The 57058-nt window shown below is 59.1% G+C and carries 51 protein-coding genes (1 of these 51 only partly in view); 20 read left to right on the forward strand and 31 right to left on the reverse strand.

Annotated elements, in window-relative coordinates; genetic code table 11:
* Window positions 1-734: the 5' portion of an ABC transporter permease gene (locus tag ABIE13_RS20645; RefSeq protein ID WP_354446909.1), read on the reverse strand. The gene continues 874 nt to the left of window position 1, outside the view; only the first 734 of its 1608 coding nucleotides appear in the window; the start codon lies at window positions 732-734; its stop codon lies off the left edge, out of view.
* 113 nt (window positions 735-847) lie between these two features.
* On the opposite strand from ABIE13_RS20645, the gene ABIE13_RS20650 reads away from it, so the two are divergent.
* Entirely contained in the window at window positions 848-1927 is a 1080-nt protein-coding gene (locus tag ABIE13_RS20650; protein WP_354446911.1) for an ABC transporter ATP-binding protein, read from the forward strand.
* A 22-nt stretch (window positions 1928-1949) separates the two neighbouring features.
* Here the strand turns inward: ABIE13_RS20650 and ABIE13_RS20655 are convergent, their stop codons facing one another.
* The 12 genes from ABIE13_RS20655 to ABIE13_RS20710 form a co-directional block, all read right to left on the reverse strand.
* A complete protein-coding gene (locus ABIE13_RS20655) occupies window positions 1950-2684 on the reverse strand; it encodes a lysophospholipid acyltransferase family protein (RefSeq protein WP_436278452.1) in 735 nt (244 codons plus the stop codon).
* A gap of 4 nt (window positions 2685-2688) precedes the next feature.
* Window positions 2689-4014 (reverse strand): dihydroorotase, encoded by a 1326-nt coding sequence (locus tag ABIE13_RS20660; protein WP_354446912.1) that lies wholly within the window; start codon window positions 4012-4014, stop codon window positions 2689-2691.
* Between the two features lie 98 nt (window positions 4015-4112).
* Complete coding sequence (locus ABIE13_RS20665; RefSeq protein WP_354446914.1) at window positions 4113-5069, reverse strand: aspartate carbamoyltransferase catalytic subunit; 957 nt, start codon at window positions 5067-5069, stop codon at window positions 4113-4115.
* A 2-nt stretch (window positions 5070-5071) separates the two neighbouring features.
* Window positions 5072-5602 (reverse strand): bifunctional pyr operon transcriptional regulator/uracil phosphoribosyltransferase PyrR, encoded by a 531-nt coding sequence (gene pyrR / locus ABIE13_RS20670; protein WP_354446916.1) that lies wholly within the window; start codon window positions 5600-5602, stop codon window positions 5072-5074.
* Entirely contained in the window at window positions 5599-6012 is a 414-nt protein-coding gene (gene ruvX, locus ABIE13_RS20675) for a Holliday junction resolvase RuvX (protein WP_354446918.1), read from the reverse strand. Before ruvX ends, pyrR begins: the two co-directional genes overlap by 4 nt.
* Before the next feature lie 254 nt (window positions 6013-6266).
* Window positions 6267-6866 (reverse strand): YqgE/AlgH family protein, encoded by a 600-nt coding sequence (locus tag ABIE13_RS20680; protein WP_354446920.1) that lies wholly within the window; start codon window positions 6864-6866, stop codon window positions 6267-6269.
* A gap of 633 nt (window positions 6867-7499) precedes the next feature.
* Window positions 7500-13847, reverse strand: coding sequence for an Hpt domain-containing protein (locus ABIE13_RS20685; protein ID WP_354446921.1), 6348 nt, complete (start codon window positions 13845-13847; stop codon window positions 7500-7502).
* Window positions 13848-13864: 17 nt separating this feature from the next.
* The gene (locus ABIE13_RS20690) at window positions 13865-16138 is read right to left on the reverse strand and encodes a methyl-accepting chemotaxis protein (protein WP_354446922.1); all 2274 of its coding nucleotides are present in this window, start codon (window positions 16136-16138) and stop codon (window positions 13865-13867) included.
* Window positions 16139-16162: 24 nt separating this feature from the next.
* Window positions 16163-16756: a chemotaxis protein CheW gene (locus ABIE13_RS20695; RefSeq protein WP_354446923.1), complete on the reverse strand. Its 594-nt coding sequence runs from the start codon at window positions 16754-16756 to the stop codon at window positions 16163-16165.
* Window positions 16757-16919: 163 nt separating this feature from the next.
* On the reverse strand, window positions 16920-17285 hold the full coding sequence (locus tag ABIE13_RS20700) for a response regulator (RefSeq protein WP_354446924.1): 366 nt from the start codon (window positions 17283-17285) through the stop codon (window positions 16920-16922).
* A 13-nt stretch (window positions 17286-17298) separates the two neighbouring features.
* Window positions 17299-17682 carry a response regulator gene (locus ABIE13_RS20705; RefSeq protein ID WP_354446926.1) on the reverse strand — a complete coding sequence of 128 codons (384 nt, stop codon included), beginning with the start codon at window positions 17680-17682 and terminating at the stop codon, window positions 17299-17301.
* A gap of 67 nt (window positions 17683-17749) precedes the next feature.
* Window positions 17750-17920, reverse strand: coding sequence for a rubredoxin (locus ABIE13_RS20710; protein ID WP_354446928.1), 171 nt, complete (start codon window positions 17918-17920; stop codon window positions 17750-17752).
* Window positions 17921-18008: 88 nt separating this feature from the next.
* Here ABIE13_RS20710 and thiD point away from each other — a divergent pair, with 88 nt between their 5' ends.
* Together thiD and hemL are read left to right on the forward strand one after the other, a co-directional pair.
* On the forward strand, window positions 18009-18950 hold the full coding sequence (gene thiD / locus ABIE13_RS20715; RefSeq protein ID WP_354446929.1) for a bifunctional hydroxymethylpyrimidine kinase/phosphomethylpyrimidine kinase: 942 nt from the start codon (window positions 18009-18011) through the stop codon (window positions 18948-18950).
* On the forward strand, window positions 18934-20247 hold the full coding sequence (gene hemL, locus ABIE13_RS20720) for a glutamate-1-semialdehyde 2,1-aminomutase (protein WP_354446931.1): 1314 nt from the start codon (window positions 18934-18936) through the stop codon (window positions 20245-20247). Before thiD ends, hemL begins: the two co-directional genes overlap by 17 nt.
* 90 nt (window positions 20248-20337) lie before the next feature.
* Here the strand turns inward: hemL and purH are convergent, their stop codons facing one another.
* The 3 genes from purH to dusB all read right to left on the reverse strand — a co-directional run bounded on the left by purH (window position 20338) and on the right by dusB (window position 23304).
* Window positions 20338-21942 carry a bifunctional phosphoribosylaminoimidazolecarboxamide formyltransferase/IMP cyclohydrolase gene (gene purH, locus ABIE13_RS20725; RefSeq protein WP_354446933.1) on the reverse strand — a complete coding sequence of 535 codons (1605 nt, stop codon included), beginning with the start codon at window positions 21940-21942 and terminating at the stop codon, window positions 20338-20340.
* An 85-nt stretch (window positions 21943-22027) separates the two neighbouring features.
* On the reverse strand, window positions 22028-22261 hold the full coding sequence (locus tag ABIE13_RS20730; protein ID WP_354446934.1) for a Fis family transcriptional regulator: 234 nt from the start codon (window positions 22259-22261) through the stop codon (window positions 22028-22030).
* Window positions 22258-23304, reverse strand: coding sequence for a tRNA dihydrouridine synthase DusB (gene dusB, locus ABIE13_RS20735; protein ID WP_354446936.1), 1047 nt, complete (start codon window positions 23302-23304; stop codon window positions 22258-22260). The genes ABIE13_RS20730 and dusB overlap by 4 nt, the downstream gene beginning before the upstream one ends.
* A gap of 143 nt (window positions 23305-23447) precedes the next feature.
* On the opposite strand from dusB, the gene ABIE13_RS20740 reads away from it, so the two are divergent.
* The 4 genes from ABIE13_RS20740 (at window position 23448) to ABIE13_RS20755 (ending at window position 26154) form a co-directional block, all read left to right on the forward strand.
* Window positions 23448-23924, forward strand: coding sequence for a YqaA family protein (locus ABIE13_RS20740; protein WP_354446937.1), 477 nt, complete (start codon window positions 23448-23450; stop codon window positions 23922-23924).
* On the forward strand, window positions 23921-24601 hold the full coding sequence (alkB, locus tag ABIE13_RS20745) for a DNA oxidative demethylase AlkB (protein ID WP_354446939.1): 681 nt from the start codon (window positions 23921-23923) through the stop codon (window positions 24599-24601). The genes ABIE13_RS20740 and alkB overlap by 4 nt, the downstream gene beginning before the upstream one ends.
* A 105-nt stretch (window positions 24602-24706) precedes the next feature.
* Window positions 24707-25255 (forward strand): midcut-by-XrtH protein, encoded by a 549-nt coding sequence (locus tag ABIE13_RS20750; protein WP_354446941.1) that lies wholly within the window; start codon window positions 24707-24709, stop codon window positions 25253-25255.
* 44 nt (window positions 25256-25299) lie between these two features.
* The gene (locus ABIE13_RS20755; protein ID WP_354446943.1) at window positions 25300-26154 is read left to right on the forward strand and encodes a sterol desaturase family protein; all 855 of its coding nucleotides are present in this window, start codon (window positions 25300-25302) and stop codon (window positions 26152-26154) included.
* Between the two features lie 42 nt (window positions 26155-26196).
* Here the strand turns inward: ABIE13_RS20755 and ABIE13_RS20760 are convergent, their stop codons facing one another.
* The 10 genes from ABIE13_RS20760 to ABIE13_RS20805 form a co-directional block, all read right to left on the reverse strand.
* Window positions 26197-26769: a YceI family protein gene (locus tag ABIE13_RS20760; protein WP_354446945.1), complete on the reverse strand. Its 573-nt coding sequence runs from the start codon at window positions 26767-26769 to the stop codon at window positions 26197-26199.
* A 79-nt stretch (window positions 26770-26848) separates the two neighbouring features.
* The gene (locus ABIE13_RS20765; protein WP_354446947.1) at window positions 26849-27424 is read right to left on the reverse strand and encodes a YceI family protein; all 576 of its coding nucleotides are present in this window, start codon (window positions 27422-27424) and stop codon (window positions 26849-26851) included.
* 65 nt (window positions 27425-27489) lie between these two features.
* Window positions 27490-28056, reverse strand: coding sequence for a cytochrome b (locus tag ABIE13_RS20770; protein WP_354446949.1), 567 nt, complete (start codon window positions 28054-28056; stop codon window positions 27490-27492).
* 213 nt (window positions 28057-28269) lie between these two features.
* Complete coding sequence (locus tag ABIE13_RS20775) at window positions 28270-29025, reverse strand: citryl-CoA lyase (protein ID WP_354446951.1); 756 nt, start codon at window positions 29023-29025, stop codon at window positions 28270-28272.
* A gap of 31 nt (window positions 29026-29056) precedes the next feature.
* On the reverse strand, window positions 29057-31207 hold the full coding sequence (locus ABIE13_RS20780) for an acetate--CoA ligase family protein (RefSeq protein ID WP_354446953.1): 2151 nt from the start codon (window positions 31205-31207) through the stop codon (window positions 29057-29059).
* Complete coding sequence (locus ABIE13_RS20785) at window positions 31204-31701, reverse strand: MaoC/PaaZ C-terminal domain-containing protein (protein ID WP_354446955.1); 498 nt, start codon at window positions 31699-31701, stop codon at window positions 31204-31206. Before ABIE13_RS20785 ends, ABIE13_RS20780 begins: the two co-directional genes overlap by 4 nt.
* Window positions 31698-32447, reverse strand: a complete 750-nt coding sequence (locus ABIE13_RS20790) for an SDR family NAD(P)-dependent oxidoreductase (protein ID WP_354446957.1) — start codon at window positions 32445-32447, stop codon at window positions 31698-31700. Before ABIE13_RS20790 ends, ABIE13_RS20785 begins: the two co-directional genes overlap by 4 nt.
* 26 nt (window positions 32448-32473) lie before the next feature.
* Window positions 32474-33463, reverse strand: a complete 990-nt coding sequence (locus ABIE13_RS20795; protein WP_354446959.1) for a Bug family tripartite tricarboxylate transporter substrate binding protein — start codon at window positions 33461-33463, stop codon at window positions 32474-32476.
* Between the two features lie 44 nt (window positions 33464-33507).
* Window positions 33508-34965: an aldehyde dehydrogenase family protein gene (locus ABIE13_RS20800; RefSeq protein WP_354446961.1), complete on the reverse strand. Its 1458-nt coding sequence runs from the start codon at window positions 34963-34965 to the stop codon at window positions 33508-33510.
* A gap of 10 nt (window positions 34966-34975) precedes the next feature.
* Window positions 34976-36151 carry an iron-containing alcohol dehydrogenase family protein gene (locus ABIE13_RS20805; RefSeq protein ID WP_354446963.1) on the reverse strand — a complete coding sequence of 392 codons (1176 nt, stop codon included), beginning with the start codon at window positions 36149-36151 and terminating at the stop codon, window positions 34976-34978.
* A 91-nt stretch (window positions 36152-36242) separates the two neighbouring features.
* On the opposite strand from ABIE13_RS20805, the gene ABIE13_RS20810 reads away from it, so the two are divergent.
* Window positions 36243-37067: an IclR family transcriptional regulator gene (locus ABIE13_RS20810; protein WP_354446965.1), complete on the forward strand. Its 825-nt coding sequence runs from the start codon at window positions 36243-36245 to the stop codon at window positions 37065-37067.
* Window positions 37064-38089, forward strand: coding sequence for an NAD(P)H-dependent flavin oxidoreductase (locus ABIE13_RS20815; protein WP_354446967.1), 1026 nt, complete (start codon window positions 37064-37066; stop codon window positions 38087-38089). The genes ABIE13_RS20810 and ABIE13_RS20815 overlap by 4 nt, the downstream gene beginning before the upstream one ends.
* A 56-nt stretch (window positions 38090-38145) precedes the next feature.
* On the opposite strand, the gene ychF is transcribed toward ABIE13_RS20815, so the two are convergent.
* Window positions 38146-39240: a redox-regulated ATPase YchF gene (ychF, locus tag ABIE13_RS20820; protein ID WP_354446969.1), complete on the reverse strand. Its 1095-nt coding sequence runs from the start codon at window positions 39238-39240 to the stop codon at window positions 38146-38148.
* A 408-nt stretch (window positions 39241-39648) separates the two neighbouring features.
* Here ychF and ABIE13_RS20825 point away from each other — a divergent pair, with 408 nt between their 5' ends.
* The 6 genes from ABIE13_RS20825 to ABIE13_RS20850 all read left to right on the forward strand — a co-directional run bounded on the left by ABIE13_RS20825 (window position 39649) and on the right by ABIE13_RS20850 (window position 46612).
* Window positions 39649-40806, forward strand: a complete 1158-nt coding sequence (locus tag ABIE13_RS20825) for a nucleotidyltransferase domain-containing protein (protein WP_354446971.1) — start codon at window positions 39649-39651, stop codon at window positions 40804-40806.
* Between the two features lie 240 nt (window positions 40807-41046).
* A complete protein-coding gene (locus ABIE13_RS20830) occupies window positions 41047-41742 on the forward strand; it encodes a glycosyltransferase family 2 protein (RefSeq protein ID WP_354446972.1) in 696 nt (231 codons plus the stop codon).
* On the forward strand, window positions 41739-43523 hold the full coding sequence (locus ABIE13_RS20835; protein ID WP_354446973.1) for a glycosyltransferase: 1785 nt from the start codon (window positions 41739-41741) through the stop codon (window positions 43521-43523). The genes ABIE13_RS20830 and ABIE13_RS20835 overlap by 4 nt, the downstream gene beginning before the upstream one ends.
* Window positions 43524-43571: 48 nt before the next feature.
* Entirely contained in the window at window positions 43572-44273 is a 702-nt protein-coding gene (locus ABIE13_RS20840) for a glycosyltransferase family 2 protein (RefSeq protein WP_354446975.1), read from the forward strand.
* Window positions 44274-44327: 54 nt separating this feature from the next.
* Window positions 44328-44762: a PqqD family protein gene (locus tag ABIE13_RS20845; RefSeq protein WP_354446977.1), complete on the forward strand. Its 435-nt coding sequence runs from the start codon at window positions 44328-44330 to the stop codon at window positions 44760-44762.
* A gap of 140 nt (window positions 44763-44902) precedes the next feature.
* Window positions 44903-46612: an ABC transporter ATP-binding protein gene (locus tag ABIE13_RS20850; RefSeq protein WP_354446979.1), complete on the forward strand. Its 1710-nt coding sequence runs from the start codon at window positions 44903-44905 to the stop codon at window positions 46610-46612.
* Window positions 46613-46653: 41 nt separating this feature from the next.
* Here the strand turns inward: ABIE13_RS20850 and ABIE13_RS20855 are convergent, their stop codons facing one another.
* Window positions 46654-47532, reverse strand: a complete 879-nt coding sequence (locus ABIE13_RS20855; RefSeq protein ID WP_354446981.1) for an MOSC domain-containing protein — start codon at window positions 47530-47532, stop codon at window positions 46654-46656.
* 315 nt (window positions 47533-47847) lie between these two features.
* On the opposite strand from ABIE13_RS20855, the gene ABIE13_RS20860 reads away from it, so the two are divergent.
* The 4 genes from ABIE13_RS20860 to ABIE13_RS20875 all read left to right on the forward strand — a co-directional run bounded on the left by ABIE13_RS20860 (window position 47848) and on the right by ABIE13_RS20875 (window position 52804).
* Window positions 47848-49014, forward strand: coding sequence for an FAD-dependent monooxygenase (locus ABIE13_RS20860; RefSeq protein ID WP_354446983.1), 1167 nt, complete (start codon window positions 47848-47850; stop codon window positions 49012-49014).
* A gap of 11 nt (window positions 49015-49025) precedes the next feature.
* On the forward strand, window positions 49026-49736 hold the full coding sequence (locus ABIE13_RS20865) for a DsbC family protein (protein ID WP_354446985.1): 711 nt from the start codon (window positions 49026-49028) through the stop codon (window positions 49734-49736).
* Between the two features lie 87 nt (window positions 49737-49823).
* Complete coding sequence (locus tag ABIE13_RS20870; protein ID WP_354446987.1) at window positions 49824-51626, forward strand: M61 family metallopeptidase; 1803 nt, start codon at window positions 49824-49826, stop codon at window positions 51624-51626.
* 50 nt (window positions 51627-51676) lie between these two features.
* The gene (locus ABIE13_RS20875; RefSeq protein WP_354446989.1) at window positions 51677-52804 is read left to right on the forward strand and encodes a DUF3108 domain-containing protein; all 1128 of its coding nucleotides are present in this window, start codon (window positions 51677-51679) and stop codon (window positions 52802-52804) included.
* Window positions 52805-53210: 406 nt separating this feature from the next.
* Here ABIE13_RS20875 and ABIE13_RS20880 read toward each other — a convergent pair whose 3' ends face one another.
* On the reverse strand, window positions 53211-54125 hold the full coding sequence (locus ABIE13_RS20880) for a porin (RefSeq protein ID WP_354446991.1): 915 nt from the start codon (window positions 54123-54125) through the stop codon (window positions 53211-53213).
* A 321-nt stretch (window positions 54126-54446) separates the two neighbouring features.
* The gene (locus ABIE13_RS20885) at window positions 54447-55382 is read right to left on the reverse strand and encodes a porin (RefSeq protein WP_354446993.1); all 936 of its coding nucleotides are present in this window, start codon (window positions 55380-55382) and stop codon (window positions 54447-54449) included.
* A 218-nt stretch (window positions 55383-55600) separates the two neighbouring features.
* On the opposite strand from ABIE13_RS20885, the gene coq7 reads away from it, so the two are divergent.
* Window positions 55601-56236: a 2-polyprenyl-3-methyl-6-methoxy-1,4-benzoquinone monooxygenase gene (coq7, locus tag ABIE13_RS20890; protein WP_354446995.1), complete on the forward strand. Its 636-nt coding sequence runs from the start codon at window positions 55601-55603 to the stop codon at window positions 56234-56236.
* Between the two features lie 66 nt (window positions 56237-56302).
* On the opposite strand, the gene ABIE13_RS20895 is transcribed toward coq7, so the two are convergent.
* Complete coding sequence (locus ABIE13_RS20895) at window positions 56303-56755, reverse strand: OsmC family protein (RefSeq protein WP_354446997.1); 453 nt, start codon at window positions 56753-56755, stop codon at window positions 56303-56305.
* Window positions 56756-57058: the final 303 nt, after the last annotated feature.

The following is a 57058-nucleotide window of genomic DNA, read 5'->3' on the forward strand; positions in this document are numbered from 1 at the left end:
GCCAGCAGGCCCGTCGCGAGTTGGGCAGCGGCGATGCGGTTGTCCATGGAAAGCCAGGCCTTGTAGATGCCCGCCGTGAAGGTTTGCACGCCAAAGTAGCTGACCACACCAAAATCAGCCAGCACCTCCATCAGCGCCAGTGCCGTGCCCGCAGCAATCGCCGGACGCGCCAGGGGCAGCGCAACTTCGCGCAAGCGACGGGGAAGCGAAGCTCCCAGCAATCGGGCGGCCTCCATCAACTGTGGAGCCCGTTCGGTCAGCGCCGTGCGTGCCAGCAAGTAAACATACGGGTAGAGTGAGAAAGCAAAGACCCAGGCGGCCCCCCACACGCTTCGCACTTCCGGAAACACTCGTCCCTCCAGGCCGAACGCCGCTCGCACCCAGGTCTGAAAGGGACCCGCGAATTGCAGGAAGTCTGTATAGGCATAGGCAGTGACATAGGCCGGCATGGCCAGGGGCAACAGCATCAACCACTCGAAACTGCGGCGACCGGGAAAATCGAACACGGTCACAAGCACCGCTGCGGGTACGCCGACCATCACGACACCTACGCCGACCATCAAGGACAGGCCCACGGTGGTGAGCGCATACTCAGGCAATACCGTAGAAGCCATTTCGCGCAGGATACCCATGCTCGCCTCATCCCAGTTTGCCCATGAAGCAACCACCGCCAGCACAGGAAGCACCAGCAGCACAACAAGGAGCAGCAAAAGGAAGATTTTGAGCGCGCGCACGGGAAAGGCTTGGAAACAGCAACTGACCGCTTGCGCGGGAAGACCTTGGAAATCGCTGGCTTACACCGTGATGGCGGCCAACAACGAAATTGTACGCATCTACAATCCGCGCCATGTTTCTCGAGGTTGAACAACTTGAAGCGCGCTACCCTGACCGGGAGCGCCCGGCCGTGCAAGGCGTGTCACTTGGGCTGGCTGCCGGCGATATCGGCGTTCTGATTGGGCCATCAGGTTGCGGCAAAACCACCTTGCTGCGCGCTGTGGCAGGCTTGGAACGCGCCAGCGGCGGGCAGATCCTCATTGGAGGCAAGCTTGTCAGCGGCTCGGGCATTCACATGCCTCCAGAGCAGCGCCGCATTGGCATGGTGTTCCAGGACTATGCGCTCTTTCCGCATCTGAACGTGGAACGCAATGTGGCGTTCGGCCTCAAGCACTTGCCGGCGCGCGAGCGTCAGGCGCGCGTCGCTGAAGTTCTGCAGCTGGTCGATCTGGCAGGCAGCGAAAACCGGTTTCCACACGAACTATCCGGGGGCCAGCAGCAACGCGTTGCGCTCGCCAGAGCCATGGCACCCAGTCCTCAGCTGCTGTTGCTGGACGAGCCCTTCTCCAATCTGGACGTAGATCTGCGCGAACGCCTGGCGCATGAGTTGCGTGCCATTTTGAAAGCTGCCCGCGCCACGGCTCTTTTTGTCACCCATGACCAGCTCGAGGCATTTGCCATTGGCGATCAGATCGGCGTGATGCATGAGGGGACCTTGCATCAGTGGGACGACGCGTACTCCCTCTACCACCGGCCGGCCACACGCTTCGTTGCGGACTTCATAGGGCATGGTGTGTTCGTGCCGGCCCGCATTCTGCAAACCCCGGGCGGCGCACTGGTTGAAACGCCGCTTGGCCTATTGGCCAACCTCACGGACTGCCCCATTCCCGCCGCTTACCCCGACGGGCGCTGCGACATTCTTTTGCGTGCAGACGACATCGTTCATGATGACCTGTCTCCAGTGAAGGCCATCATTACCCGCAAGGCGTTTCGAGGTTCGGAGTTTCTCTATACCCTGAGACTGGCGAGCGGCGAAATCGTCATGGCCCACGTGCCGAGCCACCACAATCATCAGGTAGGCGAATGGATTGGGATACGGCCGGAGGTTGACCATGTCGTGACGTTTGCACCGGAGAGCGCTGGCGGCTCTTGATGCCGGCAGCGCTTCGCCGGACTTACTGCCTCAAAGCGTCCACAGCCTGACGCAGATCTTCTGCCCATTGCCTGCGGTCGCGCAAATCCGGCGACTGAAGCTCTCCGAAACTGACCACAGCGCGAGTTCCTGGCGTTGTGAGCGTGCGCCAGATCGAAGCCACCAAAGTTTCGTCACCCACATAGCAGGGGGCCAGACTGACCTCTCCGCTCGCGCTGTCAACGAACTGCAGCGCCATCGGTTGAACAGGCGCATTCGCGGAGATGGCTGCTTGCAATAAATTAGCGTGAAACGGGAGCAAGGCCAAGCCGTTGCTGGTGGTGCCCTCCGGGAACACCGCCAGTATCTCGCCTGCTTTCAGGGCGTCGGCCATACGATGCACCGTGCGCAAGGCATCGCGGCGTGATTCACGCGTGATGTACAAAGTGCCTGCTCCCGTGGCCAAGGGGCCTATGAGCGGCCACGCCTTGATATCGGCCTTGGAGACGAACCGGCAGTAACCGGAGGCGTGTATCACCACAATATCCAGCCACGAGATATGGTTGGATACCAGCAACACCGGTCCTTGAGACGGCGGCGTGCCTCGGACCTGGAGGTCAATACGCCAGATCCTCAGCAACTCGCGGGCCCACGCTTGTACACAAGCCTCTCTGCCAGCAGGGGAGAGTCTGGGAAACCGAAAACGGATTGTGAAATAGCCACCCAGAACGTGCAGCGTCCCCCGCAGCGCAAGCCAGACCGCCGTGAACAGCTTCACTCGACTACCGGCTGACGCTGACGCAGGTAGCTTCGCGATCGAAGGCCACACGTCCGCCCACCAAGGTCAAGCGCGCTCGCCCAGTCAACTGGTAGCCCGTGAAAGGCGTGTGCTTGCCCTGGCTACGCAAAGCCTCTGGCGTCACCTCCCATTGCTCTTCGGGGTCAAAAACACACAGGTCGGCCACGCCGCCCACCGCAAGTTGCCCGACGCCTCCGAGCGAGTTGCTGACCGCGCTGCCGAGTATGCCGGCGGGTGCTGAGGTCAAAACCTTCAAAGCGCTCAAGATTCCAAGACCCTCCTGGGCCCATTTCAGAGCCAGCGGCAAAAGTAGCTCAAGCCCTGTGGCACCGGGTTCAGCTTCTGCAAAAGGCAAAGTCTTGGTGTCAGCGTCGACAGGCGTGTGGTCTGAAACCAGCGCGTCCAGCGTGCCGTCTGCCAGGCCTGCGCGCAAGGCGTCCCTATCACGCTGCTGGCGCAGGGGTGGCGTCAAGCGGGCCGCGCTGTCGTAATAGCCGATGTCAAGGTCCGTCAGATGGAGCGAATTGATACTGACATCTGCGGTGACCGCCAAGCCGTCTGCCTTGGCGCGGCGCACCAGCTCCACACCGGCCGCACTTGAAATGCGGCACAAGTGCAAGCGAAGGCCGGAACCCTGCAGGCCCCGCATGATCTCAAATAAGGTGTGCAGGGCAATGGTCTCGGCCATGACAGGAACGCCGGACAATCCCATGCGGGTAGCCAGAGCGCCGCTGGCTGCAACGCCATTGCTGAACCAGGAATCCTGTGGCCGAAGCCAGACTGAGTAGCCGAATGTGGCTGCATACTGAAGCGCACGCTGCAGAACCTGCGTGTTGACCACTGGCGACTCCGCCTGGCTGAACGCCACGCACCCGGCATCGGTCAGTTGCACCAGTTCGGTCAGGGTTTCACCCTTGAGCCCGCGTGTCAGCGCACCCAGGGGAAGCAGACGTGCCTGGTGCAGCCTTTCCGCGCGCATCTTGAGCATTTCCACCAAGCCCGGCTCGTCCAGAACAGGATCGGTATCCGGAGGGCACACCAGACTGGTGATGCCGCCTGCCACGGCTGCGGCCATTTCGCTCTCCAGCATGCGCGCGTGCTCATGGCCGGGTTCGCGCAAGCGTGCCGCCAGATCAATCAAACCAGGCGCCACCACGCAGCCGCTGGCGTCAATGGTCCGCTCAGGGTTGAAATCTCTCGCTGCGCCGCCAATCGCAACGATGCGACCGTCGGCGATGGCCACGTCGGCCGTCTCGTCTCGGCCCGAAGCCGGGTCAATCACGCGGCCATGCTGAATCAGGATCTTCATGATGTTCAGGTAAGTCGATCAGTTAGAGCCGTTGCCTGTGAACGGCCGGAACGCTAAAACGCTTGCCTGGCTCGTTCGGTGGCGGCTCAAATAGGTTCTCATGCACCCGCCACAATGCTCATCACGGCCATGCGCACGGCGATGCCAAAAGTGACTTGCGGCAAGATCACGCTTTGCGCGCCATCCACGACCGCCGAGTCGATTTCAACGCCGCGATTGATGGGCCCAGGGTGCATGACGATGGCATCAGGTTTGGCCCATTGGAGCTTCTCGGAGGTCAGGCCAAAATTCTGGAAAAACTCCTGGCTGGAGGGCAGCAGCGCGCCGCTCATACGCTCATTTTGCAGGCGCAACATGATGATGACGTCGGCATCCTGTATGCCTTCTTTCAGGGAGTGGCACACGCGCACCCCCATAGGGGCCAAGTCCGCAGGCAGCAGGGTTCTGGGACCCACCACGCGGACCTCGGCAGCACCCAGCGTGGTCAGGGCGTGAATGTCAGACCTGGCCACACGCGAATGCAGCACGTCGCCCACGATCGCGACCGTCAGGCCACTGAAATCCTTTTTGTAGTGCCGGATGGTATACATATCCAGCAGCGCTTGCGTGGGGTGCGCATGACGGCCATCCCCGGCGTTGATCACGTGCACGTGGGGGGCCACGTGCTGTGCGATCAGATAGGGCGCCCCGCTCTCGCTGTGACGCACGACGAAAATATCGGCTGCCATGGCCGCCAGGTTGGCCACCGTATCAAGCAGGGATTCACCCTTGGCAGTAGAGGAGCGGGCGATGTCCAAGGTGTAGACATCCGCTGACAGGCGCGTGGCCGCAATGTCGAACGTGGTCCGGGTGCGCGTGGAGTTCTCGAAGAACAGGTTGAACACGCTCTTGCCGCGCAAGAGGGGTACTTTCTTGACCTCCCGATCGCTCACGCTGACAAAGTTGCCTGCGGTGTCGAGAATGTGCGTGAGCACATCTTTGGAGAGCCCTTCGGTGGAGAGCAGGTGGGTCAGCTCGCCATTCTTGTTGAGTTGAGGATTGCCTCGAGCCAGCATGGTCAGATCTTTTCTATCCGGAAACTGAAACGCCCGTCTTCTTCGCGCGCGAGTTCGAGCGATTGCGCACTTGGCAAGGCCAGACGGGCAGCCGCCAGCTCTGCTGCCACCGGCAGTTCACGCCCTGCCCGGTCCACCAATACGGCCAGGCGCACACAGGCTGGACGCCCATAGTCAAAAAGCTCGTTCAGGACCGCCCGAATGGTGCGGCCCGTGAACAGAACATCGTCCAAAAGGAGAATGTCCGCGCCGTCAACCTCGAAAGGCAGTGAAGTCTGCCCCGTGGCAGCCAGGCCGCGCTTGGCAAAATCATCGCGGTGCATGGCAGATGAAATGGCTCCCGCTTGCCCAGGCAGCCCCAGATCAGCATGCAGGCGATCTGCCAGCCATTGCCCGCCAGAGACGATGCCCACCAATTTCGTATCGGCGCGCAGCAGCGGGCGCACGCTGCGCAACAATTCGCCGTATAGGGCTTCGGCGTCCAGGGTCAATGCCCCCACCGCTGATTCGGCAACCCGGGCCGATGAAGTCATGGAAGGCTCCTCAAAAATTGCTCCAAAATTATGGCCGCCGCAGCGGCATCCGCGTCGCGCGCGCCTTGTGAATGGGCTTCCGTGGTGCTGTACCGCTCATCCACCTCATAGACCGTCAGGTTGAAGCGTCCGCGCAATTGGCGGGCGAATCGCCGCGCCCGCACGGTATTTTCATGCTCAGCCCCGTCAGGGTGAAAAGGCACGCCCACCACCAGGGCATCGGGCTGCCATTCTGCGATACGCGCCGCAACGAGCGGCCAGCGCGCATCGCCTTCGGCGCGCACCGTGGCCTGAGGGGTGGCCGTGCGCAGCAAGCGGTTTCCCACAGCAACACCGGTTCGCTTCAGACCAAAATCAAATGCCAGGAAGCTGGCGTGATGAGGAGGTACAACGGTATCCAATTCAGTCATCCCTGGCGCGTAAAGCAACGGCAGGCACCAAGAGAATGGCTGCCGACCAAACCAGACGCGGAACGCCGCGGATGGACCTGCACCGGCCGCTGGGCTTGCCCCCCATCTGAAGTTGCCGCAGAGGCAATCCGAAGGCTGCGGAGCAAGCCACACCCGGAACGCCGTGGACGGACCTGCGCCGGCCACTGGCGTTGTCCCCCTCCCGAAGAGAGAGAGGGGGAAGGCGCCGAAGGCGACTCAGGGGGTGCTTCATCTCATGCATGCCCCGCATCAGGAGACAGCATCCACGCCTCAAGCCCGAGCAACTTGAGCGCGAGGTCATATCGCTGCTCCACCGGCGAATCAAAAATCAACCCAGTATCTGCATCCACGGTCAGCCAGCTATTGCCGGCGATCTCGGATTCGAGCTGGCCTTCACCCCAGGCAGAATAGCCCAGCGTCACCAGGACACGTTTGGGCCCGCCACCGCTGGAGAGCGCTTCCAGAACGTCCTTGGATGTAGTCATCTCAAGGCCTCCCGGAACCATCAAAGTAGACGCGTACAGGGATTCCTCTGGGGGAATGCCCTCCACCTGAACGGTTTCGTGCAGCACGAAACCCCGTTCGGTCTGCACCGGCCCCCCATGGAAAACAGGTTGTACGCCGAGATCCTTGCGGGCAAGTGGGAGATCAACCTTCTGAAAAAGGTCCGCCAGGCTGATTTCGCCAGGCTTGTTGATGATCAATCCAAGCGCGCCGCGCTCGCTGTGTTCGCAGACGTAGACCACGCTTTTGGAGAACGTGCCGTCCTCGAGGCCCGGCATCGCGATCAGGAAGTGGTTGGTCAGGTTGATCGACTGAGGATCTTGGGGCATGCCCAGATTCTACCGAGCAGATGGCCCTCCTCTCGGGATCAAGGCTTTTTGGACATATTCACATGCCAGAGCGCTCCTTTTTGGCCCCAAATTCATCTTTCCCCGCAGAGGGAAAGACCAATATCCCGGAGGCCGAGCGCAGCAATGGCCCGAGTGTGTGTCCCACCCCTCTGGCCGTGCCGAGGAGCGCAGTGCCCAAGGCGGGCAAGAGCACTGCAAGATGCTCTTGCTTCGTGAACTAGCTTGCGGCAGCTGTTTGAGCAGAGAGAGCGAAGCGAACGCCGCGAGTTCTGCCGCACCGCCTTGGGCATGAGCACCGGAGGTTGCCCGTAGCGAAGTGAAGGGTCGCGGCCGGCATAGGCACGGACTTGGGGCCGCCTTTCTTTTGCCTACTTTTCTTGGGCCGGCCATCCGGTGGCGGAGCAAAGAAGAAGTAGGTGCGCTGCCGGGCGCACTCCCCGGCCTCCGACCTCAAGAGAACAGCAGGAGGTGATTAACAACGCAAGCGCTGAATCAACCGCCGCTGCCCTCACCGGTTGGCCGGCCCCCCCTACCCTCTCCTTAGAGGGAGAGAGCTGCCACGCTTGGGTCTGCCAAGAGGAACGAGGCCCCTTGGCACGCGTGCAGCAACGGTCACGCAGGCTGCGACGTCTCCCCAGCAGCACTGCGCGCATAACTCCCCACCAACCGCAACAACTCCTCTTCCGAATAAGGCTTGCCAAGGTAATGATTAACACCCAGCTCCCGCGCATGCTCGCGATGCTTCTCCGCAATGCGCGAGGTGATCATGATGATGGGCAGATCACGCAGCTGTTCGTCAGCACGTATGTTTCGCACAAAGTCAAACCCATCCATGCGAGGCATCTCGATGTCCGACAGCACGACGCTGGGGCGCTCGATCTGCAGCCGCTCGAGCCCCTGGAGGCCGTCGGCTGCCAAGGCAACCCGATAGCCTTCCCGCAGGAGCATGCGCTGCGTCACGCGGCGAACCGTGATCGAATCGTCGACCACCAGGACCAGCGGGGCTTCTTCGCGCCGATCCCGATCAGCAGAGACATCCAGCCCACCCCCTGCTGCAACGGCCTCTTCTGTCGACGCAGTGAGCGCCCGAGCCTGATCCCCGTAAACCGTGGCCAAGGCCACCGGGTTGTAGATCAGGACGACGGAACCCGAGGCCAAAGCCGTGATGGCCACCAGACCCGGCAAACGCGAGAGTTGCGGGCCAAGGTTCTTCACAACCACTTCCTGGTTGTTCAGCACCTCATCCACGTGCAGCGCTATGCGCTGCTCAGCGCTTCGCAAGATGACGACGGACGCCTGCTTGTCAGGAGACGGCGTCCCCCTTCGGGAATTCTGCAGCAATGCACCCAGCCAGAAAAACGGCAAGGTTTTGTCACCGTGGACATGTTCGCCTGCATCGTAAGCTTGCTGCAGCGCATTCACGCTGGCTCGCTGGACGATTTCGACCAGGTTCGAAGGCACTCCCACCACCAGACTGCCGGCACGGAGCATGACCACATGGGTCACCGCAGTCGTCAGCGGCATCACCAGTTTGAAAGAGCTTCCGGCACCCTTTTGAGAGGTGGTTTCAATGCGTCCGCCCAGCGCCTGGATCTCAGAACGCACAACGTCCAGGCCAATGCCTCGGCCGGCCAGTTCGGTCACCTGGGAAGCGGTACTGAATCCCGCGCCAAAAATCAAATCGGCAGATTCAGCTTCAGTCAAGGGCTGATCAGAAGTGACAAGGCCTACTTCGATGGCGCGCGCCCGAATGCGATCCAGATCGAAGCCTCCGCCATCGTCGCGGAACTCGACCGACACATCGTTTCCAGCCTGCTGGACCACGATGGAAACCAGGCCTTCTGCTGATTTGCCCCGCTCTGCACGAAGCTCGGCTCGTTCAATGCCGTGCACCACACAGTTGCGCAGCAGATGTTCGAAGGCGGAGGCCATGCGTTCGAGAATGCCCCGGTCCATCTCGATCGAGCCACCGGTGATCTCCAGTCGGACCCGCTTTCCGGTTTCTTTCGAGGCCTGGCGAACAGTCCGGTACAACCGCTCGGATATGGCCTCAAACTCGACCATTCGCGTCCGCAGCAGATCCCTTTGCAATTCCCTGGACAATCGTGCCTGGGCTGCCAGGTTGTCTTCACTGGCCTCTACGGTCAGTTGCAGACTGCGCTGGACTGTGCCGATATCGTTCACCGATTCAGCCATCATCCGCGTCAATTCCTGCATCCGGGTGAAACGGTCGAATTCCAGCGGATCAAAGTTCTGCTGCGCGTCTCGCGAGAGCGCCAGACGCGACTGCATCTGCGTTTCAGCCTGAAGCTCGACATCGCGCAACTGCACGCGCAGGCGTTCCATGTTGCCCGTCAGGTCGGTCAGCAAGCCCCGAACCTGCTTGATTTCGGATTCAAGGCGTGTGCGCGAGGTGATGACTTCGCCTGCCTCGGTGACCAGTCGGTCCAGCAACTGCGAGCGCACCCGCACCATCTGGCTGGCGGCTGCGCGCGAGTTGACCAGGGAAAGCTCGGCAGGCAAGGCCACGTGGCCCCTAGGCACAACAAGCTTCTCCGGAGCGATTTCTGCCACAGGGCTTTCTGGGGCTGCCGCCGGCTCTGGCTTGGTAGCCAAGGCAGCAAGCGCAGCGCTGGCTTCCCACGATTGAAGCCTCTGCAAGCCCGACTGCAATTCGTCGAGGTGATCCAGCATGGGCTCGAGATCGGCGCTGGCAAGCGTCCCGGTGCCCAGCAGCTCAATGGCAGATTCTGTTCTATGAGCCATTTCGCCCAAGCGCATGGCACCTGCCAACCTTGAGCTGCCTTTGAGGGTGTGGAGACCCCGCAATACCTGAGCACGTGCGTCCAGGTCGTCCGGATGGGATATCCAACGGCGCAGCGCGGTGCTCATCTGAGGCAGCAGTTCCTCGGCTTCTTCAAGGAAAATCGGCAGCAGATCCTCATCCACCGTGTCCACGACATCAATGAGGTCGGCGATGGCATGAACCGGCGCATCATCAATGGTGACTGGGCTAGGCAGGGGTACAGCGGGCACCGGTTTTTCGGCGGCCCGCCATACCCCCTCTTCTATCGTGCCTTGGGCTTCCTTGAACGCCGTGGTGTTTGGCTGCCCCAACGTGCCGAAGTCGGAGTCCGAAGGTGGCGCCTGTCCGTCCGAATCCACGGGCTCCAGATTCTGCACCGCGTCAAGAACGGAGGTGAGAGGCTCTTTCAAGATCCCCGCTGCGAACTGGTGGAGCAAGCGCCGGATTTCTTCCGAGGCATCCACCAGGACTTGCGCCTGCTGGGGAGTGCCCGCACTTTGTCCATGCAGGCGCTGCAGGGCATGCTCGACGGCACGCGCCAGAGCGGAAAGATCTGTGAACCCAACAGTGGCCGAGCTGCCAGCCAACGAATGCGCACTGGAAATAGCGGCTTCAGGAACAGGCCGCTGTAGCTCCAGAGACCACTCGGAAAGCTCGTTGAGCAGCACTCTTGACCACTCATCGGCCTCGTTCAGATAGACGTTGTACAGCGGAATGCTGATGCGCAGCGCTCCGATGTGCTTGACCTCACTGCTCGAAGCCACGGGCTCCGGCTCATGTGCAAGGGCGGGAGCGTCCAGCTCCAGGTCCGGCAACTCCAATGAAGCCAAAGCAGCGAACGCCACGGCTTCCCGAGGCTCCTGAGCCTCAGCAGTATCTTCGGCCTCCTGCGATTCTGGTTCATTTGGCGCCTCTGGCTGGGCCTGCGAGAGTTCAGCGTCTCTCGCTACTTCAGTCAGGTCAGGCGCTGCTGAGGACAATGATGGCGCCTCGGAGTCCGCGCTGAAATCAGCGCTGGCGTCCGTGCTGGCATCGGAAGTGACTTCTTCTGACAAGTCCCATTCCAGCGTGAAATCCTGCGAGCCCTGCACTGCATCCGAAGAGGCGGTTTCGACACTTTCAGCTTCGATACGGTCAGCCTCGACGCGGTCTGCCTCGACCCATTCCAGCTCGATTCCTTGCGCTCCCAGATCATCCGCCAAAAGAGCATCTTCCGCGTGAGATCCTGCGGCGCTCTGGTCTGGTTGCGAAGGTGTTTCAAGCTCGAGACTGGGCAGGTCGAGGAAATCGAGCATCGTCGCCTCGGAAGGCGCAACGGCTGACATTTCAGCGTCCTGCACACTCTCAAAGCTGGCCGCCTCAACGAATTCCCTGGGGGCTTGCTCGAACGCTTCAAGGTCCAGGTCCAGCAGATCTGAAGGCTCTTCAGGGCTGATGAACTCTACTGATGAACCGGTAACATCTTCTGTTGCAGAGGCGAGACTTTCTGACTGGCCAGCGGGTTCATCTGCCGCGCTGCTCGGCTCTTCAGGTTCAACGCTGAGGTCAAGGACCAGCACGCCGCCCTCTTCGCCCTTCTCGCCGTCTTGCTCGGGCACTTGAGCAGATTCTTCGCTGCCTGCATCTATCAATAGCGGCAAGCGCTGGCCTTCGGTGCGCATGGCATCCGCGGCCAGGCTGAAGGGGGCTGCCTCCCAATGTTCATCGTTCTTCGCCGCAATATCTTCCACCCAGCGGCCCAATGCCTGCAGGGCTTCGCCAGCAAATTCCCGCAGATCCTGAGTGACCGGTTTGTACTCCGCCAACCACGAATTGAGCAGTTGCTCCATGGACCACGCGGCGTCGCCGAACTGGGTCAAACCCACCATGCGGGAGCTGCCTTTGAGTGTATGGAAGGCGCGGCGCAAGATCGTCTGCTGCACCATATCCGCAGGGGCAACTCCCAGCTCGCCCAACGCATTGGTTCCTGCAAGGACAACTTCCCTGGCCTCTTCCAGGAAGATGTCGAGCAAATCGCCTTCGTCGTCCTCGTCATCCCACCGTGCAGAAGGTGGTTCGGCATCGCGCACTGGCTCCGCGGGCCTTGAAATCGTGTCCAGATGTGCAAGAGCACCTGAGAGGGCCTCTTCGTCTTGTTCGCGCACAGCTTCCGCTGCTTGCGTGGCTGCCTGGGCCAGCGCGGGCTTTTCGTCCAGGGCGGCTGTGATCGCCAGTTGCTCGAGCGGGGCGAGCAAAGACTGGATCGGCGCGTCCTCCACCGGAACCAGTGGACCTGGCTTGGTTGCGTCCTGAAACTCATCCGGGCTGAGGGGATCGATATCGCTTCCGATATCGAAATCCAGTCCGCCCATGTCGACCGTCCACGCGGCAGGCCCCACGGGCCCTACAGAGACCGGGTCCCCCGGAGTGCGCTCCATCAGGGGACAGAGTTCTCCAGTCGATGAGTCGTAGGCAAACAGCTTCTTGGCGAGCACTGGCTGATACGCCAGCATATCTATCAGGAAGCCCAAGGCACCGAGACTGTTGCCAAATCTCTCGAATGTCCCGTCGTTGCGCGCTTGATCCACGCTGATCTGCCCGGTAAGCAGACTTTCTATGGTGGTCCGCATATGGCCGACCGCCAAAGCCGCTTGCTCCAGACCCAAGACGGAAAGAACGCCACGCATCTGCGACATGAGACCAGGCACTGCATCCAGCGTCGTCAAGTCTGCAGGCTGACGGAAAAAACGGTCAAGGTGTTGCTCCGCTTCACCAAGCGTGACACGCAGCTCTCCGATCACCGTTCCCATGGTCTGGCGTTCGCTGAAGCCGCGGTAAAGCTCCTCCATCCAAGGCTCGAGCGCCTGCGGCCGACCTCCCAGGGTAACGACGGTCAGCCGGTCTGCCAGCGCCAGAATCCTGCTGGTGAATTGGGGGTCAGCCGGCTGGAAATCGGAAAACGAAGCTTCCAGAAACAAGATCGCCGTGGCAGTTTCCATGGCCAACTCAGGACTGGGTGGCTGATTGGACTGCGCTGTATGGGCTGCCACCTGAGTCAGTGCATCGGCGAGTGGCTTGCCTCGGTGGTGCAGTTTGACGAGTGACTCAGCCGCCAAGCCGAATTGATCGACACAACTCTTGAGCCGCGCCATATCCCCGCCCGCCAGGGCAGACCAGTTTTCCTTGACTGCTTCGACGCGCCGCCTGGCTTGAGCCAACACCGACGGATCAAAAAGCCCGAACATGGGTTCTTCGTAGGCCACCGACTCATGCGTGTCCAAAGCCCACGCCTTGCGCACGGCTTCCAGCATGGGCGCAGGCTCGTTGGCACGGGGCTGGGCCTGCGCGCAGAAAAAAAGCAAATCAAGCGCCAACCTGTCTGACACCGCGGGCTCGCCCCGCGCCAGCGATGTGTACTGAAGCAGAACCCGGGAGACCGCCCGCCGGGTGTAGGCGTCCAAGGAGATGAGCGACTTGCCAATGGCTTCAAAGAAACCTGCCGCGAGCCGCCAGAATATGGCCGGTTGCCTGGCGGACTCGCCACCAGCCAGTGCGAGGCAGATGAAGCTGAGTTCGGACGCGGATGTCAGCTCACCATCGCGCATGATCTTGAGCACACGCTGGTCGAGTTGCGTACGCACTCCGAGTCCGTACGAGACGCTCTGCCCGGCAGCAGGCCCTGCTGGCTCTGCCCAGCGCCAAGTGACATTCCAAAGATCTGCCGGATGAACGCGATCAGCGCCCGCCATCTGCTGCACCTGCAGGAACTGCGGAAACAGACCCAGCGCAGGGCGTGGATGATCGCCCAGTTGACTCTCAAGATACTCGATGAGCGCAAATCCAGCCCGCTCCAGCGTGAGGGCGGCTGACTCGCTGCATTTTTCAGGGTGCAGCACAAATTGCTGGACAGCGCCTTCCATGCCACGAACCATGCGTGCCGCCACGCTCTGCCCGATCATCTCCAGCGCGCCCACCACCTGATGAATCTGTTGGCGCGCCACGCGCAGCTGGCCAGCATCTACATTGGATAACTCAACGCCGCGAGCCGATTCGGTTTCACGCGCGAAACGCTTGAGCGCCTTGGCTGATGCCTCGATCGATCGACGAGTCTCTTCCAGAACCCAGGCTAAGGGGCCGAGATCTCCTACATCCGCCACGGCGTCGCCACGAGTCATCACATTCACTCCAGACATCAACCGATCTTGAACCGTGCAACGGATTGACGCAATTCGTCAGCCATGCGCGCCAAATCCCGCACCTGAGCAGCTGTCGTGCGCGTGCTTTCGCCGGTTTGTTCGGTCACCGCAAAAATCTGCTGAATATTGCTGGCCACATCGTTCGCCTGGGCGGCCTCTTTCGAAGCTGACACCGAAATCTGCTCAATCAGCTCGGCAAGGCGGCGCGAGACGCGGTCAATCTCCGAAAGAGCGGTGCCGGCGTTATCCGACAACCGGGCCCCTTGCACCACACCCTGAGTGGAGCGCTCCATAGCTGCTACGGCATCTTGCGTATCGGTCTGAATGGCTTTCACCAGCGCTGCAATCTGGCGAGTGGCGTCGCCAGAGCGTTCCGCCAGCCGCTGGACTTCTTCAGCCACCACAGAAAAGCCCCGCCCGGCTTCACCGGCGGAGGCGGCCTGAATGGCCGCATTCAGCGCCAAGACGTTGGTTTGCTCGGTAATGTCGGCGATCAGTTCCGTGATCTCCCCAATCTCCTGGGACGATTCTCCCAGCCGCTTGATCCGCTTGGAAGTTTCCTGGATCTGGTCGCGGATGGCGTTCATACCGCCAATCGCATCGTGCACCGCCGTCAGACCTGACTCCGCAGCTTGCAGCGATTGCCGCGCCACCGAGGCAGATTCCTGGGCTTGCGCCGACACATCATTGATGCGAGCGGCCATATCAAGCACCGACTGCCCTGTCTCGCGAATATCCCTGAGCTGCTCCGTGGACGTAGCCAGCAGCTCTGCCGAGGTGTTTTCTACCCGTGACGTGGTCTGTGCCACCCGGGTCGCAGTGCTCTGCACGTTGCCCACCAGAGAGCGCAACTCTTCCACGGTGTAGTTCACCGAGTCAGCAATGGCGCCGGTAATGTCTTCCGTCACCGTGGCCTCCTGCGTCAGATCGCCCTCCGCCACCGTTTGCAACTCGTTCATCAAACGCAAAATGGCAGCCTGATTGGCGTCATTCACGCGCTTGGCTTCCTGCTCCTGACTTTCTGCCGCCAGGCGATGGTGATCCGCCACCCGTTGGCGCTGCTGGGTTTCCAGCAGCTGGACGTATCCCAGGCCCAAAGCCGCCAGCACTGCGAGAATCGCCGAACCCAACAGAGCGATCAGGCTGAGCAGGCTCATGCCTGAATCCGACGACAGGCGCGACTGCAGACCATCGAGTGCTTTGCGAAGCGGTTCGCTGTCCGCAACGATGGCGCTCTCGGCTTCACGTGCAGAGACCAGGCCTTGAAGGTTCCCCAAAATGCCATCGGCTTGGGCTTTGGTCGCCTCGTAGGCCTTGAGCAACGCTCTGAGGCGCTCACGAACCTGCTCATCTCTTGCAGGTGCGAGACGCAGATCGGCATTCCCGGACAGCAAGCCGTCCGCGATTTCCTTGAACGAATTCAGGTCTTTGCCCAGAAGAAACACAGCTTCAGGACTCACGCCATCGGGTGTGAGGAACTCAGTGGCGGATTTGCCGACGCGTTGGGTCAGCATGACCAGTTGGCCAGCGGCAGACACTTCGATAGCTGGTGCGTTCTGCTGCAGTTTGAGCGACGACACCGTTTCTGCGATTTCCAGCAGGTCGGAAGATTGGCGGCTGATGGAACGCAGCGAACTACCGACCTGGGTCAGAACCTTTTGCTGGGCCAACACAAGTGCAGTGTTCTTTTCTGCTTTATCCACCAACTGCCCGATGCTGTTCAGTTCTGACTCGTACTCACTGCCCAAGGCGGTAACCGTGTCATTGCCCGAACGCAAACCACGCACGTCCCCAACCAGCTTGGCCGAACTTTCCTTCAACTCAGGGAAAGCCTGCGCATTGCCCAGGATGGACTGCGAAACCGATTTGGCCATACGCTGCGCTTGCACCAGCGCTTGCCCAACGGCCCCCACCTGCTGGGTCTCGATGTCCGACTTCGATACACCCCGGTAGACGACAAAGGCGAGCACAACCAGCGACACCGCCAGCAAGACAGACAGCAGTCGCTGGTGCTCTTCGATTCTTCTGCTGCCCAGCAGAGGAACCTTGATGGTTGTCGCTTCACGCACGGACAGAGCCTGATCGCCTTCGTCGTCGTCGAACGCGAACTCCATACCGGCACGCTCAGAACTCATGCCCGGGCTGGCCTCCAAAGCGGCGGCCCCTGTTGCGCCCCAGCGAAAAGGAGCTTCTCCGACCTCATCACCTTCAGGGCGAGGATCTCGCGATCGTTTCTTGAACAAGTTAGAAAGTTGATCAGCAAGCGACATGAATTGACTTTCGGAAAGCAGGTATTACGCACCAATATCCAGAAAATCTGGATCTTGCGAAAGGATTTGCAGGTTGATTTCCTGCCATTCGACTCCAGCGGAGTCGGTGTAGATATGACCAAAATAGCGCGGAGCCCCCTCTGGCGGCGAAGCAGAAGTGGCGAATGCGTCTGTGGTGCGCAAACCCAGCAGCCGGTCCACCAGCAGCGCGCAGTTGACTTCAAGCAATGGGTTCAGAGCCACCAGGCGGCTTTGCGCAGCCATGGCCTCGCTCTGCACCGCCAGTCTGGCATGGCCCCCAGCAAGTTCTGCGCCTGAATCTGGCTCTGTTTGCACAGACGCCTGGGCCGGCTGCCTGCCCATGAAAGCAGAGAGGTCTACCACCCCCAGCAGACCGCCTCGGAGGTTGGCAACGCCAAGGAACCAAGGGCGTGCATAGTGCACAGACCGGACCTGGGTAGAGGTAAATATTTCGCCCGCATGGCTGAGTGGGAACAGCAACTTCGACTCGCCCGCCTCCACCGCCAGCCAGGAGGCAGAAACGCCAGAAGAACGCGCCGATTGCAGGCGCTCGTTCAGCCGGTTCTGAAATTCACGAAGTGCCTGTTTGGTCGCCATACCCGGCCGAGCTAGATGGTGGCGCTGGACGCGCCGGAAAAAGTCCAGACTGAACGCATGCAGACTTCACTTGATAAGTGAACGCCTTCAAGGGCCCTGGTGCCGGGACTGCGAATGTTCATGCGATGTTCTGAAGAAAGCGGTGGTGCGCTGGTTTCCCAGGTCACTCAAGCGCCTTGATCTTGGCGATGAGTTCGGCCTCGTCTACGGGCTTGGTGATGTAGTCACGCGCGCCCTGCCGCATGCCCCAGACGCGGTCAGTCTCCTGGTTCTTGCTGGTGCACATGATGATGGGAACGTCTGCAAACCGAGGATCCCGCGCGATGCTGCGCGTCAACTGGAATCCATTTTGCCCAGGCATCACGACGTCCATCAGAATCAGGTCCGGCTTCGCCTCTTCGAGGCGCTGGCGAGCTTCTTCACCGTTTTCGGCCGTGGTCACCTTGAATCCGGCCTTGGTGAGCAGATCTCCAAGGAACATCAACTCCGTTTTGGAATCGTCTACCAACAGCAAGTTTCGAATGGGCATTAAGTGGCTTCCTTCAGTCAGGGGCGACAAACTGCTGCACGGCCAGCAGCAGTTGGTCCTTGGTGAATGGTTTGGTCAAATACTCCTGTGAACCCACCATGCGGCCACGCGCCTTGTCGAATACGCCGTCTCTTGATGACAGCATGATCACTGGCGTTGAAGCAAATTTTTCGTTGCGCTTGATGATGGCGCAGGTCTGGTAGCCGTCCAGCCGCGGCATGAGGATGTCGCAGAAGATCAGGTCAGGATGGTTGTCATTGACCTTGGCCAACGCATCAAAGCCGTCCTCAGCCAGCATGACTTCGTGCCCACCCTGCTTGAGAAAGATCTCGGCGCTGCGTCTTATGGTGTTGCTGTCATCAATGACCAACACCTTTCTTGATCCGTTCAAACCCACCCCATTCTCCTCAGGTTGTGGTGGCCGGGAACCCTGTTCGGAATATCCTGCGCCGCCGTTGGATCACTCAGATCTGCACCATCTCGAAGTCTTCCTTCCTGGCACCACATTCGGGACAGGTCCAGTTCATAGGAACCTGCTCCCAGGGCGTACCAGGGGCAATGCCGTCTTCGGGCGCTCCGGTGGCTTCGTCGTAAAGCCATCCGCAAATCAAACACATCCAGGTTTTTGTTTCCATTACAGCTTATGTGGTACTCGCATAGAATGCAATCGATTGTATCGACGGGTGCGTTGCACTTGTCACCCGATGGCTTGAATTGCGCTCAATGATTGGAACAGGTGTGGTCACCTCGTCGCAAGATAGCGACACTCTTGATGAATCTTCTGAGGATGTCACTCTTCCCTGCGTGCTGAGCTTCAATGCCAGCGATCCTACCGGAGCGGGGGGATTGACCAGCGACGCCATGGTCATCGCCTCAGTAGGTGCCCATGCGCTGCCTGTGATGACTGGCGCCTATCTGAGAGATTCGCGAGAAACCATAGGTCATGCCGCTCTGGACGACTCGGCTGTGATTGAGCAGGCGCGCCTGGTGGCCGAAGATGTTCCCCTGCAAGTGATCAAGGTGGGTTTCGCCGGCAGCACCGAGGCCGTGGCAGCGATCGCAGCCTTCGCAGCCGACTATGTAGGCGTTCCACTGGTGGCTTACATGCCAGACCTCTCATGGTGGGACGACCACGAAATTGACTCCTACCTGGACGCCTTTCGGGACTTGCTGTTGCCCCAGACAGCAGTGTTGGTAGGCAACAACAGCACCTTGCGCCACTGGCTGCTGCCGGAATCGTCCACCCAACGTTATTCCCGCACGACAGACCTTGCACGCGCCGCAGCCGAGTATGGCGTGTCCTACGTGCTGGCAACCGGCCTGGCGCTGCCCGGCGGCCAGATCGGCAACGTCCTGGCTTCGCCTCAAGAGGAGCTTCTGTCCCAGTCCTTCGAACGCATCGAAGCGTCCTTCGTCGGAGCAGGCGACATTCTTTCATCTGCGCTGGCCGCACTGCTTGCCATGGGCTCCGACCTCAACGAGGCGACAGCCGAGGCTCTTCAGTACCTGGATCAGTCCCTTGACCATGGCTTTCACCCCGGCATGGGCCATGCCGTGGCAGATCGCCTGTTCTGGGCTGAAACCGATGACCCTTTTCCCGAAGAACCTGGCGAGCCGGGTTCTTCTCCCGATATTCCTGACCCATTCAATGAAACCAAGCACTGACCTCAATGAAGCCCTGATGGAGCGCGCACGCCGAGTCATTCCTGGCGGCGTCAACTCTCCCGTGCGTGCCTTCAAGGCGGTTGGCGGCACCCCACGCTTTGTCAAGCGCGCTCAAGGGGCGTATTTTTGGGATGCCAATGACCAGCGCTACATCGACTACATCGGCTCCTGGGGTCCCATGATCCTGGGCCACGGCCACCCCGCAGTGCTGGAGGCCGTGCAAAAAGCCGCCACGGAAGGATTCTCATTCGGTGCGCCCACTGAACGGGAAGTCGAACTCGCCGAAGAAATTCTTTCGCTGGTGCCTTCGATGGAGATGGTGCGCCTGGTGAGTTCAGGCACGGAAGCAGGCATGACCGCCATTCGCCTGGCACGGGGTGCCACGGGCCGAAGCAAGATCATCAAGTTCGAGGGTTGCTACCACGGCCACGCGGATGCGCTCCTGGTCAAAGCTGGCTCCGGTCTGGCCACGTTCGGCAACCCCACCAGCGCCGGTGTACCCCCCGAGGTCGTGCAGCACACCCTGGTACTGGAATACAACAATCTCGCCCAATTGGAGGAAGCCTTCGCCCTGCACGGCAAGGAGATCGCGGGCCTCATCATCGAGCCGATTGCTGGCAACATGAATTTTGTGCGCGCCACGGTGGAGTTCACCCGTCGCTGCCGCGAGCTGTGCACCGAGCACGGCGCGCTTCTTATCTATGACGAGGTCATGACCGGTTGCCGCGTGGCACTGGGCAGCGCCCAAAGCGTGTATGCGAAACACATCCCTGGCTTTGAGCCCGACATCACCGTGATGGGCAAGGTCATTGGCGGGGGCATGCCCCTGGCCGCATTCGGCGCCAAACGCACCGTGATGGAACACCTGGCACCGCTGGGGTCTGTGTACCAGGCGGGTACTCTTAGTGGAAATCCGGTCGCCACCGCGTGTGGCCTGGTCACGCTGAGAGAAATCAAGAAGCCAGGGTTTTTCGAAGATTTGTCTCTAAAAACCCGCTCTCTGGTGGACGGTCTGAAAGCAGCAGCCGATGCTGAAGGGGTGCCGTTCTCAATTGATTGCGAAGGCGGCATGTTCGGCTTTTTTCTTCTGCCTGAGCTGCCCAGCAACTACACCCAGGTCATGAAGAGCGACTCAGCCCGGTTCAATCAGCTTTTCCATGGCCTGCTGGATCGGGGTGTTTACCTTGCGCCTGCGCTGTACGAAGCCGGCTTCGTCAGCGCCGCGCATACTGACGCGGACATCTCTGAAACCGTAGCGGCTGCGAGGGACGTTTTCCGCGAGATGGCGCCAAAGTAGCACCTGGCAGGAGACAGTCGCACCTTGACGCCGCGCCCACTAAGCAGGGACGGCGATCAAGGGGGGCCCATCAGCAGTTCAATGCCCGAATCAATGCCTGAAGTGGCGAACGCCTGAGAACACCATAGCCACACCGCGCTCGTTGGCCGCATCGATCACTTCCTGATCACGCATGGAACCGCCAGGCTGGATGACGCAGGTTGCCCCCTGGTCGATGACCACGTCCAGGCCATCGCGGAACGGGAAGAAGGCATCGCTGGCCACTGCCGAGCCTTGCAGAGACAAGCTCGCATGCTGGGCCTTGATGCTGGCAATGCGTGCTGAATCCAGTCGGCTCATCTGGCCAGCGCCTACGCCCATGGTCATGCCATCTTTGCAAAAGACAATGGCATTGCTCTTGACGAATTTAGCCACCTTCCAGGCAAACAGAAGATCTTCCATTTGCTCTGGCGTGGGTTTCAACTGGGTGACGACTTTCAGATCCGACAGCGCCAACTCGTGGTTGTCTGAGGTTTGCATGAGCAGGCCAGAGCCCACGCGTTTGACATCCATGGCATTGAGGCCGCGCGCCCAGGCGGACTTGCCATCTCGCTGAACGCCTTCCAGGGAGATGCGCAGCACCCGGACGTTGGCCTTGGCCTTGAATACTGCCAGCGCTTCGGGGGTGAACTCGGGCGCCATCAGAACTTCGACGAACTGCTTGCTCACCTGCTGCGCAGCTTGTTCGTCCACGGCCACGTTAAAGGCAATGATGCCGCCAAAGGCGCTGGTGGGATCGGTCTGAAAGGCCTTGCTGTAGGCCTGAAGGGCATCTGCACCCACGGCCACTCCACAGGGATTGGCATGCTTGACGATCACGCAAGCCGGCGCGGTGAACTGCTTGACACATTCCCAGGCGGCGTCGGCGTCGGCGATATTGTTGTAGCTGAGTTCTTTGCCTTGCAACTGCTCTGCCGTCACCAGAGAGCCTGGCGCGGGATACATATCCCGATAGAAAGCTGCATGCTGATGCGGGTTCTCGCCGTAGCGCAGGTCCTGCAATTTCACAAAACGGCCATTGCTGTGCGCAGGAAAGATTCCTCGCGTGGGCGGTTGTGAATCCGAGGCCGAGGAGAAGTCAATGGACGAAAGATAGTCGCTGATGGCGGCGTCGTAGTCGCTGATGCGATTGAATGCGGCTGCGGCCAGGGCGAAACGGGTGGCGTCGCTCAGTCTGCCCTCACCAGCACGCAGCTCAGCCAGCACACCCTCATACTGCCCGGCATCGGTCAGCACAGCCACATGCCGCCAGTTCTTGGCAGCGCTTCGAACCATGGCGGGCCCGCCAATGTCGATGTTCTCGATGGCATCGGCCAATGTGCAGCCATCCTTGGCCACTGTAGCTTCAAAGGGATACAGATTGACGACCAGAAGATCGATGGTGCCAATGCCGTGCTCCTCGAGCGCCTTCATGTGCTCGGGCACATCACGGCGTGCCAGCAGGCCACCATGGACTGCTGGGTGCAGTGTCTTGACACGGCCGTCGAGCATTTCGGGAAAGCGCGTGACCTCTGCCACCTCGGTGACCGGCAAGCCGGCATCCGCCAACAACTTGGCAGTACCGCCGGTGGACAACAGCTTGATGCCCAGCGCTGACAGCGCGGTGGCGAACTCGGTGACACCGGTTTTGTCGGATACGGAAATCAGGGCGTTCATGCTTGGACTCATCAAAAGAGAAGATAAAAAAACGCAAGCCGGCGAACCGGCTTGAGGTGTCTAGCGAGCGTGGGCTCGCCTTCCGTCAGATCAGCTTGTGCTCCATCAGTTTCTTGCGCAGCGTATTGCGGTTCATGCCCAACCACTCGGCCGCTCGCGACTGGTTGTGTTCGGCATGTTGCATGACGACGTCAAGCATGGGTCGCTCCACCACCTTCATGACCATGTCATACAGCCCATTGGGCTCAATACCGTCGAGATCGCGCAGATACCCCTCCAGGTTCTCGCGAACACATTCCTCTATATGCTTCTTGCTCATAGTTCTCGTGGTGTTTCCACCTCGTTGGCAGGCGTTGTGAGCGCTGAACCGGGCCAGCGTTCGTGGCTCTCGGCCAGCACCTGCAAGTAATCACTTACCGCGCGCCACTGGGCGTCGGCATCCTCCAATTCATTGATGGCAGCGCGAAATTCGTCGCCCCCCTCCATGTCGCGCACCATCCAGCCAATGTGCTTGCGAGCCGAGCGAACACCTGTGTATTCGCCATACAGCGAATAGTGGTCTTGCAGATGCGTCAGCAGCGCTCTGCGTACTTCGAGCACCAACGGCGGTGCCAGGAGTTCGCCCGTGGCCAGAAAGTGCGCAATTTCCCGCAGTATCCAAGGCCTGCCCTGCGCAGCACGGCCCACCATCACAGCGTCAGCGCCAGTCTCGGCCAATACAGCCCGGGCCTTGGACGGGGAATCTATATCGCCGTTGGCAACCACCGGCACCTGCACCGAAGCCTTGACTGCGGCAATCGTCTCGTATTCTGCATGTCCTTTGTAGCCCTGCTCCCTCGTCCTGCCATGGACGGTAATCATCTGGACACCCAGGGATTCTGCGGCGCGGGCAATGCGCACCGCATTTTTTTCCCGTGCACACCAGCCCGTCCGCATTTTGAGCGTCACCGGAACCCGGTGCGGCGAACAGGCATTGACCACCGCTTCGATGATTCCAAGCGCAAGAGGCTCATCCTGCATGAGCGCAGAACCCGCCCACTTATTGCACACCTTCTTGGCAGGACACCCCATATTGATGTCAATGATCTGGGCCCCACGCTCCACGTTGTAGACCGCAGCCTCCGCCATCATCGCTGCGTCGGTACCGGCGATCTGAACTGCAATGGGCCCTGGCTCACCGCTGTGATCGGCCCGCCGCGAGGTCTTCAGTGTGTGCCAGAGGTCCTTGCGGGAAGTCACCATCTCACTCACGGCATACCCGGCACCGAAGCCACGGCACAGTTGCCGGAACGGTCTATCCGTCACGCCTGCCATCGGCGCGACAAACACATTGTTGGGCAGGACGTAGGAACCGATCTGCATGGGCTGGGAGGGGAGCGGAAGGAAGGACAAAGAAGGATCGGCAGGAGCGCAATTCTAGCTGCTTAAAATTTCAGCAATTGAAATACGCGGCTGCGGAATATGTAACTTCAACCAGCGCTTCACCCTCTACACTTGCCTGCCAAATGGAAGCCTGGCTGCAATCCCTTCTCAACGCGCTGGCACTGCCTGAATATGGCCTGTCTACTGTATTCGTGGTGTCGTTTGTTTCTGCCACGCTCCTGCCCATGGGTTCGGAGCCGGCAGTGTTCGGACTTATCAAGCTGAACCCCCATCTGCTCTGGCCCGCGATCACCGTGGCTACAGTGGGCAACACCCTGGGCGGCATGGTGTCCTGGTGGATGGGTCTGGGCGCACACAAGATGGTCGACAAATACAGGCACTCTCCCACACACTTGCGTGCGCTCCAATGGCTGGAGAAGTTGGGCCCCAAGGCCTGCTTTCTCTCGTTTTTGCCCATCATCGGTGATCCCTTATGCGCCGTGGCCGGTTGGCTGAAGATGCCTTTGCCGGCCTGCACCGCGTACATGGCTGCAGGAAAATTCCTGCGCTATCTGGCGATGACGTTCGGCCTTTTGCACTTCTGGCCATCTCCCGTATGAGCACTGCCCCGCTGTTCGATCTTGACAACCCGCTTGTGGGCGTGGAAAAGCGCCTCGGCCAACAGGCCACCGTGCTTCACGGCTTTGCGCTGCCTTATTTTCAAGCCGTGTATGCCGCGTTGCAAGACATCATTGCCCAAGCTCCTTTTCGAACAATGATCACGCCTGGCGGCCGAAGCATGTCTGTGCAACTGACCAATTGTGGTGCATTGGGTTGGACCAGCGATGTCCACGGATACCGCTACGGCGCGCTGGACCCCGAAAGCTCCCTGCCCTGGCCCCCGCTTCCAGCCGCTATTTTGCAGTTGGCTCGCGCAGCGGCTGCCCATGCAGGCTTTGGCAGTTTTAATGCGGACGCCTGCTTGATCAACCGCTACAGGCCCGGTTCCCGGTTGTCGCTGCATCAGGACAAAGATGAGGTCGACTTTTCAGCCCCCATTGTTTCGGTATCGCTGGGCATCCCTGCCGTCTTCCTATGGGGCGGCCACACCCGCTCAGACCGTGCGGAGAGAGTGCCGCTTTTTCATGGCGACGTGGTCGTTTGGGGCGGAGTCGACCGGTTGCGTTTTCATGGCGTCGCGCCTCTCAAGGAAGAGGTTCACCCCCTGTTTGGCGCCGAGCGAATCAATTTGACCTGTCGAAGAGCCGGCCCTCTTCAAAAGAACCCTACACCCTGAGCACGCTGCGTGACAAGAGAAATTCCGTGACTAAAGTCACATTGACAGACATAAAGTAACAAACAACAATACCCGTAGAACATATTTACAGGGTGGGAACGTTACATGTCCAGCAGATTTCCAAAGACTCACGCCGCTCGCACGGTGGTGGCAGCCACTTTACTCATTGCCAGTTCAGCCGTTTGGGCCGGCATCGCTCCTCCGGTCATTGAGTATGGTCCAGCGCCTGTGAGCACCGCTGTACCCACTCTGGGTGAATGGACCATGGTCTTGCTTGCGCTGCTGGTGAGCGTAGTGGCCTACCGCGCACTCAGAGGACGAGTCAATGGCCGTCTTCTGTCGAATCTCGCGCTGGTTGGCGGCGCGTTGGCTGCGACAGTGGCCGGGCACGGTCTGATTGGCAAGGCAGAAGCCATTGTTGAAACTCCCACTGAGGTCAACTTGATGTCCGCAGGTGGCGGAAGCGTGGACGCGCCATATTGGTCCCGGCTGTCCAATACATCCGGAGTTCCATTGCAGATCAAGGCAATCACGCCCAAGAGCTGGACGGAGCTGACCCCACCACCAAGCGAATGGCCGCGTTGCAAAGTGGGCACAGTCGTCATGCCCAATGCCAAATGCGATACCAGGTTCACCTACGCCGCACCCACCTGACTGAAATCGGTTGATCGAGACTCGCACCCCGACCCGGCGCGAGGTTGAATACACTCAAATCCGGCAGGCGCATGCTGCAACTCTATCTCGCGGCCGTCATCTTCGCCTTGAGTCTGGCGATGCTGCTGGAAGTAGTTTTGCCGCTTCATCAAGGTGCAACCGCTCCGCTTATGCGCTGGGCAAGCAACCTGGCACTTTCCGCTTTGGCGCTGGGTGCTACGGTCCTCGCTTCCACTGTGGCTCTGACAGCCTCCCAAGCCCTGCATATCGGGCCTTCGAACGGTCTGTTGACATCCCTTGGAACGCCTGTGGCGGCCCAGTGGATCATCACCTTCCTGATGCTGGACGGCACGGCCTATGCCTTGCACCGGGTCTCTCACCATGTGAACTGGCTGTGGCGGCTTCATTCGGTGCACCACAGCGACCTTGAGCTGGACGCCACCACGACGCACCGGCATCATCCGCTTGAAAATGTGATCGCTGCCCTGGTCTCCCTGCCGGTGTTGCTGATACTAGCGCCTCCTGTTTGGGCCGTATTGGCTTACAGCCTCACGGCGGTGGTGGTCAGCACCCTCTCCCATAGCAGCGTGGCTCTGCCCCAGTGGCTGGACAAGATTTTGCGCGGCTTGATCGTCACGCCGGCTTTCCACCGCACCCACCATAGTGCGGATAGAGTCCAGACAGACAGCAACTACGCCACCGTCTTCCCTCTTTTCGACCGCCTGTTCCGCAGCGCTTCACCTGTGGCTGCCGACAAGGGGCGCACCTTGACGATAGGGCTGGAGACTGGCCGCGATCCATACAGCCAATCCCTGCCCGCCCTGCTGATGGCGCCGTTTCGTCGATCCACGTCAGCGCCCGCCGCCCGGTCCGACCTCGGACAAAACATCACGCGCTGAGGAGCCTAGAGAGCCTCTGCAAAACCCCTCACGCGCGTCAACTTACTGTTTGATGGCTTCGACTGTGGCGATCAGCTTGACTTCCTTGCCAGCCACCATATTCAGACCGTAGTCCATGCCCCATTGGGTGCGGTCAATCATGCCTTCGAAATTTCCACCGCAGACCTCACGCTTGACCATGGGGCTCTGATAGCAGGCGAATTGGGTGGCCTTCAACGTGATGGGATGTGTCTTGTCCTTGATGGTGAGCTGGCCATCCACCTGACTGACCTTGTCGCCATCGAAGTGGAACTTGGTGCTGACGAACTTGATGGTCGGATACTTGGCGACGTTGAACATCTGCTCGCCTTTCAGATGGCCGTCAAACGGTGGTACCCCGGTGGAGATGGAAGACGCATCAATGGTCAACTCCACTTGGCCGGTCTTGGCTACTGGGTCGTACTTGATTTTTCCCTCTTCCTTGTCGAAACGGGCCCGGTTGATACCAGCACCGAAATGGGTGATCTCGAATATCGCGGAGGTATGTGTCGGCTCGGTCACGTAGTCGGCAGCCTGTGCCGGCAACACGGCGCCAACAGCAGCCAGGATAGCGAGAGAAGTCAGGGATCGGCGCATGAAGTTCATCCTTTCAAGATGATGGTTACTACAAAAAAATAGCTCCAGCGTTCAAGCCGCTGGAGCTGATGGGTTCTGATCAGATCTTGCCAATGCCGGTCACGACCAGCTTGAACCTGACTTGCACTTCATCGGCCACCATGGACGTGTCGGCCCATTCCTGCTCACCGATCTTGTAGGCCAGACGTTTGATTTCGAACTGACCACTGGCAGTGGTCTTGCCGCCAGACTGGGTAAGCTGAACCGGCACCGTGACGTCTCGCGACGCACCCTTGATGGCCAGTTGACCCAGAACTTCAAATTTGCCGCCACCCAGCGACTTGACGCTTTTAGATTGGAAAGTGGCCTGAGGGAACTTCGGCACGTTGAACCAAACAGGTTTAGGCATCTCGGCATCAGTCTCTTTGACACCGAGCGTGGCACTTCCCGTATCAATCGCCAAGTTGATCTTGGCGGCATCTGGCTTGGCAGCGTCGAAAGCGATTTGGGCGCTGAATTTGCGGAAGTGCCCTTCTACAGGCACACCCATCTGCTTGCTCACGAATTGGACGCTGCTCTCGGCAGGGACCAATGCCTGTTGCGCCATCGCGGGGGCTGCCACCGTCATGGCCAGGGAGGCCAACATGGCGCCAGGAATCAGGGAACGAAACAACATCTACATCCTTAGAACGATAAAGAAATCAGTGATTGGCCACCTTGGAAGGCAGCGCTTCGAGCCACTTAGCTGGCCTTGCCCAAGCCGATGCGAGCCAATAGACCGTCGCGGTCCATCAGGTGGTGCTTCAACGCCGCCGCCACATGCAGCAGCACCAGGCCCGCCAATGTGAAGGCGGCCAATCGATGCCACGGCTTGATGGCCTCGGCGAAAGCCTTATCCACGGAAAGCAGATCCGGAAGCGGCCATGCACCGAACAGAACGACGGGAAACCCCGCCGCGGAGCTGTAAGCCCATCCGATCAGCGGCACGGCGAAAAAAAGCACGTACAGCAGGTAGTGGGTTCCATGGTGCGCCATGCGCTGCCACGTCGGCATGGAGTTCGCTATAGTTTCAGGAAGCGGGGGTGGGCGGTGCGTGAGCCGCCAAAGCAGGCGCAACACGGTCAGAAAAAGAATGGTCACGCCAGCCCATTTATGCCAGTTGAAGAGCTTGAGCTTAGCGGGCGAGAATGACAGTCCTGTCATGTACAGCCCCACACAGAAGACCCCTATCAGAGCCAGCGCCAAAAGCCAATGGAATGCAATGGCAACGGTGCTGTAGCGGGAAGATGGCGAAGGGGAAGAACTCACAGGACTACTCTTTTCCGAACGGGCTGAAACGTACCCGCGCAGGGTAGGTTCCACATTCAGGGGGAAAAGTTCAATCTTCGTGAAGCGCTCTATGCGCCAGCCGCATTTGCAAAGGCGTTTTTCAGCAGCCCTCCTGGCCCGTCAGAAGCAATTGGATACAGAGACTTCAGTGGCGGACATGCGCAAGTCCGCCCAACGAAGCCTGTGTCGTCCTCACCCGTGCTCTGCTGTTCCTGAAGCCATATCCCAGACCTTCTGGCCAATCGGGTTTTTCTGCTCCTCAATGATATGGGCCATCAATCCCACAGAACGACCAATCATGGTGAGCGCCTTGCCCAACTCTGGTGTCAGCCCCATGTCCAACGCAATGGCCCCCTTGGCGCCAGTGGCATTCAAAGGTACCTTGCGTCCGGACAAACGCGCTGTGGCTGAGGCCAGCTCGACTGCGAAACGCGAGTAGTTGCCGTAGTAGCCGCATTCCTTGGCGATCTCGAACATCTTCTCGCAGCGCGGATCTCCATCGACATGGATGGGATGCCCCACCCCCGGGATCTTGCGTTTGGCTGCCTTGTTAGCCCTGACACACTCTTCTGCATAGCGGCGCAATTCTTCGTCGGTATAGCTCTCCTGTTTGGGAAGTGCATCACGTAAAAAACGGGCGGCATACTCGATCACTCCGAGAAACCGACTGCCTGCGCCTAAAAGCCCCGCAGCCAGCGCTCCCTGCATAGCTTCTGGCGCACCGTGCAGCGTCAGCCGCGCGGACAAGGCGCTCGGCGTCAAGCCATGGTCCGTCGCACTGACCAGGAAGAGGTTAAGCATGCGCTTTAGCTGGGGAGACGGAAACTCTCCCAACAATTCCAGCGCAATCACATCAATGAAGTCGCGGTAGAACAACTCATTGACGAGATCATGACCCCGGATCAGTATGGAGTGGGCGTCTCCGCCTCCGATTTGACTGTCGAACATATGAAATTTCCGTTGTTAACTCAGGACTTACTCACTCAATCACAGCATCCAGAGCGACGACGCCCTGCCCCTCGTCCAGGACGACCAGCGGGTTGACTTCCAGCGATTGCACGTGCACGCCCAACTCCAGGAATAGCTGGGCGAGACGCTGCATGGCGTCCAGCAGCGCCTCACGATCACGCGCCGGCAAACCTCGGTGGCTGTCCAGGCGCCTGGCGATGCGCGTCTGCAGGAGGGCACGCTCAAGGACTGCTCGGCTGGCAGGCAAATGGCAACGGGCAACATCTGCATCTACCTCCACCCACACGCCCCCGGCCCCGACGGAAAGCACCGGGCCGAAAATTTCGTCACGATGGATCCCGACCAGAATTTCCACGCCACCGGTCACCATTTCAGAAACCAGTACACCGCGAATGGCTTGCGGGGATATCCGGTGCTGGCGAGCATTGTTCATGATGAGATCGAACGCGACCCTCACCTGATCGTCACTCTGCAAATGAAGCTGCACCCCACCGATTTCGCTTTTGTGAAGCACCCCGTCAGCGACCAGCTTGAGCGCCACAGGAAAACCAATAGCGCGCGCGTGCATCACGGCTTCGTCGCCATTGGCTGCCTGCTTCTCCCTGGGAGAGCGCACGCCGTGATGCGCGAGCAACGCTTTAGCTTGTGCTTCGTTGCTGGGCAGCGCCAGCGCAGGAGTGGCCGCAGGAGGAACCGCCGGCAACTCCTGAGCGTCCACCCGCGGATCTACGGTCTCAGTCACGTGCTGCGCATATCGGCTGATGCGCTGCAAGGCCAGCATCGTGTTGCGCAAACTGTAGATAGGTGCAAAACCCTCCCGGATCAACATGTCATGCGCAGGACCGCGACGGCTGCTCATCCAGACAGGAACGAACGCCTTCGCGCCGCCTCTGGCCACCTCCAGCATGTTGCGCACGATGCCTTCCGTACTGGCGGCGTAGTTGGAAGTAATGGGATAGAGCACCACATCCACCTCAGGGTCCTTGAAGAGCGGCGTCAAGCAGTTTCTGGCCAGCGTCGGATCTACCAGCGCCTTCGTAGTCAGATCCACCGGGTTCGTCAGGGCTGCATAAGATGGCGCATACCTTGCCATTTCCGCCACAGTGCCTGGTCCCAAAGTCGCCATGGACAGGCCGGCTTCACCGACCTTGTCGGCAGACAAAACGCCAGCACCGCCCGAAGAGGAGTACACGCAAATGCGCTTCAAGCTGCGAACGCCCACGCGCGAAATCAGACTGGCCACGTCAAGAAGCTCGTCCAGGTCATCCACCCGGATCACACCGTACTGAGCAAACACGGCATCGTTTACCAAATCTTCGCCCGCTAGCGAAGCAGTGTGCGACTGAGCTGCTTTCTTTCCGAAATCCGATCTTCCGATCTTGAGCGCCACCAGCGGCTTGCCTGCTTTCTGAGCGGCTTTGGCGGCAGCGACAAATCGAGCTCCATCCTTGATGCCCTCCATCACTGTGCAGATCAGGTCAGTGCCGGGGTCTTTCGCCAGCCAGTGAATGAAATCGGCACTATCCAGATCCAGCTCGTTGCCCGTGGAGAACCAGCGAGAGAAGCGCACGCCACGCTCATTGCCTTGCATCAGCGAGCGGCCCAGGCCTCCACCTTGGGTGACCAGACCAATGCGCGATAACTGGCCGCTGCGGCCATCATTGCAGAACTCAGTGGAAAAAGTCAGCCCCAGGCGCGGATCCAGCATGGTCAACCCTGCGCAGTTGGGTCCATACAGGCGCATACCGGTACGGTGGGCCAGGGTCAGCATATCCGCCTCTACTGAACGCCCTGCCTCTCCCAACTCCCCGAACCCCCCTGTGAACACGATGGCGTAGCGCACGCCCTTCTGCGCGCACGACTGCAGCGTGTCCACCGCGACTTCCGCCGGAACCAATAAAAGAGCAACGTCAATGCCTTGCACGGGCACGTCGCCAACAGTCGGATAAAGCGGTTGGCCCCTGAGTTCTCCACCCTTTGGATTGACGAGGTAGACCTGACCATCAAAATCCGAATGCTCCAGCACATTCACCACGGTGGTGTGACCCAGCGTTCCGGGCGTAGTGGATGCGCCAACGATCATGACGGAGCGCGGACGAATCAACTCCATCAGATCATCGAAGTCGACGGAAGCATCAAATACGGACGTACTGGAACTCATGGCGCCTCCGGCCTGCAGCGAAGCAGAGCGGTCCATTCGCTTTCTGCCACAACATCCTGCCGCTGGTTCTTGATGGTTCTATGCATCACTACACGACCCGTACCGGGGCGTTTGGTCGAGAGGACTTTCTCCCCGATACGAAGTTCCACGTGGACGGTATCGCCCATGAGGACCGGTGCGCGCCACTTGCAACGAAGTTCGGTCAAAGCCAGGCGTGCGCCGTCCATGAGCCTGTATACCGGCATGCGCGTAGTCAGACCGGAGGCGATGGCCAGGACCAACAGGCCATGTGCCGCACGCTGGCCGAAGGGGTGGCCTTCAGCGAACACCGCGTCAGTATGCAGCGCGTTGTAGTCTCCGGAGAGACCCGCGAACTGCACGACGTCTGTTTCGGTCACTGTGCGTCGGGGGCTTTCCCACGCCTGGCCTGGTACGAGATCGTCGAAGTACAAGCGCCGGCCTAAGTGCTCGTCCAGGTCAAAAGAAGCCGTCATGCGTAACGCCCTCCCGTCACGTGCACAGTCTCTCCGGTAGTGAAACCCGCAAGCTTGGAGGCCAGGAAGGCCACGGTCGCCGCAACGTCTGCAGGGTCACCCAGCCTTGCCACCGGCGTGTTGGATTTGGCACGTTCCGTGAGCTCCAGGTAGTCTGGACGCTGCTGCATGCGGGGGGTTGAAATGACACCCGGGGCAACTGCATTGGCAGTGATGCCAAACTTGCCTGACTCCAGTGCCAGTGAGCGCGTAAACCCTATCAATCCCGCCTTGGCTGCAGAGTAGTTGGTCTGACCAGGGTTACCCAGGTGCGCGCGCGAGGCAATGTTGATCACTCGGCCAAAGCGATTTTCCATCATGAGAGGCAACACTGCCCGTGAGCAATGAAAAGCTCCAAGCAGAGTCACGTCCAGCACCGCATGCCAGTCTTCCTCAGACATCTTGGTCAGATAGCGGTCGCGAGCGAAACCCGCGTTGTTGACCAGAATATCGATCGCCCTCCATCTCTCCACCGCTATCTGGACCGCGGCGCCAACTTCTTCCTTGTTCGTCACATCCGCGCGCACGCCGATGGCCTGCCCACCCAGCGAGATCAGTTCACGGCACGCCTCGTCAATGGCCGCCTGATTGGTATCGCACACCACGACGTTGCACCCTTCTTGAACAAACCGCCTGGCCATCGCCAGGCCCAATGTGCCGGCGCCGCCAGTAATGAAGGCAGTGCAATCTTTCAAGCCTAAATCCATGATTGATTCCTTGTTCCGTACAGCACTCAGTCGATCTGCATCTGGGCTTTTTCAACCAGGGTTTTGGCTTCCGCTCGTTCCCTGGCCCAGAATTTCGCGAACTCATCAGGAGTACTGCCCACCAAAGGCGTGTAGATGCGCGCAAAGCGCTCACGGACTTCTGGCGTCCCTAGCGTTTCACGCAGCGCCTTGGAGAGCTTCTCGACGATGGCGGGTGGTGTGCCAGCGGGCATCACCACCGCCTGCCAAGTCGTGACCTTGAAACCGGGCACACCGGCTTCTGATACTGTCGGGACATCCGGCATATCGGCCACACGCTTGTCACCGCTGACCGCGAGTGCCACCAGCGAACCATCCTTGATGAAAGGGGCGGTGGTCGAGCGGCTGTCGACCATGAAAGTCAGGCGGCCACCCAATAGATCCTGAATCGCCGGGCCGCTGCCCTTATAGGGAACATGCGTGAGCGAGGCATTCAATGCCAGCGCCAGGGAAGCCCCGGCGATGTGCATGGAACTGCCATTACCCGCTGAACCATAGGACATATGCGTATCGCCCTTTTTGGCTGCCTGCACCAAGTCTTGCATGGTGCGATAAGGCGACGATTTGGGCACCACCACGACCAGCGGAGAGTCGGTCAGTTGGGTCACAGGCACGAAAGCCTTGGCCGGATCTAGCTTGGCACCTTTGTACAGATACGTGTTAGTGGCCAGGGGTCCGACGTTAGCCCAGAGAGCGGTATAGCCATCAGGAGGCGAGGTTGCCGTGGCCTGGTTTGCTATGTTGCCGTTGGCACCCGGCTTGTAGTCAGGCACCACGGGTTGGCCGAGCTTTTGTGAGAGCACGTCCTGCACCATCTTGAACGCAATATCCGATGCTCCTCCTGGAGCAAAGCCGATCACCATGCGGACTGGTTTCTCAGGCCACTCTGCCCAGGCGTGGCCAGCCAGCATGCACGCGGCAAAGCTTGCGACGAGTTTCCGTCCGAACTGAGCGCCCACCATGTTTTCGAATTTCATCCTTGACTCCTTTTGCTGATTTGTGGTTTGTGAAATAACCTGAACTACTCACTCATGTCGTACTTGACGTTCTTGAGCTGCGTGTTTTCATAGATGGCTTCGAGGCCTCGTTCCTTGCCGATGCCCGATTGCTTGTAGCCACCAAACGGCGCGTCGAACGAGGTGCGCACGCCAGTGTTGATGGCCACGCTGCCTGATTGAATGCCGCGAGCCATGCGCAAGGCCCGTCCGCCATCTCGTGTGAACAGCACTGCGGCCAGGCCATAGCGTGATTGATTGGCCAAGTGCAAGGCCTGGCTTTCATCGCGAAAACTGATGACCGATTGCACAGGACCAAAGATTTCTTCCTGAGCCGAGCGCATATCGGCTGCAGAGTCCAGTAGCAAGGTCGGTCTGACAAAGAAGCCCGCTGCTGCAGCTCCTTCCACCGCGCCGTACTGCACCGGCCGAGCACCCTCATTTTCCGCAATGCGGATGTATTCCTCCACACGTTGCTTCTGCGTGGCGCTCACCAGCGGCCCCATATCCGTCGCGGGATCTTCCGGCGAACCCACTCGAACTGCCTCCAGCCGTGTCTGCAAGCGTCCCAGGAACTCGTCGCGTACGGTCTCCTGTACAAGCAGGCGAGTGCAGGCAATGCATACCTGCCCAGAGTTTTTTATGAGATCTCCAGCCGCGACCGCCACCGCCTTGTCCAGCGCAGCATCATCGAACACGATCAAGGGGGACTTGCCGCCCAGCTCCAACGTGACACGCTTGACGTCCGATGCGGTTGAAGCAAGGATCCGCGCTCCTGTGACCGTGCCTCCCGTGAACGACACGCGTGACACCAGCGGGTGCGTGACCAGCCGCTCCCCCACCGTCGCACCCGGTCCATTGACCACGTTGACCACGCCTGGTGGAAAACCAGCTTCCTCGAACAACCGCGCCAAGGCCATGGTGGACAAAGGCGTGACCTCCGAGGGCTTGAGGATGACTGTGTTACCCGCCGCCAGTGCAGGGGCGAGCTTGTTCACGGTCAGCGTCATGGGGTAGTTCCACGGCATGATGAGCGCACAGACGCCCAGTGGCTCACGGAGGGTGTAGTTCAAGACGTCGTGGCTGGCGACTGGAATCGTTTCGCCTCGCACAGCAGGAATGATTCCCGCGAAGTACGCCAACGAAGACGGCATGGCCTTGAGTGATTCCAGGGAATGGGTGATGGGCTTACCCACATTCAAGGTTTCGATCCAGGCGATCTTCTCGCGGTCTCGCTCAAACAGTTCCGCCAGACGCCTCAGTAGACGGCCTCTTTGCGCAGGATTGGTCTTGCTCCAGTGTTTTTGATAAGCCTCATGTGCCGCCAGCACGGCAGCATCCACATCTTCTTCAGTGGCCTCATGCACCTGTGCCAGCACCTGTGCAGTGGCAGGGTTAAGAGTGTCGAAGGTGCGCCCTTCGCCGCCCTCACGCCAGCACTCGCCTATCAGCAGTTTGTAGGGTTGCGATTCAATCACGTTCATCAGGGTTTCCTTACACTGCCATTTGCAGATACAACGACTTGATCTCATCCATAGCGAGCGCGCGCGGATGGAGAGGAAGTGAGGCGCTTTGCTGAGCCTGGGCAGCCAACTGGCTGGCGTCTCCCGGAGTGAGGCGTAGACTCTCAAAACGCAGGGCAATCTGCGCTTGCATCGCCAGGGCCTCCACCGCCTCAATCAAGGCCAGGGCATCGTCGCGCTCGCGGCCCGTTGTGGGCACTCCCAGAGCCCGAGCAGCCTCTGCATACGGCTCTGGGACTGTGTCCACCGTGTACCTGGACACCACGCTGAATATCGGTCCCAGAACTTCGGCATGCGCCATGTGCACCCTGGATTCCAGCGGTGTGCACATGGCATGCACGGCGTCCACCTTGCTCAGACCTATCGCCACACCAGCCATGTAAGCCCCCATCTGCATGTCGGCACGGGCTTGCAGACTTTGAGGCGCCCTCAATACTTCAGGCAATGCCTTCATGCACAAACGCAAAGCGTGAAGAGCCATCGCCTTGCCAACGGGTGAACGGTCCTGATTGACCCATGCTCCCAAGGCATGCAGCACGGCATCAAACCCGCCATGCGCTGTAGGTGCACGGGGCAGGCCCAGCGTCAAATCAGGTTGAAGTGCCACCATGCCGGGCCGGGTTCGCGTGGATCGAAAAAGATGTTTCCGGCCGTCATCTCCCTGGATCAAAGCCGCGGAGCTGCTTTCGCTCCCAGTTCCCGAGGTCGTGGGGACGGCTATGAAGAGTGGGTCATCGCCCGACGAAGGCGCAGCGAGCCAGGTCTGCCCTTCTGGCGTCAGCAAGCGCTCCGGCTCCAGTCCGCTGGCAAGACAGGCCAGCATGACCTTGGCCACGTCCATGACGCTACCACCCCCTAGAGCCACGATGCTTCGGCAACCATGTTGGCGCGCAACATGAAGGGCTTGGCGAACCTGCACCAGACTCGGGTTGGAGACGACACCGTCATGGAGCGTCCATTCAAATGCAGCGAATTCAGAAACCACCCGCGGGCCCAGAGCACTCCACACCCCTGCATCAGTGACCACCAACGGACGCTGCAAACGCGCGCCTGCAGCCTGCACGGCGCGAGCCAGAGCACTGCAACCCCAGTAGCAGATGCCCGGCCAGGCGATCTGCCCGTCAGCCGGAAAAGATCCTGGCTGCATTCTCTTTACACCTTTCTTCAAAAGCACTTATAATTTGCTGTGCGAATTGATAATTCGTTTAGTGAATTAATGTTAGAGGAGACCCTCAACCATGTCAAGAGGTCCTGCGCCTGTGCGCGCCCACACACCTGCGGCAGAAGATGCTGCTGAGCCCGATCGGCAATTTGTGACGGCCCTGGCCCGGGGGCTTGAAATCCTGCGCTGCTTCGATGCCGAGCGGCGAACACTGGGCACGACCGAAATCGCGCATATCACCGGATTGGCACAGCCCACCGTCTGGCGTCTGTGCCACACCCTTCAGAAAACTGGTTTTCTGCATGTGGTTCCCGGCAAAGACAAACTACAACTGGGCATTGCGGCCATCGCCTTGGGAAGTGCCGCGCTCGCAGGTCAGGAGGCGCTTGAAGTCATTCGCCCGTTGCTGCAGGTGTTGGCAGATCGCTATCAGGTGGCAGTTGCCCTGGGCCGGCGGGACGGCGACAGCATCGTGTACCTGCTCAGGTGCCAGGGCAATTCACCCCTGCTGATGAACCTGCGCGTAGGTTCGCGCATCCCCCTGTTCCATAGCGCTATTGGTTGGTCTTACCTTGCCTGCTGCACGCCGGAAGACCGAGAGGCATTGATCGCTAGGGCCACTTCAGAAGGGCGCATGGGTGACGAAGCGGACCAGCAAGCCATGGCCACCGCCATTGCCCAATATCCGGAGCGTGGCTTCGTTTTTCACCCGCGCCCCGCCTACCAGATCAACACCGTGGCAGCAGCCATCGAACTGCCTGTCAGTGAGCGCTATGTGGTGAGCTGCGGAGGACCGGACTCACTGTTGCCAGAGCCATTGATGTTGAACGAAGTCGGCCCCTTGCTACGACAGTTGGCCAAGGACCTTCAGCCCATCCTGCTTATGGGAAGACACATATGAATGCACGTCCCATGTCTGCGGACACCTCCATCCCGGAACGCTGGCCCACTCGCCTGACGGAGTTGCTGGGCATCCGCTGGCCCATGTTGTTGGGCGGGATGATGTGGTTGTCAGATGCGCGCCTGGTCGCTGCCATGGTGCGCGCGGGCGGTATGGGTTTCCTGACGGCGCGCAGCTCGCGCACAGATGGCGATTTCCGGCAAGCGTTGCATGAATGCCGACACTTATCCGGAGAGCAGCCATTTGGCGTCAACCTCACTCTTTCACGCCGGGGATCTGGCAATGACGCCATGACTACCCGCTTGAAGATCGCGCTACAGGAGGGCGTGCGCGTCTTCGAGACCGCAGGCCTTCCTCCTACGGAGCTGATGCCCCACTTCCGCGAAGCAGGCGCCATCGTCATTCACAAGTGTGCCCACGTCCGTCACGCCCTCAGTGCGCAGGCCATGGGAGTCAACGCCGTGACCCTGGTCGGAATGGAAGAAGGTGGTCATCCCGGCAGCAACCAGCTGCCGACGTTCCTCAACGGCGCACTCGCGCTGGAACAGTTGCGCATTCCCCTGGCGCTAGGGGGCGGCATTGGTCATGGGCGGCAAATTGCAGCCGCCTTGGCTCTAGGTGCTGACGCCGTGGTCATGGGCAGCGTCTTCACCTCCGCCCTGGAAACTCCCGCACACGACGCTTACAAACAACGTGTGGTCGCAACAGACGCGCATGGTACGCGCGCGGTGCTGGGCAGCCTCGGAGACACCTGGCGTGTCATTGACAACGAAAACGCCCGCAAAGTGGCAGCTCTGGAGCAGGCTGGAGCACGTACCCATGCTGAGTTCGGACTCTTGATCAGCGGTGAGCGCACGCAGGCCCTGGCGTATCAGGCAGGTCAGCACGAAGAGGGCATGCTTTCCATGGGCCCTGCCGTAGATTTTGCGCGCGCTGTAGAGCCCGTCGCCAAGATCATTCAGCGCTTGCAAAAAGAATGCATGCAGGCCAGCACCCGCTTTCAACGGATGCTAGTGCAGTGATCACCGCCTGCGCCTGGGGGGAACTGCCTCGGCGCTGATTACTTCAGCAAAATTCGTCAGACGTTAAACAAGAAGTTCAGCACGTCGCCATCCTTGACGACGTATTCCTTGCCTTCGCTGCGCATCTTGCCCACATCCTTGGCGCCCTGCTCGCCTTTGAACTGAATGTAGTCATCGTAGGCAATGGTCTGGGCACGAATGAAGCCGCGCTCAAAATCGCCGTGAATCACGCCGGCGGCCTGCGGTGCCGTGTCTCCGATGCGGATAGTCCAGGCGCGCACTTCCTTCACGCCGGCGGTGAAATAGGTTTGCAGGCCCAACAGCTTGAACGCAGCGCGAATCAAACGGTTCAGACCCGGCTCTTCCTGCCCCATCTCGGCCAGGAAGAGTTCCTTGTCTTCATCGGTCATGTCGGCCATGTCGGCTTCCATCTTGGCGCAGATGGCGACCATGGGCGCATTCTGGGTCGCCGCATACTCCTTCAAGCGCTCCAGGAACGGATTGTTCTCGAAACCATCTTCCGACACGTTGCCCACAAACATGGCGGGCTTGGCGGTGATCAGGCAAAGCGGCTTGAGGATGGCTTGCTCGTCCTTTGAAAGATTGAGCGTTCGCACAGGTTTACCCTGGTTCAGCGCCTCTTCCACCGGACCCAGCAGCTTGATCATGGCCGCAGCTTCCTTGTCGTTGCCGCTGCGGGCTGCTTTGGCGTACCGGTGCGTGGCTTTCTCCACCGTACCCAGATCAGCCAGACACAGTTCGGTTTGAATCACTTCGATATCCGAAATGGGATCAACCTTGCCCGCCACGTGAATGACATTCTCGTCTTCAAAGCAACGCACCACGTTGACGATGGCGTCGGTTTCGCGGATATGCGCCAGAAACTGGTTGCCCAAACCTTCGCCCTTGCTGGCTCCAGCCACCAGGCCCGCGATGTCAACGAATTCGACAATCGCAGGAAGGATGCGTTCAGGCTGCACGATTTCGGCCAACTTGGCCAAGCGTGGATCAGGCACCTCGACCACGCCGGTATTCGGCTCGATGGTGCAGAAGGGATAGTTCTCGGCGGCGATGCCCGCCTTGGTCAGCGCGTTGAAAAGCGTGGACTTGCCGACGTTCGGCAGGCCCACGATGCCGCATTGCAAGCTCATGGAAATTCCTTGTCAACAGAACCTACCCCTGCGTCATTCCCGTGCTGACGAGAATCCAGGGAGTTGAACGGCCGCGCTGGAATCCACCTGCGCGGGGCCGGTCATCTGGAAATGACGAGGCCTTGTGTAAGTTCTGATAAGAGCGTGATTGTACTAATGGGGGGAGGGCCATTCAGGAATAGCCGTCTACATTCCGGTCAATTCGCCTAGCATCCCCCTTGCAGACTCATGCCCAAGCGCTTGCGGGCAAGCTACGAAATTTTCTTATTGATACAAATCAGCGGGAGCGTTACGATCTCGCGCGGCTGATCTTCCAGGCGGTGGTTGCATCGTGAATTCCAGGGGAAAGTGAGCCATTCCCCAACGTTACCCAGGGTTAAACAGGCTCAATCGCGTTTCATTTTGCTCATGTCCATTTCATCACGCCCCGGCTCCGAAGCGCCCGCCCAGTCCCAGAATCTTCCGAGTCCGGGCCAGGAGGCGCTACTTCACGCTTGCCTTGGCCCCGCCGAGCTTTTTGGCCAGCATTGGCGAATCTGGCGAGATGCAGAAGATATTGAACATCTTGATGAGTCGTCCAATCGCCTCTTGCCATTGCTTTTCAAGCAGGCGGAAAAGGCGGGATGGGTGGACCATGAAATGGGGCGCTTGCGGGGGATTTATCGCTACCAGTGGTGCCGAAACCAGATGATGCTCGCGGAGCTGCGCCGCGTGGTTCACGCTTTGAACCTGGCGTCGACAGAGGTGATGCTCCTCAAAGGCGCGGCCATGATTCAAGCCTATTACGAAGACCCTGCCCTAAGGCCCATGAGCGATCTGGACATCATGGTGCGTCCGGATGACTTCGAAAAAGCAAGCCAGATACTGCGCGAGCTGGGGTATACGCAGCGCTTTTCCGTTGATTTCGCAAAAATCCGATCGGAGCGCTTGACGCATGCCATTGAATTCACGCGCACCATCCATGGGCAGACATGGGAGATCGATCTGCACTGGACTCCGTTGCACCGCGCCACATGGCCAGGTGCCGAGGAGTCCTTTTGGCAACACGCCAGAGCGGTTACTTTCAAGGGCGAAGCCTGTCGTACTTTTGACGCGACCCATCAGCTTTTGCATGTTTGCCTTCATGGCGCGCTCTGGAATGCTCTACCGCCTATGCGTTGGATCACTGACGCCATGTGGATACTCCGCAAGGACGACATTGATTGGGCTCGGTTGATGGCGCATGCGCGTGCCCTCAATGGGCTACAACTGTTGAAGAATTCATTGGAATATATTCATTCCCGGTTCGATGCGCCCATTCCTCGACCCATCCTGAAGCAATTGGATGAGCTGAACCCGTCTCGCTTTGAAAGGCTGGAGTTTTCGCTTCTCACAAGCTCTTCCAGTGACATGCGCATTGATCAGTTGCTGATGCTCGGATGGTTCAACCATTCGCGCGCACTGCACGGAATGCCTTTATGGCAGCGCGTGGCCAGCTTTCCGAACTATCTGAAGACTGCTTGCAAGCTCAGCTACTGGCGAGAAGCGCCCGGCTATGTCATCAGGCGCATTCTTGCTCGCGGCTGATCGTGCCGCGGCATATGCCCTATGGCCTTTTTTCATCGCAGGGCCGCCCCAAGATGGAAAAGCCCCCTCGGGGGGGGCAGCGGACCTCGCGAAGCGGGGAAGCGTGGGGGCCTTTTTTCATCGCAGGGCCGCCCCAAGATGGAAAAGCCCCCTCGGGGGGCAGCGGACCTCGCGAAGCGGGGAAGCGTGGGGGCCTTTTTTCATCGCAGGGCCGCATGGATGTTGAATGATGGATGACTCATGAAATCACCTTTGGTAAGCATCATCATCACATGCTTCAATCGACAGACATACATTGCACAAGCGATTGAGAGCGCCTTAAACCAAACCATGCTCCATCACGAAATCATCGTGATTGACGACGGATCCACTGACGATTCAGCCAAAGTCGTCCAGGCGTATGGGAACAGGGTTCAATACTTTCATCAGCACAACCAAGGTGCCAGCAAGGCCAAAAACGTGGGTGTTGAGCGCGCGTGCGGTGAATACATTTCGTTCCTGGACTCTGACGATTTCTGGCCATCGGACAAACTTCAGATTCAGCTGAAACACTTCACACAGTCCCCTGCCGTAGATATTTTGCACGGCTACGCCCAGCAGTTCGTTGACGCAGACCTGACGCCAGAAGAGAAGGCCCAGCTCTTTTGCCCACCCGAACCCATGGCAGCACCGGTGAGCGGCACGCTGCTTGTCAGAAAAGAGGTGTTCAAACGCGTGGGTGGTTTTCGAGAGGATTTGCTGGTGGGGATCGATATCGAATGGCACCTGAGAGCCAAAAGCATGGGCTTGCGTATCGAGACGCTGCCGGACATCTTGCTGCACCGGCGAATCCACAAGACCAACTCAGGGGCAACGCACAGAACCGCGCGCCAGCAGCATCTGTCCATTCTTAAAGAACATCTCGACCGGCGGCGCCAAGCGATGGGTGAAAAATGATGACGGATTTCTATGAAGATGAAGAGGTGCAGCGGGCGTTTTTCCAGGAAATGGGGGAAGGCTACCAACAGGCCGCCGCTATGCACCAATCCATCACCAGGATCGTTTTAGCAGGCATTTGCATTGAGTTGCGTTTTGCCAGTGAGAAGTTAAAGCAGATTTTCCTGCCTGCGCTTGGGCATCTTTGCGTGGAATCCGCAGAAGGCTGCAAGCCAGCGCATACCCTGTGCCTCTGGGATAGATCAAGCAGCGCGATCGGTGCGCCGCCTCCACCCTGCGACAGGCGCCACTTTACCGACAGGGGCGACATCTGGGGATTCAACAACAAGGTATTTCAGTTTGCCTTTCTGTACGGAGAGCTATCCGTCAACATGTATTCTCGGAGCGAGCGCCTTGGCTACTACTGGGTGGACGAGCCGGAGCATTTGCCTTATTGGTGTGCGGCAGCGCCCTTGCGCTCTCTGCTTCACTGGTGCATGAGCGAAGAAGACAGACAGCTGCTGCATGGGGCGGCCATCGGTACTTCTGAGGGTGCCATTCTGCTGACCGGCAGCGGAGGAATCGGAAAGTCCTCTACAGCGCTGAACGGCCTGCAAGAGGGCATGCATTTTTCTGGTGACGACTATGTCGTATTGGCACTGGAGCCTGAGCCTACTGTGTATCCCCTGTATGCCTCTGCCAAGGTCAACAGGGACCAACTCTCGTTTTACGAAAGGCTGCGACCTTGCCTGACGAACCCGGAAGGCGGCGAGAACGAGAAAGCCATCTTCGAATTGATTCCCACATTTGCGGACCAAATTCCAGCATCCATGCCGGTTCGAGCCATCTTGGTGCCCAAGGTGCATGACGCTCCGCAATCCGTCATCGAAAACACGATCAGCCGGCATGAGGTCAAACACGCAGCCAGCCTGACCACGGTTGAACAGCTTCCCTATGCCGGCAATGACACTTATCAATTCATAGACCGCCTGTGCGCTTCAGTGCCCAGCTTCAGGTTGAAACTGGGCTCTGACAGAAAGCGTTTGATCGAATATTTGCGCTCTTGGCTTAACGAAGGCCGCAACCACATAGGGCCTGCACCTGTCGACGAGGCTGCAGCTCCCACCCCCCTGACGGTCATCATCCCCGCGTTCAACAGGGAACATTTGATAGACGATGCGATTTCAAACGTACTGGCTCAGCAGTATCCGGATCTGGAACTGATTGTGGTGGACGATGGTTCCACAGACGCGACCGCTGCGCGCGCGCGCAGCCACCCGGAAGTCAAGTTGTTCCAGCACCCCAACAGTGGCCCCGCACAATCGCGCAACCGGGGCATTGTGAATGCGCGGGGCGACTACATTGCTTTCCTGGACAGCGATGACTTGTGGCCAAGCGACATGTTGCGGGAACTGGTGAACACCCTGGACAAGCACCCCGAAGTGGATGTGGTCATGGGATGGCCTCAGCTCGCCAGGTTCACCCACGGTAGTGAGACCGGAGATTTTTATGGAAATCCCCGAGAAGGATTTGACGCCTACATTACCGGCACCGTATTTCGCCGCCAAGCCTTTGAGAGAGTTGGCCTGTTCGATGCAGACCTAACTTTTGGCGAAGATGTGGATTGGTTTACAAGAGCGCGGGAGCTGCAAGTCCACATTCTGCGGGTAGATTACGCATCGGTCATTGTGCGCAGACACACCGGCAACATGACAAAAGGCAAGAACCTGGTAGAGCTCAATGTGTTGCGGGTATTCAAGAAAGCACTTGACCGCAAACGGGATGCAGCCAAGATCCATTGAACCCATTGAACCCATTGAACCCATCGATTGAATTAGCCTGCATTCGACATGAATCTCTCCACGTTCTCACAAGCCTCCACTGCCGTCATCATTCCGGCTTTCAATCGTGAGTTGCTGGTCTGTGCTGCCATCGAAAATGTTCTGAGCCAGAACTGCCAGAACCTCGAAATCATCGTGGTCGATGACGGCTCCGATGACCGGACCGCAGAGCGCGCACGCAGCTATCCGGGTGTACGCGTGCTGTCTCAAGCCAATGGAGGTCCTGCAGCGGCCCGAAATTTTGGTATCTCCAACACGCAAAGCGATTTCATCGCATTTCTGGACAGCGATGATTTATGGGCTCCCCATATGCTGGCTCGCCTACTGAATGTGTTGGAAGGTGATCCACAGATTGATGTAGCCATGGGCCTGCCTCAGTTGGCCCGAATCAAGGCCGATGGCCAAGGTCACGACCTATTCGGAGAGCCTGGAGATGCATTTTCACGCAGCATCTCTGGCACTGTTTTCAGGCGCACCGCCTTCTTGAACAAGGTGGGCTTGTTTGATAGAGAACTCAGGTTTGGCGAGGATCTCGATTGGTTCTTGCGAGCTCAGGAGTGCAAGGTGATTGTCCAGAGGTTGGATGCCATTTCCGTTTTCTTCCGGCGCCACGACGGGAACATGACCAAAGGCAAAAACATGGTCGATCTCAATCTGCTCAGAAATTTCAAAAAGTCCCTGGACCGCAAGCGGACTGCTTCTACGCCTTGAGCAGCACCTTACCTGCGCTCCGCATTCCTCGCGCACTCTATTTATCGAGCCATCATGAATTTACTGAAATTTCCCCATTCCGAGATCCTGTTTGAGAACTATGAAGACGAGCTCGTCCTGCTTGATCTGCAGGGAGGCATCTACTACACACTCAACAGATCAGCCGCAGACTGCTTGCTCATCCTGCTAAGTGCGCCCAGCGCCGATGAAGCAATCCGCCTGATCGCAGAGCGCTTCGACGCCTCTGAAGAAACCTTGAAGTCGTGCATTAAAGATATGACGGCGCAGTTGACCGGGTTTGCAGTGGTGCTGCCGCGCCAGCAGGACGAACCCGGCGTGTCCTGCGACATAGCCCCTGGCTCGAAGCTGCCGTTCACACCACCTTTGATCGAACAGTACAAAGACATTGAGGACATCCTCAAATTCGATCCAGTTCACGATGTGACCGAAGGCGGTTGGCCCAATATCCGAGAAACGCCAGCACCCTGATTTCCCTGCAAGGCAACGGTGTGCTAAGCGCCTTGGGGCTCCTGGCTCTGCGCCTGCCCCGCGTTCAACTCCGCTTTCGGCCCCATGTCCCAGCCCGCTCCGTGACGGGTTTTGCAGAGTCTGCCTGAAGGATGCAAACCATGCTAGTTACCTGCAAGAAAATTTGGGAATTGCTGACTCCTGCAGAGCAGCGCAAGGCCATTTGGATCTTGCTGTTGATCAGTGCCATGGCTTTGCTGCAAACCGCGGGCGTACTTTCGATTGCCCCATTTCTTGCGGTCTTGGCTCGCCCTGGCATCATCCAGGAGAACGCCTGGCTAAGCTCAGTGTACGCAAGGTATGGGTTCTCTGACTCGGTCACTTTCATTTTCGCGCTGGGCCTCATCACGATGGTCGCAGTGGTCGCATCGTCGATTTTCAAGGCCATCACACTCCATGTCGTGAGCCGGTTCATCCAGATGCAGCGGCAATCTTTGGGAACGCGCTTGTTGTCGCAGTATTTGCGGCAACCCTATGAATTCTTTCTCACACGCAACCCTTCCGAGCTGGCGAAAAATGTTCTCTCGGACGTGGATCAGCTCGTTTTTGACCTTCTTCAACCGCTGTCCATCGTGGTGGCTCAAGGGGCCGTGGCCCTGGCCATGACTTTGCTGGTGCTGGCCTACGACCCCCAGATGGCGCTATGGATCGTGGCCGCTGTGGGCACGCTCTACGGCGTCATCTATTTCTCAGTACGCAAGCGCCTGGCGTTCATTGGCGCCGCGCGGCAGGCAGCCAATATCCGGCGTTATCAAAGCTGCCATGAAGTGATCAGCGGGATCAAGGACGTCAAGCTCACGCAGGCCAAGGAGATGTATCTACGGGATTTTTCCGAGGCATCCCGTGAGACTTCTCGCCGCTCTGCTGCGGCAGACACGCTGAGCCAGGCGCCGCTCTATCTCGTGGAAGCAGCGGGCTACACGGGCTTGATTGCAATTGCGCTGGTATTGCTGTGGCGCTCTGGCGACGTGAGCCACGTGCTCCCCACCATTGGCCTGTACGGCTTTGCCGCCTACCGGCTTTTGCCAGCGCTGCAATCCATGTACAGCGGCCTGACCAAGCTTAAGTTTTCGGGCGCAGTCCTGGAGCCTATCCATCGTGATTTGTCGATGCCCGGTGAGGATCAGCGTGTAAGCCATAACGTGATCGTTCCTCAGCATGAAATTCGCCTGGAAGGCGTTTCCTATGCCTACCCGTCCGCAAAAGACAAGCCTGTCCTGAAGAATCGGACGCTGGTGATACCTGCCAGGAAAATCACGGGCATATCCGGTCAAAGTGGGGTCGGCAAAAGCACTGTCATGGACATTGTCCTGGGCTTGTTGCACCCCCATACTGGGGCGCTTCTGGTAGATGGCAAGTCCGTGACGCCGCAAGATGTCGGGGCGTGGCAACGATCCATAGGCTACGTTCCCCAGCATATTTACCTGGCCGACACCAGCGTGGCAGAAAATATCGCCTTTGGAGTCGCCAAAGATCTCATCGACATGAAAGCAGTGGAGAGTGCCGCGCGCGCCGCCCACATACATGATTTCATTGTGGGTGAACTGTCTGCCGGTTATCAGTCCCTGGTAGGAGACCGCGGCATACGCCTTTCGGGCGGGCAGCGCCAGCGGCTTGGCATCGCAAGAGCTCTCTACAGAGACCCGCCTGTGCTCTGCATGGACGAAGCCACCAGCGCACTGGACGGGCCTACCGAAGAGGCCGTGAACGGAGCCATCCGAAGTTTGTCCGGAAGCAAAACGGTCGTCATCATCGCGCACAGGCAGTCCACCCTCGACGCCTGCGATCATGTGCTGGAAATCATCGGATGATCTGATTCCGGCCTATGCCAGAGCGCAAGAGCGCCCCACCTTCAATCGAAGCGGAAGTCCGCGTTCACGACGTCGCCCACCCTGAGCGTATGGCCGACGCCCTCGGTCACGATGCCATTCATGCCAAAGGTAATGGCGCCATCCAGCCGCGGATCAGCCCGGTAAGCCTGCAAGGCATCCATCACATGCGTGCCAGGCACACCGGTGGCAGGATCTACGTTGGGTATGGGGCAACGGGGGCAAGGCTTGACCGGGCGCACACGAACCAGTCCGTCCTTGGCCGCAATGCCGAACTCTTGCAGCCTGTCCTCGTCATGTTCTTCAATACCTGCCAGCACGATATTGGGGCGAAAACGCTCCATGCCGACGGCCTCGTGGCCCGCCGCTTGCAGGCGAGTGTTCAACCCCGTCAGTGATGCCTCACTGACCACCAAGACAGGAAAGCCGTCCGCAAATTCAATGGGTGCGTCCAGCTCGCCAGTCCATTGCTTGGAAGCCAGGCGCTGCACCTCGGGGTCAAAGCGAACGAAGCGCAGCCCCGGCTTTTCCAGGAAGTCGCTGAACCATTGGCCTGCTACATCCCCCATGTCCCATGCCGGTACTTCGTCTTTCCATATTCGAACCGTGGTGGGCGACTCCACCTGATCAATACCCACGTGCAGGGCCAGCATTCCGGGGGCGCGCAGCACGACCTCAAAAGTCTTGATCTGAGGGCGAATCAATACCATGCGCGGACAATCACGCTGCGTCACAAACGTGCCGGAGCTGTCTACCACCATCCAGGCGCGATCGAGATCAAAACCGGTTTCCGTGAGCACAGCTTCACGTACCTCCACGCCACCACATGACTTCACGGGGTACACGAAAAGACGTGCAATGGTGGCTTGCACATCGCTTGAAGAGGTATCGGGTAGAGGCATTTTTCAGTATCCAAATAAGCGCGAAAAAGAGCCGATAGCTTGGCCTGGATGCGCATTGTCTCTCAAGGGTTCAAGCAGTGGAGACACTCCTTGTACTCCACTCGTCACATGCAAAGGCACTTCCAATTTGGCCTGGACTTGCCCGGATGACATTGAAATAGCCATAGGAAGCGATCGTGCGTGCCGTTTTCCCGCGCTTTGGCGTGCTGACTTGGAACGAGAACGCGCACCGTTGCCCGGATCACCCCGCTACCCGCTCCAATAGATGACTGCCATGCCATAGCAGACGCCTTGAGCCCGCCTACAATGGTCCTCATGGCGCTTACCCCTGATATCTGCATCCGCGGCGCCGGCATTGTCGGCCGCGTGCTAGCCCTGCTTCTGGCGCGCGAGAGGCTGCGCGTCGGCCTTGTAGCACCAGCGCGAGATCCAGCAAGCGGCCATGGCGACGTGCGCGCCTACGCGCTCAGCCCCGCGGCCAAGGCCTTGCTCGAATCACTGCGTTGCTGGCCCGAGGAACGCTTTGCCACGCCTGTACGCGAAATGCAGGTGCATGGCGATCAGCAGGGTCACCTGCGGTTTGCAGCTGAGGCGCAGGGTGTTGATGCCTTGAACTGGATCGTCGACGTCCCCGCGCTTGAAACCAAACTGGCTGAGGCCGTTCGCTACCAGGGGGCCATTGAAGAGCTCACATCTCCAGTCTCCGCGCCACTGACCGTGGTCTGCGAAGGCCGGGCAAGTCAGACACGGGCAGCATTAGGCGTGGAATTCAGCTCGACCGCTTATCCGCAGCATGCCATCGCCACCCGAATTGACTGTGAGTACGCACATGGGCAAGTAGCCAGGCAATGGTTCACGCCCATGGGTGAGATCCTCGCTTTTTTGCCGCTGGGCGGTCCTCAGGGCAAACAGGTGGCCGTGGTCTGGTCGGTACGCACTGAGCGTGTGGCCGAGCTGATGAATTGCGAACCGGGCTTTTTTGCAGCGCAGCTGGCGGACGCCAGTCATGGCGCCCTGGGCGCAGTGGCCATGGCGTCCGAGAGAGCGTCCTGGCCCCTGATGCTCGCGCATGCCCAAAAGTGGGTAGGAACCATGCCCGGACGACCGGGTGAAAGTTTTGCTCTCACAGGGGACGCTGCGCATGCCATACACCCGCTGGCAGGACAAGGCCTGAACGTGGGCCTGGGCGACGCAGCGGAGTTGGCGCAAGTGCTTGCCCGAAGACAGGCCTGGCGCAGTCCTGCAGATATGCGAGTATTGCGTCAGTACGAGCGCGCTCGCCAGGCGGAGTGGCTTCGTATGAGTGTGGCAACCGATGCCATGCAACAATTGTTCAGTCGACCGGAGGGCACATTGGCCTCGCTGCGCAACTGGGGCATGACCATGTTTGATCACAGTGGACCTTTAAAGTCCGCCATCGCACGCCTGGCCATGGGAACTGCAAGCGCGCAGATGCCTCGAACATCCTTTAAATCTGATTAGCCGGTATCTATATGTTGACCTCACAATTAAAACAAGCCCTCTTGCTGGCCATGGCTTTGACCCTGCCGGGACTGGCCCACGCACAGGAAGCCACCATCAAGAAAAACCTGGGCGAGCGCATTCCCGCTTTGACCCAGATTGATGAAGTCAACAAGACGCCCATGCCAGGGCTGTATGAGGTTCGCATCGGCACCGATATCCTCTACACCGATGCCGAGGGCAACTATCTGATTCAAGGCTCGCTGCTGGATACACGCAATCGCAAGAACCTCACGGACGAGCGCGTGGAAAAGCTAACCGCCATCGACTTCAAGGATTTGCCCTTGAAGAACGCATTTACCATCGTCCGGGGCAACGGCAAGCGCAAGGTCGCGGTATTTGAAGACCCTAACTGCGGCTATTGCAAGCGCTTTGAGAAAGACATGCAAAACGTCAACAACGTGACGGTCCATCTCTTCCTGACGCCTATCCTGGGTGCAGATTCGGAAGAGAAATCACGCAATATCTGGTGCGCCAAAGACAAAGCCAAGGCGTGGACCGACTGGATGCTGGACAACAGCCAACCTAAAGCCGCCAGTTGCAATACCGATGCGCTGACAGCGAATGTGGAGTTCGCCAAGAAGTACCGCATCACAGGCACACCCACCCTGGTGTTCGCGGATGGAACCCGGGTGCCTGGCGCCATCAACGCTCAACAAATCGAAAAACTTCTGACTCGCTGATGAGTCGCGCCCAAGTGCCCTTGGGCTGTCAGAACGTGTCGACGATCCATTCGGGGTCTTCAACGCGTTCCTAAGGTTGCCAGCTATATGTCTTCACGCAAACCCTCTCAGCGCAAGACCGCGGCGGTGCAGTATGTCATAGAGCCTGCCAGCCTGGCAGGTCATGAGTTCACTGTGGAACTCACCGTGGCCCAGCCAGCCGCATTGCAGCGCCTGTCGCTCCCGGTCTGGATTCCCGGCAGCTATCTGGTCCGCGAATTTGCACGCCATCTTCATGGCGTCCAGGCTCGCCAGGGGCGCAGCGCCATCGATATAAAACAGGTGGACAAATGCACGTGGGACATTGTTTGCGACCCCGATCGGCCCTTGGTCGTGCGCTATAGCGCCTACGCGTTTGACAACTCGGTTCGCACAGCATGGCTTGACAGCCAGCGAGGCTTCTTCAATCCCACCAGCTTATGCCTGCGGGTGCACGGCCAAGAAGACGCTCCTCATGTTCTGAAGGTTGCCAAGCCTGAAGAAGCGCCGAACTGGCAGCTTGCCACCGCGTTGAACCCCGGGCGCACCAGCCCAGATGGTTTTGGCACTTACTCAGCGGCCAACTACGGCGAACTGGCTGATAGCCCCGTCGAAATGGGCACCTTCTGGAGCGGAGAGTTCACGGCAGGCGGCGTTCAGCACCGATTTGTGGTTGCAGGCGCGTCAGCATCGTTTGACGGTGCTCGCCTGCTGAGCGACACGCAGAAAATCTGTGAAACAGCCATTCGCTTCTGGCATGGCGCCAATAAGCCAGCGCACCATAAATACGTGTTCATGCTCAACGCCGTCGACGATGGCTATGGCGGGCTTGAACACCGCTTCAGCACAGCGCTGATCTGCACGCGCCGAGACTTGCCCCGGCAAGGGGAAGCGCGCGCCAGCGAAGGCTACACCACCTTGCTGGGCCTTATCAGCCACGAATATTTCCACACCTGGAACGTCAAGCGCCTGCGACCGTCCGAGTTCGCGCAGTACGATTACACCCAGGAAAATTACACAGAACTGCTTTGGTTTTTTGAAGGCTTCACCAGCTATTACGATGATCTGCTTCTTCGCCGGTCAAGCCTCATAGACGATGCCGGCTACTTCAGGCTTCTGACCAAGACCATCAATCAGGTTCAACAAGCGCCGGGCCGTCACGTTCAGTCTGTCGCACAAGCCAGTTTTGACGCCTGGGTGAAATACTACCGCCCAGATGAAAACACGCCCAACAGCACCATCAGTTACTACACCAAAGGTGCGCTGGTAGCTCTTTGCTTTGATCTCTCCTTGCGTCAGGAGGGCCGAACCACACTGGATGAAGTCATGCGTACGCTTTGGCAGCGTTGCCAGGGTGGGCCCATGTCTGAAGCCGATTTCGTGGCAGTGCTGGGCGAACTTGGGGGCCGCAGCTTTGATGGCGAAATGAAAAGCTGGGTGCACGGCACCACTGAACTGCCCCTCAAGCAATTGCTCCAGGCACAAGGCGTCAGGGTGCTCGACGAGCCATCCCAACTCGCCCAGACTTTGGGCTTGCGCGTGAGTGAAGCCGCCGGGAGCGTCGTGGTGAAAGTAGTATTGGCTGGCAGCGCTGCGGCCACCGCAGGCCTGTCCGCGGGAGACGAATGGATTGGCGTGGAATTGCCTGCCACACGTGGTGTGCCAGCCTCAGGCTGGCGCTTGTCCAAGCTGGAGGACTTGCCTCTCTATGCGGGCACCGCGCGGCAGGTGATCGCTCTGGTGGCGCGCGATCGAAAACTGCTGCGCCTGCCACTGGCCATTCCCAGTGGAAGTACGACCTGGCGCCTGCTGCCTCCCGATGGCTCGAGCAGCGATTCGGTGGCGGGTGCACGCCCGTGGCCTGGGCGCTGAGCAACGGATTAAAACAAGGCCCGCGCCGTGAGAGAGCGCGTGGATTTACCATGGCCACGTTCGTGGCGCTGGCGCTGCATGTGGTGGCTCTTGCGTGGCTCACCAACCTGCTTCAGCCACCCAGCGTGCTCAAGGAAGTGTCCGAGCCCTTCTACACCCGTACGATTACCCCACAGCCCCCCGAACCGCCTCCCACCACAACCGTCTCAGCACCGCCTCCTCCAAAGCCATCAGTCCGAGTGGCCTCTGCCAAGCCTGGCAAGGTCCCCACGGCAAAACCGCCTCAAACTCCCGCCAGCGCACCTTTGCAAGAGACTGCACCGGATACGCTCGCTGCCGAGCCTGCAGAGGACAAACCTACAGACCTCGCCGCCCAAGAACCGGCAGCCACCCCCGGTGAGACAGCGTCTGCACCTGCCCTTGCCCAAGCGCCGAGCAATTCAGCGTCGGACCCTGCATCCCAAGTGGCAGGTACCGAGGGCTCACCAGCGCCTGCGCCTGTGCCGTCGGCGAGTGCTAGTGACACTCCTCCCGCATTTTTAGCCACCTGGCCTGCAAATACGCGTCTGCGCTACAGTTTGGGGGGCAATTTTCGGGGCGAGCTTCATGGAAATGCTCAGGTTCGGTGGCAAAGAGAAGGTACGCGCTACCAAGCGGTGGTGCAGCTGGATCTGGGCATCCTGATGTCCTCGCGATTTACCAGCCAGGGGGAAATTACCGAAAGAGGTTTGCGACCGGAACTGTATGAAGAGCAGGTCCGCTCCAAACGGAGGGGCGTTCGCATAGGAGAAGATATTCGTCTGGACAACGGCGAACGTGTCCCCCGCCCTGAAGAAATACAGGATGCTGCCAGTCAGTTCCTGGAATTGGGGCATCGTTTTTCCACTGGTCAGGTGCAGTTGAAACCGGGCAGTCAGATCAACTTCTGGCTTGCACGGCCTGGTGGTGTGGACGAATGGACCTACGATGTGGTGGGCGAAGACACCGTGCAGCTACCCGGTCTCGGCCCTACCCCTGCTTTCCACCTCAAACCCAGGCCCCTGGCCAAGCCCCGCAGCTCCGTGTCGGCTGAAATTTGGTTCGCTCCGAGCTTGCAATACCTGCCCGTGCGCATTCGTTTGACATCTGGCCCAGACACCTATGTAGACCTGATGGTGGAAACCGTAGAACAAAACTAAGCCACCAACGGGTAGAAGCGTATTCGGCCAAGTCCGGTATTCCCTGGGAGCGCCAAGCTCCAGCTTGGCAATTTCTGGACCTCCGCAAACGCCCCGTCGCCCGCTGCTTTTAGTCGGGGATGCATCTGACACAAGGCGTGAAGAGCTCTTTCTCAATGCCCATCTCAAAATCCAGGACGGCGCAAGTCAGACCGAATGCTCGCCCGCAAGAGACTGGATATCTGCTGTGCAGCAACTGGGAGCATGAACTCACTGATGACAGAAAGTTCTTGGCGCATCTCAAGCCATAAAGGCACGCCCATAACATAAAGGCACGCCCATAAAAAAACCGCCCGAAGGCGGTTTTTAAAAGAGTTGAGCTGCGTGACGCCAACCGTTCTATTGAACGGTTGACTACAGCGTCAAATCAGAAGTTGTGGCGAACGCCCAAACCGTAGTTGTTGGTGCCGTCAAGACGCAGACCAGCCAGGTACACGAATGTACGCTTGGACAGTGCGTATTTGCCTTCCAGCAGGAAGTTGGTGTACTTCTTGCCAGCGTCGTTGCGACGGTCACGGGTCACGTCAGCAGTAACGCTGAATGCGCCGAACAGGGCTGTACCACCGATTTCGAAGCCTTCGCGACGAACGCCGTCTTTACGAGCGTTGTACGAAGCGGCCAGAATGAACGAACCGAAGTTGTACTTACCGCCGAAAGCGTAGTTTGTTTTGCCTTGCTGAACTTTGTTAGCAGCGATAGCAGCGGAGATAGGGCCGTTTGCGTACAGAACGTTAGCATCCCACTTAGCGTTGCCACCGTTGTCACCTTTGGTGATGTAGGCCAGCTCAGCAGAGAAACCACCCATGGAAGGTGTTTTGTAGCTGAATTGGCTGCTGTTACGAGCACCAGAACCAGCCCAGCCGAAAGTGTTGCTCAGGACGTTGTAGTTAGCAGCGCCTGTCAGTTCCCAGCCACCGGACACACCGTAGAAAGATGGGTTCAGCGAACGACCCATTTTGAAGGTACCCCAGTTGCCACCCAACCACAGGTGAGCAGAACGGCCCCAGAAACCGCCACCAGCAGTGGAAGTTGCGCCGTCTTCGAGGGACAGACCAGTTTCAAAGTTGAAACCAGCTTTCAGGCCACCGCCGAGGTCTTCAACGCCACGCACGCCCAGACGGGAAGTGCCGTTGGTCATTGTGGAGCCGCTACCCATTTGGGTTTGCTGACCTTGAATTTTGTTGATGGCGGCATCAGCCACGCCATACAGTGTCACGGAAGATTGAGCCATCGCGGCACCGGAGGCAGCCAGCACTGCCAAGGCAATCAGAGATTTTTTCATTGCAAGTTCTCCAAGGTTAAACATAGGGCGCCGGTGCGAAGGGTCCGTCTGCGATTCCCGCCGGTTCCCCGGGCCAACCTCCCCTTTTGGGAAGTTGTTGCTATTGCACCAGACCTGCCCCCAACTTGCAAAGGCTTCGGCACTGAATCGCGCTTGACCACGCCGTTTCGTTGCATCAGGACAACAGGAGCGCCCAACCCGTGGGCAATCTACAACGAATGTAACAACCAAGGAGAGTTCTTGCGGCGGAACAACTGACGCTGTTCCGCCCGCATCTGCCGGCTGGCTGAACTCAGCTGGGCCAGCTCATCGGATTTCCGATCAGAAGTTGTGACGAACGCCAATGCCGTAGTTGGTCGAACCGTCCAGGCGCAAACCTGCCAGGTAGACGAAAGTGCGCTTGGACAGGGCGTATTTTCCTTCGAGAAGAACGTTTGTGTATTTTTTGCCAGAAATGTTCTTGGTGTCGCGGGCGACATCGGCAGTGACGCTGAAAGCGCCGAACTTCGCAGTACCGCCCACGGTGAAGCCACGGCGGGTGTCACGCGTGTGGTTGTAAGAAGCTGCAACCACGAAAGAGCCGAAGTCGTACTTGCCACCCAAGGTGTAACCAGTTTTCTGATCTTTTTCCTTGTTAGCCGTCAACGCCGCAGCAATAGGGCCATTGGCATAGATCACGTTGAAGTCCCATTTCGCACGGTCGGCGTTGTCAGCCTTGGTGACGTAACCGACTTCAGCGCTGAAACCACCCAGGCCGCCTGGCGTCTTGTAGCTGAACTGGCTGTTGTTGCGCGAACCAGCACCACCGTAGTTGAAGGTGTTGGTCACGACGGAGTAGTTGGCGATGCTGGTGAGTTCCCAGGCTGCCACACCGCCGTAGCTAGGCGTGAAGGCGCGACCCATTTTGAAAGTACCCCAGTTGCCACCCAACCACAGGTTGGCCTGGCGTGACCAGAAAGCGCTGGATGCAGCGCCGGTGTCGAGGTCCAGGCCAGATTCAAAATTGAAGCCGACTTTCAAGCCGCCACCCAGATCTTCAACGCCACGCACACCGATGCGGCTTTCGCCGTTGTTCATGCGGCTGCCGCTGATGAATTCTGTTTTGTTGGAAGCGTCGTTGGCAGGAGAGGAGCCAGTCGAGCCAGATTTGATTCTGCCGAGGCCGGCATCAGCCACGCCATAGAGAGTGACGGAAGATTGGGCCATCGCGGCGCCTGACATGGCCAATACAGTCAAGGCAAGCAGAGTTTTTTTCATTGCAGATCTCCAAGGTTGAATATGCGAACAGGCGCCGAGGCATCATTTGTGTCGCCACCGCCGCCGGGCCAACCTCCACGCAAACGGGAAGCTGTGAGCTATTGCACCAAGGCGCGGTTAAGCGAATAAGACAAAACTGTCTTTATTCAATTGAAGTCAATTTCTGTGGCGACGCAGCAACATCACAGTCAATCGGTTTTAACCCTTACCATATCTGTATGAACTTCTCTGACCGATTGCTCTGCGCTGTAGATAGCGGCATGCGCACTTTGTTTGCGGTTCCGCGGGCCGCGCGTGCCACCCCCACCCCCGAGCCAGGGAGCCAGGGAGGAACGCTCTCGCCTGCCGAGCGGCGTCTTTCAGGAGCACTGATGCGGGTCAATCATGTGGGAGAGGTCTGCGCACAAGCACTCTATACATCGCAGGCGATGACGACAAAAAACGACAATCTGCGTCGCCATCTTGAAGCTGCCGCACGAGAAGAAACCGACCACCTCGCGTGGACCAGCGAACGGCTGGAAGAGTTGGGCGACCGCCCCTCATGGCTCAATCCGCTCTGGTATGCAGGCGCATTCACCATTGGCCTGGTGGCAGGCCGGGTAGGGGGCGACGCTTTAAGCCTGGGCTTTGTAGTGGAAACTGAGCGCCAGGTGGCGGAGCATCTGGGAAGCCATTTGAACCGGCTCCCGGAACACGACGCCGCGTCCCGTGCGATCGTTGCTCAAATGCAACAAGACGAGGCTGCGCACGCAGACGCCGCGCTACATGCTGGTGGAGTTGAACTGCCTTTGCCGGTGCGCGAGATCATGCGCATGGCGGCACGCGTCATGACAGGCACGGCCCACTACGTTTGAATGGACCGATAACGTCTGTAGAGCGGGCCTGCGCAGCGGATATGAAGCGCCGCTGCGCCCTGGCGTTCAGGCCGGCTCGACCATTTCGAATGAAGTCGTGATTTCTGCAGTCTTGCCCAGCATGATGGTGGCTGAACAGTACTTGTCATGGCTGAGCGCAATGGCGCGTTCAACGACCTGCGGCGGCACGCCTTTGCCGATCACGGTGAAATGCATGTGAATGCGTGTGAACACCTTGGGATCCGTTTCGGCCCGCTCGCTCGTGAGCTTGACCGAGCAGCCGCGCACGTCATGGCGACCCCGCTTCAGGATGAGCACCACGTCATAGGCCGTGCAACCACCAGCGCCTGCCAGCACCGTCTCCATGGGCCGAGGCGCCAGGTTCTGCCCTCCGTTTTCCGGTTTGGCTGAGTCCGGGGCGCCGTCCATGGTGATGATGTGCCCAGAGCCGGTCTCGGCCACAAAGCCCATGCCTGATCGCGTTCCAGCGGCGCCTGTCCAACTTACGGTGCATTCCATATAGGGCTCTTTTTCTTCAGAATTTTCTTGAAATTGAGTTCCAAGCGTAGCGGATTTGGCACATCCTCCTTTGCTAGCCTAAAAAAATGCGCATTTTTGAAAGGTGAATTGTTGCGTTGCAACAAATCACATGCAGACCGCTGTAGTTTTCGCTACACTATGCTTCATGCAAGCGGGGTTTCCCTGCAACGGTTGTCTCCTCCACCCCTTCAAAGGTGGATTCAAACCCCGGTGCCGCAAGGCCTCGGGGTTTTTTTTGTCCAACGCTTTTTCACGCTCCTGCCATCCATCGGCAGCGAAGCG

The sequence above is a fragment of the Ottowia thiooxydans genome (genome assembly GCF_040548795.1).
Classification (GTDB): domain Bacteria; phylum Pseudomonadota; class Gammaproteobacteria; order Burkholderiales; family Burkholderiaceae_C; genus Ottowia; species Ottowia thiooxydans_A.

Bases quoted from the DNA above. Each gene is read 5' to 3' on its own strand.
- ABIE13_RS20840 (WP_354446975.1), top strand. From the start codon at position 43,572: ATGAATCTCTCCACGTTCTCACAAGCCTCCACTGCCGTCATCATTCCG.
- ABIE13_RS20805 (WP_354446963.1), bottom strand. From the start codon at position 36,151: ATGCAGCCAGGATCTTTTCCGGCTGACGGGCAGATCGCCTGGCCGGGC.
- ABIE13_RS20810 (WP_354446965.1), top strand. From the start codon at position 36,243: ATGTCAAGAGGTCCTGCGCCTGTGCGCGCCCACACACCTGCGGCAGAA.
- ABIE13_RS20700 (WP_354446924.1), bottom strand. From the start codon at position 17,285: ATGCCCATTCGAAACTTGCTGTTGGTAGACGATTCCAAAACGGAGTTG.
- ABIE13_RS20830 (WP_354446972.1), top strand. From the start codon at position 41,047: ATGAAATCACCTTTGGTAAGCATCATCATCACATGCTTCAATCGACAG.
- ABIE13_RS20795 (WP_354446959.1), bottom strand. From the start codon at position 33,463: ATGAAATTCGAAAACATGGTGGGCGCTCAGTTCGGACGGAAACTCGTC.
- ABIE13_RS20690 (WP_354446922.1), bottom strand. From the start codon at position 16,138: ATGTCGCTTGCTGATCAACTTTCTAACTTGTTCAAGAAACGATCGCGA.
- ABIE13_RS20880 (WP_354446991.1), bottom strand. From the start codon at position 54,125: ATGAAAAAATCTCTGATTGCCTTGGCAGTGCTGGCTGCCTCCGGTGCC.
- ABIE13_RS20695 (WP_354446923.1), bottom strand. From the start codon at position 16,756: ATGGCGACCAAACAGGCACTTCGTGAATTTCAGAACCGGCTGAACGAG.
- purH (WP_354446933.1), bottom strand. From the start codon at position 21,942: ATGAACGCCCTGATTTCCGTATCCGACAAAACCGGTGTCACCGAGTTC.
- ABIE13_RS20780 (WP_354446953.1), bottom strand. From the start codon at position 31,207: ATGAGTTCCAGTACGTCCGTATTTGATGCTTCCGTCGACTTCGATGAT.
- dusB (WP_354446936.1), bottom strand. From the start codon at position 23,304: ATGCAGATCGGTTCCTACGTCCTGCCCAACAATGTGTTTGTCGCGCCG.
- ruvX (WP_354446918.1), bottom strand. From the start codon at position 6,012: ATGACTGAATTGGATACCGTTGTACCTCCTCATCACGCCAGCTTCCTG.
- ABIE13_RS20895 (WP_354446997.1), bottom strand. From the start codon at position 56,755: ATGGAATGCACCGTAAGTTGGACAGGCGCCGCTGGAACGCGATCAGGC.
- ABIE13_RS20760 (WP_354446945.1), bottom strand. From the start codon at position 26,769: ATGCGCCGATCCCTGACTTCTCTCGCTATCCTGGCTGCTGTTGGCGCC.
- ABIE13_RS20750 (WP_354446941.1), top strand. From the start codon at position 24,707: ATGTCCAGCAGATTTCCAAAGACTCACGCCGCTCGCACGGTGGTGGCA.
- thiD (WP_354446929.1), top strand. From the start codon at position 18,009: ATGATTGGAACAGGTGTGGTCACCTCGTCGCAAGATAGCGACACTCTT.
- ABIE13_RS20865 (WP_354446985.1), top strand. From the start codon at position 49,026: ATGTTGACCTCACAATTAAAACAAGCCCTCTTGCTGGCCATGGCTTTG.
- ABIE13_RS20790 (WP_354446957.1), bottom strand. From the start codon at position 32,447: ATGGATTTAGGCTTGAAAGATTGCACTGCCTTCATTACTGGCGGCGCC.
- ABIE13_RS20650 (WP_354446911.1), top strand. From the start codon at position 848: ATGTTTCTCGAGGTTGAACAACTTGAAGCGCGCTACCCTGACCGGGAG.
- ABIE13_RS20660 (WP_354446912.1), bottom strand. From the start codon at position 4,014: ATGAAGATCCTGATTCAGCATGGCCGCGTGATTGACCCGGCTTCGGGC.
- ABIE13_RS20765 (WP_354446947.1), bottom strand. From the start codon at position 27,424: ATGTTGTTTCGTTCCCTGATTCCTGGCGCCATGTTGGCCTCCCTGGCC.
- ABIE13_RS20860 (WP_354446983.1), top strand. From the start codon at position 47,848: ATGGCGCTTACCCCTGATATCTGCATCCGCGGCGCCGGCATTGTCGGC.
- ABIE13_RS20855 (WP_354446981.1), bottom strand. From the start codon at position 47,532: ATGCCTCTACCCGATACCTCTTCAAGCGATGTGCAAGCCACCATTGCA.
- ABIE13_RS20835 (WP_354446973.1), top strand. From the start codon at position 41,739: ATGATGACGGATTTCTATGAAGATGAAGAGGTGCAGCGGGCGTTTTTC.
- ABIE13_RS20785 (WP_354446955.1), bottom strand. From the start codon at position 31,701: ATGACGGCTTCTTTTGACCTGGACGAGCACTTAGGCCGGCGCTTGTAC.
- coq7 (WP_354446995.1), top strand. From the start codon at position 55,601: ATGAACTTCTCTGACCGATTGCTCTGCGCTGTAGATAGCGGCATGCGC.
- hemL (WP_354446931.1), top strand. From the start codon at position 18,934: ATGAAACCAAGCACTGACCTCAATGAAGCCCTGATGGAGCGCGCACGC.
- pyrR (WP_354446916.1), bottom strand. From the start codon at position 5,602: ATGACTTCATCGGCCCGGGTTGCCGAATCAGCGGTGGGGGCATTGACC.
- ABIE13_RS20870 (WP_354446987.1), top strand. From the start codon at position 49,824: ATGTCTTCACGCAAACCCTCTCAGCGCAAGACCGCGGCGGTGCAGTAT.
- ABIE13_RS20800 (WP_354446961.1), bottom strand. From the start codon at position 34,965: ATGAACGTGATTGAATCGCAACCCTACAAACTGCTGATAGGCGAGTGC.
- ychF (WP_354446969.1), bottom strand. From the start codon at position 39,240: ATGAGCTTGCAATGCGGCATCGTGGGCCTGCCGAACGTCGGCAAGTCC.
- ABIE13_RS20825 (WP_354446971.1), top strand. From the start codon at position 39,649: ATGTCCATTTCATCACGCCCCGGCTCCGAAGCGCCCGCCCAGTCCCAG.
- ABIE13_RS20710 (WP_354446928.1), bottom strand. From the start codon at position 17,920: ATGGAAACAAAAACCTGGATGTGTTTGATTTGCGGATGGCTTTACGAC.
- ABIE13_RS20885 (WP_354446993.1), bottom strand. From the start codon at position 55,382: ATGAAAAAAACTCTGCTTGCCTTGACTGTATTGGCCATGTCAGGCGCC.
- ABIE13_RS20845 (WP_354446977.1), top strand. From the start codon at position 44,328: ATGAATTTACTGAAATTTCCCCATTCCGAGATCCTGTTTGAGAACTAT.
- alkB (WP_354446939.1), top strand. From the start codon at position 23,921: ATGAGCACTGCCCCGCTGTTCGATCTTGACAACCCGCTTGTGGGCGTG.
- ABIE13_RS20685 (WP_354446921.1), bottom strand. From the start codon at position 13,847: ATGACTCGTGGCGACGCCGTGGCGGATGTAGGAGATCTCGGCCCCTTA.
- ABIE13_RS20680 (WP_354446920.1), bottom strand. From the start codon at position 6,866: ATGCCCCAAGATCCTCAGTCGATCAACCTGACCAACCACTTCCTGATC.
- ABIE13_RS20730 (WP_354446934.1), bottom strand. From the start codon at position 22,261: ATGAGCAAGAAGCATATAGAGGAATGTGTTCGCGAGAACCTGGAGGGG.
- ABIE13_RS20875 (WP_354446989.1), top strand. From the start codon at position 51,677: ATGGCCACGTTCGTGGCGCTGGCGCTGCATGTGGTGGCTCTTGCGTGG.
- ABIE13_RS20740 (WP_354446937.1), top strand. From the start codon at position 23,448: ATGGAAGCCTGGCTGCAATCCCTTCTCAACGCGCTGGCACTGCCTGAA.
- ABIE13_RS20775 (WP_354446951.1), bottom strand. From the start codon at position 29,025: ATGTTCGACAGTCAAATCGGAGGCGGAGACGCCCACTCCATACTGATC.
- ABIE13_RS20815 (WP_354446967.1), top strand. From the start codon at position 37,064: ATGAATGCACGTCCCATGTCTGCGGACACCTCCATCCCGGAACGCTGG.
- ABIE13_RS20665 (WP_354446914.1), bottom strand. From the start codon at position 5,069: ATGCTGGCTCGAGGCAATCCTCAACTCAACAAGAATGGCGAGCTGACC.
- ABIE13_RS20850 (WP_354446979.1), top strand. From the start codon at position 44,903: ATGCTAGTTACCTGCAAGAAAATTTGGGAATTGCTGACTCCTGCAGAG.